This is a genomic window from Photobacterium frigidiphilum (assembly GCF_003025615.1).
In the GTDB taxonomy this organism is placed as follows: Bacteria; Pseudomonadota; Gammaproteobacteria; order Enterobacterales; family Vibrionaceae; genus Photobacterium; species Photobacterium frigidiphilum.
On the sequence record NZ_PYMJ01000014.1, the window covers coordinates 1 to 57,671 of the forward strand.

The 57,671-nt window shown below is 43.3% G+C and carries 51 protein-coding genes; 19 read left to right on the forward strand and 32 right to left on the reverse strand.

Translation table 11 applies throughout. The features are described from left to right. The 3 genes from nqrA to bolA form a co-directional block, all read right to left on the reverse strand. Positions 1 to 783 (reverse strand): NADH:ubiquinone reductase (Na(+)-transporting) subunit A (gene nqrA / locus C9J12_RS14555; RefSeq protein ID WP_107243469.1); only part of this gene is annotated, 783 nt, incomplete at its 3' end. Positions 784 to 1,194: 411 nt separating this feature from the next. Beyond that, entirely contained in the window at positions 1,195 to 2,280 is a 1,086-nt protein-coding gene (locus tag C9J12_RS14560) for a TRAP transporter substrate-binding protein (protein ID WP_107243383.1), read from the reverse strand. 275 nt (positions 2,281 to 2,555) lie between these two features. Beyond that, positions 2,556 to 2,864: a transcriptional regulator BolA gene (gene bolA / locus C9J12_RS14565; protein ID WP_107243384.1), complete on the reverse strand. Its 309-nt coding sequence runs from the start codon at positions 2,862 to 2,864 to the stop codon at positions 2,556 to 2,558. Between the two features lie 179 nt (positions 2,865 to 3,043). Between bolA and C9J12_RS14570 the strand changes: the two genes are divergently transcribed. From C9J12_RS14570 to yajL, 9 genes are all read left to right on the forward strand, one after another. Further along, the gene (locus C9J12_RS14570; protein WP_107243385.1) at positions 3,044 to 4,168 is read left to right on the forward strand and encodes a methyltransferase; all 1,125 of its coding nucleotides are present in this window, start codon (positions 3,044 to 3,046) and stop codon (positions 4,166 to 4,168) included. Positions 4,169 to 4,260: 92 nt separating this feature from the next. Beyond that, positions 4,261 to 4,830: a YajG family lipoprotein gene (locus C9J12_RS14575; protein ID WP_107243386.1), complete on the forward strand. Its 570-nt coding sequence runs from the start codon at positions 4,261 to 4,263 to the stop codon at positions 4,828 to 4,830. Beyond that, a complete protein-coding gene (locus C9J12_RS14580; protein ID WP_011217568.1) occupies positions 4,830 to 5,381 on the forward strand; it encodes a peptidylprolyl isomerase in 552 nt (183 codons plus the stop codon). The genes C9J12_RS14575 and C9J12_RS14580 overlap by 1 nt, the downstream gene beginning before the upstream one ends. A 46-nt stretch (positions 5,382 to 5,427) precedes the next feature. Beyond that, a complete protein-coding gene (locus C9J12_RS14585; protein ID WP_107243387.1) occupies positions 5,428 to 5,790 on the forward strand; it encodes a hypothetical protein in 363 nt (120 codons plus the stop codon). A gap of 171 nt (positions 5,791 to 5,961) precedes the next feature. After that, complete coding sequence (locus tag C9J12_RS14590) at positions 5,962 to 7,350, forward strand: AmpG family muropeptide MFS transporter (RefSeq protein WP_107243388.1); 1,389 nt, start codon at positions 5,962 to 5,964, stop codon at positions 7,348 to 7,350. Between the two features lie 361 nt (positions 7,351 to 7,711). Next, positions 7,712 to 8,524, forward strand: coding sequence for a nucleoside-specific channel-forming Tsx family protein (locus tag C9J12_RS14595; RefSeq protein WP_107243389.1), 813 nt, complete (start codon positions 7,712 to 7,714; stop codon positions 8,522 to 8,524). 374 nt (positions 8,525 to 8,898) lie between these two features. After that, on the forward strand, positions 8,899 to 9,717 hold the full coding sequence (locus C9J12_RS14600; protein ID WP_107243390.1) for a nucleoside-specific channel-forming Tsx family protein: 819 nt from the start codon (positions 8,899 to 8,901) through the stop codon (positions 9,715 to 9,717). Positions 9,718 to 9,914: 197 nt separating this feature from the next. Next, positions 9,915 to 10,880, forward strand: coding sequence for a 2-dehydropantoate 2-reductase (gene panE, locus C9J12_RS14605; RefSeq protein ID WP_107243391.1), 966 nt, complete (start codon positions 9,915 to 9,917; stop codon positions 10,878 to 10,880). Beyond that, positions 10,870 to 11,490 (forward strand): protein deglycase YajL, encoded by a 621-nt coding sequence (yajL, locus tag C9J12_RS14610; RefSeq protein ID WP_107243392.1) that lies wholly within the window; start codon positions 10,870 to 10,872, stop codon positions 11,488 to 11,490. The genes panE and yajL overlap by 11 nt, the downstream gene beginning before the upstream one ends. A 79-nt stretch (positions 11,491 to 11,569) precedes the next feature. On the opposite strand, the gene thiI is transcribed toward yajL, so the two are convergent. The 3 genes from thiI to pomA all read right to left on the reverse strand — a co-directional run bounded on the left by thiI (position 11,570) and on the right by pomA (position 14,925). Further along, entirely contained in the window at positions 11,570 to 13,018 is a 1,449-nt protein-coding gene (gene thiI, locus C9J12_RS14615; protein WP_107243393.1) for a tRNA uracil 4-sulfurtransferase ThiI, read from the reverse strand. Between the two features lie 204 nt (positions 13,019 to 13,222). Next, entirely contained in the window at positions 13,223 to 14,155 is a 933-nt protein-coding gene (locus C9J12_RS14620; protein ID WP_107243394.1) for a flagellar motor protein MotB, read from the reverse strand. 8 nt (positions 14,156 to 14,163) lie between these two features. Beyond that, the gene (pomA, locus tag C9J12_RS14625) at positions 14,164 to 14,925 is read right to left on the reverse strand and encodes a flagellar motor protein PomA (RefSeq protein ID WP_107243395.1); all 762 of its coding nucleotides are present in this window, start codon (positions 14,923 to 14,925) and stop codon (positions 14,164 to 14,166) included. A gap of 216 nt (positions 14,926 to 15,141) precedes the next feature. Here pomA and xseB point away from each other — a divergent pair, with 216 nt between their 5' ends. From xseB to dxs, 3 genes are read left to right on the forward strand one after another with little or no spacing between them, the layout of a single operon-like run. Then, positions 15,142 to 15,384 carry an exodeoxyribonuclease VII small subunit gene (gene xseB, locus C9J12_RS14630; protein WP_006230849.1) on the forward strand — a complete coding sequence of 81 codons (243 nt, stop codon included), beginning with the start codon at positions 15,142 to 15,144 and terminating at the stop codon, positions 15,382 to 15,384. Further along, on the forward strand, positions 15,377 to 16,279 hold the full coding sequence (ispA, locus tag C9J12_RS14635) for a (2E,6E)-farnesyl diphosphate synthase (RefSeq protein ID WP_107243396.1): 903 nt from the start codon (positions 15,377 to 15,379) through the stop codon (positions 16,277 to 16,279). The genes xseB and ispA overlap by 8 nt, the downstream gene beginning before the upstream one ends. A 24-nt stretch (positions 16,280 to 16,303) precedes the next feature. Beyond that, positions 16,304 to 18,166, forward strand: a complete 1,863-nt coding sequence (dxs, locus tag C9J12_RS14640; protein WP_107243397.1) for a 1-deoxy-D-xylulose-5-phosphate synthase — start codon at positions 16,304 to 16,306, stop codon at positions 18,164 to 18,166. 77 nt (positions 18,167 to 18,243) lie between these two features. Here dxs and C9J12_RS14645 read toward each other — a convergent pair whose 3' ends face one another. From C9J12_RS14645 to glyA, 10 genes are all read right to left on the reverse strand, one after another. Beyond that, positions 18,244 to 20,319 carry a hypothetical protein gene (locus C9J12_RS14645; RefSeq protein WP_107243398.1) on the reverse strand — a complete coding sequence of 692 codons (2,076 nt, stop codon included), beginning with the start codon at positions 20,317 to 20,319 and terminating at the stop codon, positions 18,244 to 18,246. 157 nt (positions 20,320 to 20,476) lie between these two features. Beyond that, on the reverse strand, positions 20,477 to 20,962 hold the full coding sequence (pgpA, locus tag C9J12_RS14650) for a phosphatidylglycerophosphatase A (protein ID WP_107243399.1): 486 nt from the start codon (positions 20,960 to 20,962) through the stop codon (positions 20,477 to 20,479). 3 nt (positions 20,963 to 20,965) lie between these two features. Next, positions 20,966 to 21,940 carry a thiamine-phosphate kinase gene (thiL, locus tag C9J12_RS14655; RefSeq protein WP_107243400.1) on the reverse strand — a complete coding sequence of 325 codons (975 nt, stop codon included), beginning with the start codon at positions 21,938 to 21,940 and terminating at the stop codon, positions 20,966 to 20,968. Between the two features lie 94 nt (positions 21,941 to 22,034). After that, positions 22,035 to 22,502: a transcription antitermination factor NusB gene (gene nusB / locus C9J12_RS14660; protein ID WP_041393918.1), complete on the reverse strand. Its 468-nt coding sequence runs from the start codon at positions 22,500 to 22,502 to the stop codon at positions 22,035 to 22,037. Then, a complete protein-coding gene (gene ribH, locus C9J12_RS14665) occupies positions 22,502 to 22,972 on the reverse strand; it encodes a 6,7-dimethyl-8-ribityllumazine synthase (protein ID WP_006230842.1) in 471 nt (156 codons plus the stop codon). The genes nusB and ribH overlap by 1 nt, the downstream gene beginning before the upstream one ends. Positions 22,973 to 23,166: 194 nt before the next feature. Beyond that, positions 23,167 to 24,270, reverse strand: a complete 1,104-nt coding sequence (gene ribBA, locus C9J12_RS14670) for a bifunctional 3,4-dihydroxy-2-butanone-4-phosphate synthase/GTP cyclohydrolase II (protein ID WP_107243401.1) — start codon at positions 24,268 to 24,270, stop codon at positions 23,167 to 23,169. 21 nt (positions 24,271 to 24,291) lie between these two features. Further along, entirely contained in the window at positions 24,292 to 24,948 is a 657-nt protein-coding gene (locus tag C9J12_RS14675) for a riboflavin synthase (protein WP_006230840.1), read from the reverse strand. 28 nt (positions 24,949 to 24,976) lie between these two features. Beyond that, positions 24,977 to 26,092, reverse strand: coding sequence for a bifunctional diaminohydroxyphosphoribosylaminopyrimidine deaminase/5-amino-6-(5-phosphoribosylamino)uracil reductase RibD (ribD, locus tag C9J12_RS14680; protein WP_107243402.1), 1,116 nt, complete (start codon positions 26,090 to 26,092; stop codon positions 24,977 to 24,979). A 79-nt stretch (positions 26,093 to 26,171) separates the two neighbouring features. Beyond that, on the reverse strand, positions 26,172 to 26,621 hold the full coding sequence (gene nrdR, locus C9J12_RS14685; RefSeq protein ID WP_011217550.1) for a transcriptional regulator NrdR: 450 nt from the start codon (positions 26,619 to 26,621) through the stop codon (positions 26,172 to 26,174). 209 nt (positions 26,622 to 26,830) lie between these two features. Further along, the gene (glyA, locus tag C9J12_RS14690; RefSeq protein WP_011217549.1) at positions 26,831 to 28,081 is read right to left on the reverse strand and encodes a serine hydroxymethyltransferase; all 1,251 of its coding nucleotides are present in this window, start codon (positions 28,079 to 28,081) and stop codon (positions 26,831 to 26,833) included. 398 nt (positions 28,082 to 28,479) lie between these two features. Between glyA and C9J12_RS14695 the strand changes: the two genes are divergently transcribed. Next, positions 28,480 to 29,097 (forward strand): YitT family protein, encoded by a 618-nt coding sequence (locus tag C9J12_RS14695; protein ID WP_107243403.1) that lies wholly within the window; start codon positions 28,480 to 28,482, stop codon positions 29,095 to 29,097. 95 nt (positions 29,098 to 29,192) lie between these two features. On the opposite strand, the gene glnB is transcribed toward C9J12_RS14695, so the two are convergent. From glnB to purL, 3 genes are all read right to left on the reverse strand, one after another. Beyond that, complete coding sequence (gene glnB / locus C9J12_RS14700; protein ID WP_006230835.1) at positions 29,193 to 29,531, reverse strand: nitrogen regulatory protein P-II; 339 nt, start codon at positions 29,529 to 29,531, stop codon at positions 29,193 to 29,195. Positions 29,532 to 29,634: 103 nt separating this feature from the next. Beyond that, positions 29,635 to 30,048, reverse strand: coding sequence for a hypothetical protein (locus tag C9J12_RS14705; RefSeq protein WP_107243404.1), 414 nt, complete (start codon positions 30,046 to 30,048; stop codon positions 29,635 to 29,637). A 478-nt stretch (positions 30,049 to 30,526) separates the two neighbouring features. Continuing rightward, a complete protein-coding gene (gene purL, locus C9J12_RS14710; protein WP_107243405.1) occupies positions 30,527 to 34,495 on the reverse strand; it encodes a phosphoribosylformylglycinamidine synthase in 3,969 nt (1,322 codons plus the stop codon). 346 nt (positions 34,496 to 34,841) lie between these two features. Between purL and mltF the strand changes: the two genes are divergently transcribed. Together mltF and C9J12_RS30710 are read left to right on the forward strand one after the other, a co-directional pair. Continuing rightward, entirely contained in the window at positions 34,842 to 36,386 is a 1,545-nt protein-coding gene (mltF, locus tag C9J12_RS14715; RefSeq protein WP_107243406.1) for a membrane-bound lytic murein transglycosylase MltF, read from the forward strand. Between the two features lie 244 nt (positions 36,387 to 36,630). Next, positions 36,631 to 36,783: a hypothetical protein gene (locus C9J12_RS30710; RefSeq protein ID WP_157134282.1), complete on the forward strand. Its 153-nt coding sequence runs from the start codon at positions 36,631 to 36,633 to the stop codon at positions 36,781 to 36,783. Between the two features lie 100 nt (positions 36,784 to 36,883). Here C9J12_RS30710 and tadA read toward each other — a convergent pair whose 3' ends face one another. Then, positions 36,884 to 37,408, reverse strand: coding sequence for a tRNA adenosine(34) deaminase TadA (gene tadA, locus C9J12_RS14720; protein WP_227876370.1), 525 nt, complete (start codon positions 37,406 to 37,408; stop codon positions 36,884 to 36,886). 362 nt (positions 37,409 to 37,770) lie between these two features. Here tadA and C9J12_RS14725 point away from each other — a divergent pair, with 362 nt between their 5' ends. Next, positions 37,771 to 38,901, forward strand: a complete 1,131-nt coding sequence (locus C9J12_RS14725) for an S-(hydroxymethyl)glutathione dehydrogenase/class III alcohol dehydrogenase (RefSeq protein ID WP_107243408.1) — start codon at positions 37,771 to 37,773, stop codon at positions 38,899 to 38,901. A 105-nt stretch (positions 38,902 to 39,006) separates the two neighbouring features. Continuing rightward, on the forward strand, positions 39,007 to 39,849 hold the full coding sequence (fghA, locus tag C9J12_RS14730; protein WP_107243409.1) for an S-formylglutathione hydrolase: 843 nt from the start codon (positions 39,007 to 39,009) through the stop codon (positions 39,847 to 39,849). Positions 39,850 to 39,958: 109 nt separating this feature from the next. On the opposite strand, the gene C9J12_RS14735 is transcribed toward fghA, so the two are convergent. From C9J12_RS14735 to guaB, 3 genes are all read right to left on the reverse strand, one after another. Next, positions 39,959 to 41,518 carry an AbgT family transporter gene (locus C9J12_RS14735; RefSeq protein ID WP_107243410.1) on the reverse strand — a complete coding sequence of 520 codons (1,560 nt, stop codon included), beginning with the start codon at positions 41,516 to 41,518 and terminating at the stop codon, positions 39,959 to 39,961. Between the two features lie 450 nt (positions 41,519 to 41,968). Then, the gene (gene guaA, locus C9J12_RS14740; RefSeq protein WP_107243411.1) at positions 41,969 to 43,552 is read right to left on the reverse strand and encodes a glutamine-hydrolyzing GMP synthase; all 1,584 of its coding nucleotides are present in this window, start codon (positions 43,550 to 43,552) and stop codon (positions 41,969 to 41,971) included. Between the two features lie 132 nt (positions 43,553 to 43,684). Continuing rightward, positions 43,685 to 45,148: an IMP dehydrogenase gene (guaB, locus tag C9J12_RS14745; RefSeq protein WP_107243412.1), complete on the reverse strand. Its 1,464-nt coding sequence runs from the start codon at positions 45,146 to 45,148 to the stop codon at positions 43,685 to 43,687. A 258-nt stretch (positions 45,149 to 45,406) separates the two neighbouring features. Between guaB and xseA the strand changes: the two genes are divergently transcribed. After that, on the forward strand, positions 45,407 to 46,765 hold the full coding sequence (gene xseA, locus C9J12_RS14750) for an exodeoxyribonuclease VII large subunit (RefSeq protein WP_107243413.1): 1,359 nt from the start codon (positions 45,407 to 45,409) through the stop codon (positions 46,763 to 46,765). Between the two features lie 124 nt (positions 46,766 to 46,889). Here the strand turns inward: xseA and C9J12_RS14755 are convergent, their stop codons facing one another. Next, the gene (locus C9J12_RS14755) at positions 46,890 to 47,114 is read right to left on the reverse strand and encodes a zinc ribbon domain-containing protein (RefSeq protein WP_107243414.1); all 225 of its coding nucleotides are present in this window, start codon (positions 47,112 to 47,114) and stop codon (positions 46,890 to 46,892) included. Between the two features lie 194 nt (positions 47,115 to 47,308). On the opposite strand from C9J12_RS14755, the gene C9J12_RS14760 reads away from it, so the two are divergent. Further along, the gene (locus tag C9J12_RS14760) at positions 47,309 to 47,431 is read left to right on the forward strand and encodes a family 1 glycosylhydrolase (protein WP_322348879.1); all 123 of its coding nucleotides are present in this window, start codon (positions 47,309 to 47,311) and stop codon (positions 47,429 to 47,431) included. A gap of 57 nt (positions 47,432 to 47,488) precedes the next feature. On the opposite strand, the gene C9J12_RS14765 is transcribed toward C9J12_RS14760, so the two are convergent. The 8 genes from C9J12_RS14765 to C9J12_RS31720 all read right to left on the reverse strand — a co-directional run bounded on the left by C9J12_RS14765 (position 47,489) and on the right by C9J12_RS31720 (position 57,630). Beyond that, entirely contained in the window at positions 47,489 to 48,565 is a 1,077-nt protein-coding gene (locus C9J12_RS14765) for a protein-glutamate methylesterase/protein-glutamine glutaminase (RefSeq protein WP_107243415.1), read from the reverse strand. Between the two features lie 70 nt (positions 48,566 to 48,635). Then, positions 48,636 to 49,487 (reverse strand): CheR family methyltransferase, encoded by an 852-nt coding sequence (locus tag C9J12_RS14770; protein WP_170111789.1) that lies wholly within the window; start codon positions 49,485 to 49,487, stop codon positions 48,636 to 48,638. A gap of 177 nt (positions 49,488 to 49,664) precedes the next feature. Then, positions 49,665 to 52,460, reverse strand: a complete 2,796-nt coding sequence (locus C9J12_RS14775) for a methyl-accepting chemotaxis protein (RefSeq protein WP_107243417.1) — start codon at positions 52,458 to 52,460, stop codon at positions 49,665 to 49,667. 128 nt (positions 52,461 to 52,588) lie between these two features. Further along, positions 52,589 to 53,113, reverse strand: coding sequence for a chemotaxis protein CheW (locus C9J12_RS14780; RefSeq protein WP_107243418.1), 525 nt, complete (start codon positions 53,111 to 53,113; stop codon positions 52,589 to 52,591). Between the two features lie 78 nt (positions 53,114 to 53,191). Next, on the reverse strand, positions 53,192 to 55,432 hold the full coding sequence (locus C9J12_RS14785) for a chemotaxis protein CheA (RefSeq protein WP_107243419.1): 2,241 nt from the start codon (positions 55,430 to 55,432) through the stop codon (positions 53,192 to 53,194). Between the two features lie 108 nt (positions 55,433 to 55,540). Next, the gene (locus C9J12_RS14790; RefSeq protein WP_107243420.1) at positions 55,541 to 55,843 is read right to left on the reverse strand and encodes an STAS domain-containing protein; all 303 of its coding nucleotides are present in this window, start codon (positions 55,841 to 55,843) and stop codon (positions 55,541 to 55,543) included. A gap of 14 nt (positions 55,844 to 55,857) precedes the next feature. Further along, a complete protein-coding gene (locus tag C9J12_RS14795; RefSeq protein ID WP_107243421.1) occupies positions 55,858 to 56,226 on the reverse strand; it encodes a response regulator in 369 nt (122 codons plus the stop codon). A gap of 15 nt (positions 56,227 to 56,241) precedes the next feature. Then, a complete protein-coding gene (locus C9J12_RS31720; RefSeq protein ID WP_107243422.1) occupies positions 56,242 to 57,630 on the reverse strand; it encodes a methyl-accepting chemotaxis protein in 1,389 nt (462 codons plus the stop codon). Between the last annotated feature and the right edge of the window lie 41 nt (positions 57,631 to 57,671).

The window sequence follows — 57,671 nt, forward strand, 5'->3', positions numbered from 1 at the left end:
AACACGATCAGTATAAAGCTCACCCGTTAGGAAAAGCTGACCGAACGCAATCACGTCTTGGTAGTTGATGTGCCATGCTACATTTGCAGCGTTAGCGCCGAATAGCATGTGAATGTGCGTACCAACAAGACCAGAAGGGTGTGGACCGTTGAATACGTGCTCTTCAACATTCGTTTCAGAACATCGAGGAAGGCTAGCACCTGATTTACAAACATGTACTTTATCGCTTGTTAAACGCGACAATAGCGTTAAACCAGCAACAAAAGCATCTGTTTGCTCATTGATAATAGCTTCAGGGTTAGCAGCTAGCGGGTTAGTATCAACCGCTGTCACAAAGATAGCCTTTGTTTCAGAATCGACTGCAGCAACTTTGCTGAACGGACGCGTACGAAGCGCAGTCCACATACCAGACTCAACCAATTGCTCAACAATCGCAGCGCGATCTAGTTGGGCTAATTGATCAGCCTTATAGCTGTTAAATGTGACTTGCTCGTTGCCTTCTACATCAATCACTACGGATTGTAGAACACGCTTAGCGCCACGATTAATTTCTGCAACCTTACCACTAGCTGGAGCAGTGAATTTAACGCCAGGGTTCTTTTTATCTTCAAAAAGAACCTGACCTTTTTTCACTACATCCCCTACGCGAGTATGCATTGTAGGACGCATACCAACATATTCTTCGCCAAGTAAGGCAACTCTTGTGATGGTATTACCATCATTTATCACCTGGGTAGGAGTCCCTGAGATTGGGATGTCTAACCCTTTTTTTATTGTAATCATACGCACTTGCACTACATTAACGGGAAAAAGAATTTTATATTGCGCAGTTAAGACACGACTTTCCTTTGTCTGACACGGGCTCTTTTTGTAACCCGTATCGCAACATCCTATTAACCGGCTTGATACATCATTTGATGCCAAGTCGTTTTCAAGCCCGCGATTCTAGCACTAATTCACTAGATTTTGCCACGGCAAACCACGTTAATAGGTCCAAAAATCAATTAACAACCCAAAGAGAGTACCTTTCTTGGGTGATAAGTTTGACTCAACGCACAAATGTGGAAATATCTCGATTCAACAAAATACACCCACTTACATAATTAAATTAACAGAGCGCTTACACACTAAAAACAGTCATAATAATAGGGCAACAAAGCCCCATTTCCATTGTTAAAAAAACAGTTCTCGATGTTAATCGATATTTACATCTGCATTCTCTGTAAAACGCCCATATTGCTGAACATCAATAAGAAAGCGGTAATAAGAGTCATACACTTTCTTTAATGTTGGGTCTGAGTCACTTTTTTCTACTAATAATTCGTTAGTCAGTTGCTTAAGCCGAAGCAAAACGTCGTCAGGAAACACTTTCAACGACACATCATGTTCATTGAGTAAAATATCCAATGCCTGAACATTTTTGAATGTGTATTCATCCAGCATATCTTGGCTGACGGCACGTGCTGCAACTTTTATGACTTCTCTTAAGTCAACGGGCAATGCCTGCAAAGCATCTTTGTTAATCAGGAACTCCAAATTCGTTCCTGGCTCATGCCATCCTGGGTAATAGTAGTACTTAGCGGCGTTATGTAAACCAAAGGCTAAGTCATTATAAGGACCAACCCATTCTGTTGCATCGATCGCACCTGTTTCTAACGCCGTAAACAATTCACCGCCAGGTAAACTAACAGGAATCCCTCCTGCACGTTTAAGTACATCGGCACCGAAGCCTGGTAAACGCATTTTCAAACCAGAAAGATCATCGATAGTGGTGATTTCTTTATTAAACCACCCCCCCATTTGCGCCCCAGTATTCCCTCCAGCCAGTGGAACAACACCAAAAGGTGCATAGAGTTCCTGCCATAATTCAAGGCCACCACCGTAGTGAAGCCAAGCATTCATTTCTTGTGCTGTCATTCCAAAAGGAATAGAGGCGAAAAAAGGCGACGCTGGAATCTTTTTTTGCCAGTAATAAGCCGCAGAGTGCCCCATTTGTGCTGTACCTTTAGAGACAGCATTAAAGACATCAAAACTGGGTACCAATTCCCCCGCGCCATACACTTTTATTTGTAAACGACCTCGGCTGAGTATGTTTACTTTTTCGGCAAAATGCTCTGGGGCCTCTCCCAACCCAGGAAAACCTTTAGGCCAAGACGTCACTAACGTCCATTCAACGGTACTAATATCTTCAACATTGCTTGTCGAATCATTACTATCACAAGCACTAATAAGCATCGATGCTATAAGTGCTACAATCACTTTAACACTACGTAGCATCATCTATTACTCCTTTCGCTTGGCACACTGCAAACTATACTTATTAGTATCAACGTTTATCAGTGCCAAACTCTTCACAAGTATAGCCAGAAATTTAGACTCTACTCATTTCCCTATCCTTAGGAATACCGTTCAATAATACGCCAATCATACTTCTAATGTTGCTTTTCAATTCAAATTTTTAAACGAAAAAAACCGCAACAAATGCGGTTTTTATATTGAATAAATCGTAACAGTCACGATCTACTACCCTAAAGAGGTATTTGTTCGTGTTTCGATTATTTAGAACCACCTTGGCATGACGGTGATAACGGCGCACCATTTAATAACTCTTGCCATTCACTGAGTGTATACGTATGAATAGCTAGGGCATGTATATCATTGGCTAACTCATGCGCGAGGGCTGAATTCACCGCGCGATGGCGGCCAATTAAACGTGTTCCTTCAAATTGCTCACTCACCACTATCACTTTAAAGTGGCTTTCAGAGCCTTCAGGTACGTTGTGCATGTAACTTTCATTTATCACTTCTAAATGAGCAGGTGAAAGTGCTTTTTGTAATTTTTCTTGAATGCGTTCCTGAATCATAACTCTTACTCACGGGTGTTTATATTCGTAAATCAACTGCTTTATTTGGCTCTTTAAATCATTGCAGATTCAAAAAACAACAGATAAAAAAGCAGTTAAATTCGATAATAGGATTGCAGTACACAGTGGTTCTGCGAAAATAGATAACTAATTTCAAACATACCTGAAAGTTATCTGTAATGAAACCAGCACTGACTCTGCATGATCGTACGTTAAAACTTAACCGTTTTCCGATACGCAAAATTGAAACTCTGCAAGCATGGGATGCTGCAGATGAGTATTTAATTAATCATACTCATGACATGGAGCTCGATCCACAGCGCCCGATTCTAATTCTGAATGACAGTTTTGGCGCTTTAAGCTGCTGGTTTGCTGAACGAGCTAATGTTACGACCGTTACTGATTCTTTTGTGGCAAAACAAGGCTGTATAGCAAACCTAACAGCTAACCAACTGCCCAATGTTAATATTATTGATTGCTTGGCTGAATTGCCTAAAAACCCACAATTAGTATTAATAAAGCTGCCTAAGAATAACCGCTTACTTACTTGGCAATTACAACAACTATGTCATCTTTTACCAGAAGATTGCATGGTTATTGGCGCGGCAAAAGCAAAAGATATTCACACTTCAACGCTGAAGCTTTGTGATAAATATCTAGGCGAGACCAAAACATCTTTAGCTGTAAAAAAAGCACGTTTAGTCTTTATTAAACCAAATGCTTCACTCGCAAAACCCATGCCTGAAGCTAAAGCGTGGGATGTGCCAGAACATGGCATCAGATTAAGTAACCATGCCAATGTCTTCTCAGGTGAAAGCCTAGACATTGGTGCGCGTTTATTACTGAACCATATTCCACAAGGCTTAAAATATAAAGACATTATCGACTTAGGCTGTGGTAACGGTGTAATCGGTATTCAAGCTGCACGACGTAACCCACAGGCAAAAATCACCTGTGTCGATGAAAGTTTCATGGCTGCCGCATCTTGCACAGAAAATGCGAAACAGAACCTAGAAGCACCCGAGCAGCTCACCGCTATTGTTACCGATTGCCTCGCTAACATTGAACATAGCAGTGCTGATCTCGTTTTATGTAATCCACCGTTCCACCAGCAAACAACCATTACTGATCATATTGCTTGGCAAATGTTCTGTGATGCAAAGCAAGTTTTAAGACCAAAAGGGGAGTTAATCGTCATTGGTAATCGCCAGTTAGGATACGATGACAAACTAAAACGCCTTTTTGGTAATGTCGATATAATTGCACAGAATGACAAATTCATTGTCTATCAATCTGTAAAATAGCAACATATCGAGTTCAACTTTTTTCTATGATGAGCCGCGTTAATCTGTATCTAACATGGCTGGTTATATTTCAGTTAAGGATAAAAAGAAAAATGAAAAAGTTTTTTTTAGCAGCATCCGTTTTTGCGTTAACAGCTTGCTCTACACCAGCAGAACCGCAATTAACCCTTGCGCCAACACCTGTTATTGCAACTCAACCGACCACTAACGGACAGGCGCTAAATTTAGAAAGCCGTGACTTACGTACTGCACAATTTATTGCAGTTGTTGATAGCGGTCGTCAAAATGTACAGCCGTTACACGCAACACAAAATTTACGTCTTACCTTGGAAGATGCCCTTTCTCGTCAACTCCAATCCCAAGGTTATAAGCTAACAGAAGATGCACAAGACACAATGCGTCTTGATATCTTAGAAGCTATGGTTAACGTTAAACACAGCATCATGAGCCACGACCTGAGTAGCAAAATACAGCTACAACTGGTTGTTGAAACCAATAAAGGCAAATTTGTTAAACGCTATTCAGGCAAGTCTGAACGCACTGGTGCAATGAGCGCATCCGTTGAAGATATGGAATTAAGCATGAATAACCTGATGACCGCAGTATTGAAAGATATTTATGCTGATGCAGAATTGAACAAATACCTTCAGGAGAACTTATAATGCACCGTTACCTTCTCGCTTTTTGTCTATTGCTGGCCTTGCCTGTAACGGCTGCGACTCAAGTATTAGTTACAACTAACCTTGGTGAGTTCACCATTCAACTGAATGAAGAAAAAGCACCAATTTCAAGCGAAAACTTTCTACGTTATGTCGAAGATGGCAGTTATGTAGACACGATTTTTCACCGTGTTATTCCAGGTTTCATGGCACAAGGCGGGGGGTTTGATCAAGAAATGAAGCGTCGCGATAGTTATTCGCCAATCAAAAATGAATCAACGAATGGCTTAGAGAATAATCGAGCAACAGTTGCGATGGCACGTACACAAAACCCGGACTCAGCAACTCGTCAGTTTTACATCAATTACCAAAATAATAGTTTTTTGAACGCTCAAGGTGGTCGTGCTGGTTATGCCGTATTTGGTGAAGTTGTGAAGGGCTTCTCAACTATTGAAAAAATGACTGATATACCCACCACAACTATTGGGTCTTTAGGTATGAAAGATGTTCCTCAGCAACCTATAGTTATTAAGGCTATTAAAATTATTAAATAGATTAGATAACGTCACCTGAGCGTTATCTAATGTTCAGGTGACTGCTATGCTAACTCTTGTATCATCAAAGCCAGACATTTCTTCTGAAATGATTGATAAGCACATTGCCGATTATGCTCCCGCTCTTGCAGTAAGTGCACTTGGCACGATGAATGGTGATGTGACTTACACTTCGCTAAAAATAACCTGTACTGAACACCTTCATGAATGGTGGAAATTATCGGTTTCTTCCGGTACGCCCGAGAATGGATATGAATCTGCTTATTGGCACCTTTTACATCTATTGGAATCCTTAGAAGAACACCAACTACTGGGTAATAGCTTTATTCAATTTAAAGTGTCTGGTTGCGCTCAATTCTTACTTGGTGTCGGTTCAATGCCTATAAAAATGCAAGGGATCAGACCTTAGAAAGTCGTGCTCTACTGCCTAAATAAAGCAATATAACGCTTACTATTTGTAAAAATGACAACTACTTAATAATAAACCGTATTTTTGACTGTCTTTTTACAGAAGTTCACAGTAGCTTACCTTTATAATTGATAGATACAGCGGCGACGCTATCAAGGGTTAGAGGTATTCATGGAACAAGCGGTAGAAGATAATAACAATCAGGGTTGGCGAGTATACCTAGAGAAGAAAGTACTCATCATGCTGGCGCTAGGCTTTTCTTCTGGACTGCCGATATTACTTGTATTTGGTACCCTGTCGTTTTGGCTTCGTGAAGCTGAAGTCAGCCGAACTGATATTGGCTTCTTTAGTTGGGTAGCACTCGCTTACGGCTTTAAATGGATATGGTCACCATTAATCGACCGCTTCCCTATTCCTATTTTTTCCCACCTATTTGGTCGACGACGCGGCTGGATGTTGTTTTCACAATTAATGATTGTGCTTTCATTATGCGGCATGGCACTCAGCAACCCTCAAGTTGATCTGTTTCAACTCGCCATTTTTGCCATAATTGTTGCTTTTGCCTCTGCATCACAAGATATCGTCATTGATGCCTACCGCATTGAACTCGCAACAGAACGCCTTCAAGCCGCACTAGCCGCTGCTTATATGACAGGTTATCGCCTTGCAATGATCATGGCAGGGGCTGGGGCCTTAGCATTTGCAGCATGGTTTGGTTCAGATACAGAATATGATGTAACAGGTTGGAAATTCGCTTACTTCATCATGGCTGGTTTTATGTTGGTCGGTATTATTACGGCTCTGTGTATTAACGAACCCAGTATTGATAGCGCTGACATTGAAAATGCTGAACGAGAATATCGCCAACAATTAGTCAGTGATGGTATGACACCGAAAAAAGCCAGAATAGCCGCATGGTTCTATACTGCTGCTGTTATGCCCTTCAAAGATTTTTTCGATCGATACGGGCGTCATGCTTTACTCATCTTAGCTTTGATTGGTTGTTATCGAATCTCCGATGTTGTTATGGGGGTAATGGCCAATGCCTTCTATGTCGATATGGGATTCACTAAAACCCAAGTGGCGTCTGTTACCAAAATCTATGGCGTAATTATGACGCTAGTGGGTGCTGGGCTGGGAGGTATTTTGATCAGTAAGTTCGGTACCATGCGTATATTAGCACTGGGGGCTTTTTTATCTGCCTGCACGAATTTACTGTTTATGCTCTTTACCTTTATTGGTAATAGCATTCCTATGCTTGCGATTGTCATCTCTGCCGATAACTTAAGCGCCGGTATTGCCACCGCAGCTTTCATTACTTATCTATCCAGTTTAACCAATGTCGCATTTTCAGCGACACAATATGCACTATTTAGCTCAATAATGTTGTTATTCCCGAAGTTCATTGCTGGGTTTTCAGGCATGTATGTCGACAACTTTGGTTATAACACTTTCTTCTTTACGACCGCACTGATCGGCTTACCAGTTTTACTGCTCGTTTATTTAGTGGCAACAAAAACCAAAAAGCATGATGAAGTTAGCTCTACCCTCGCTTCTTAGCGAAGAGCTGCCGCCCATTATTGACCTAAACACAGTATTCAAAGAGGTATTCTGTTGACGCAGAATATCTCTCTTTTTTTTATAACCCTATTTCCCTTCTAAACCCCCAGTCTATTTATCCTTAAAATTATACCAATTTCACATACCTCTTAAAAAGTTCAATTAAATTTCAAAAAAAAAACATAAAGATCACTAAAACCTTCTCTTTGAAATCGATTACAGCCGATCAATATCACACTTAGCAAAGGATTGCGTAATCGTTACATTCCCAAAGGTGACATAAAACAATAGAATCACCGCCATAAGTACGGACAGCCCATATAAGTCCGATCATATCGACACAATTAGCGAGTATCTGATCATGCGTAAATCACTAGTAGCACTGAGCGTATTAGCAGCAACAGCACTACCAGCAGTAGTAAGTGCAGCTGACTATTCTGATGACATCCACAAAAACGATTACAAATGGCTGCAATTCAATCTAATGTACGCTGTAAATGAACTTCCAGGTGAATCTGACCATGATTACCTTGAAATGGAATTTGGCGGTCGTTCAGGAATTTTTGATCTGTACGGTTACGTTGATATCTTCAACTTAACTGGTAGTTCAAGCAGTGATAAAGCAAACAGCGACTCAAAAATGTTCATGAAGTTTGCGCCACGTATGTCTCTTGATGGACTAACAGGTAAAGACCTATCCTTTGGCCCTGTACAAGAAATGTACATTGCATCTGAATTGACTTGGGATGGCAGCACATCTAACTCCTCGAAAGAAACCTTTGGTGTGAATAACTATAAAGTAGGTCTAGGTTCTGATGTTATGGTACCTTGGTTCGGCAAAATGGGCTTGAACCTATACGGCACATACGACATGAACCAAAAGGATTGGAACGGTTACCAAATTTCAACTAACTGGTTCAAACCATTCTTCTTCTTCGACAACGGTTCTTTCCTATCGTACCAAGGTTACATCGATTTCCAATTTGGTATGGAAGATGAGTATGCATCAGCAAGCAATGGTGGTGCTATGTTCAACGGTCTTTACTGGCACTCAGAGCGCTTTGCTGTCGGTTACGGCCTGAAAGGCTACAAAGATATCTACGGTATCAAAGACAGCTCAGGCTTCAAATCAACGGGTGTTTCTCACTACTTTGACATGACATACAAGTTCTAAGAAGTTCCCCCCTTCTTGTTGAACATGAAAGGCGCCTATTGGCGCCTTTTTTAGTATCTTTAAGTGAAGATAGCGTCAATTTAGCACTACAATTCGCAAAAATAAGACATTTATTGTTTTTAATACTCCCCCTCTTTTCAGTGTTTTTTCAGTACCTTCTTATATCTTCATGCCATCTGCGCAACACTTTACTTGCTTAAATTTAAGACCCTCACACAAAACTGAGAATCTACGCTAACCTTGTTTTAGATGCATTGCTTATTATTTAACCATGCTGAGCAAGGCACTACTTTTTAAAGTTATGTTCAACGACAAATACAATATGGGCATAACGACACAATGAAACAGCAACGGCATAAAAGCGAGATCTCTCCATGAAAAAAATACTCTCTACACTCAGTATTGGCTCAGCTTTAGCGTTATCTAGTACCGTTTTCGCCGTCGACTATTCCGACGATATTCACAAAAATGACTACAAATGGCTTCAATTCAACCTTATGTATGCCTATGAAGAACTACCTCGTGATCCCAACAGCCATTCTGGGCATGATTACTTGGAAATGGAGTTTGGGGGGCGTTCTGGAATCTTTGATTTATATGGTTATATTGATATTTTTGATTTAACTGAAAGCAGTACAAGTGATAAAGACGGCAAACCTAAAATGTTCATGAAATTTGCCCCACGAGTATCACTCGATGCCGTTACCGGAAAAGATCTTTCCTTTGGCTCCGTACAAGAGCTCTACTTTGCGACATTATTTAATTGGGGAGGCGGAACAGAAGCTGATTTTGAACCCAATAATTCCTTCTGGGGTATTGGTTCCGATATCAATGTGCCATGGTTTGGCAAGGTTGGGCTTAATTTCTACGGTCATTATAATATTACCGCCAAAGACTGGAATGGTTATCAGATTTCCACCAATTGGTTTAAACCTTTTTATACCTTAGATAATGGTAGTTTTGTCGCTTATCAAGGCTATATTGATTATCAATTTGGGGCTGGGAGCAGCTTCCAAGGTAATTCGCAAGCCAGCCATGGTGGTGTAATGTTTAATGGCTTCTATTGGCATTCCGACCGCTATTCAGTCGGCTATGGCTTCAAACTATATAATGATGTGTACTTAATTGAAGATACAAATTCATTCGAATCAACAGGTATAAGCCACTACGTTGCAGCTACCTATAAATTCTAAGTGATCCCTCTTCTTAAATGCTATTTCTAACGGCTATTTCCCCATAGGTTCTTCATGATAATTTTCATGAAGAACCTATCTTACTTTGGAGTAAACCTCGAAAAGATAGACTCTTTTATAAAGAAAGCCCCCTACCATACCGCTATAATTCCGGCTCATGATATGATCGTAGTAATAGATAAATTTGGAATAATGCTGTGCAGATAACAATTTTAGGCGCTGGTGCTATCGGATGTTTATGGGCTTGTCACCTAGCGAAACAAGGGCACAATATTCACTTTTGGACAAGAACAGACAAACCGTCATTCCCTATCGTATTGAATGACTGCGTTCAAACAAAAGATAGTATTCAAGAAGAAGATGGCACTCATGAAAAAAATTATATTCAAACGCCATTAGCACCAGAGCGCTTTGATTTTACGAGTAATAATATACAAAGCATTGCCAAGAGCGAGCTTATCATTGTGACGGTAAAAGCATTCCAAGTTGAGCAAGCCTTAAACGACATCTTTGATCATATTGCACCACACACCCCCATTATAATTATGCATAATGGAATGGGAACACAGCAGCACGTTAAAACGCGACTCGTTGATCACCCTATTCTTTATGCCACCACGTCTCAAGCTGCTTTCAAAACCGACAAAGAACAAATAAACCATACTGGATTAGGGCCAACATGGCTCGGTGCTTTCAATCAATCGGCTCAGGGTTTCGACAGCCTTGCTGAGCTCTTTCATCAAGCTTTAGCACCTTGTGGCTGGCATCATGATATTAATGAACCATTGTGGCAAAAGTTAGCCATTAACTGTGCGATTAATCCACTAACAGCAATACATCAATGCCAAAATGGTGAATTGGCAACCCCTAAATATCATACCGTTCTCACGCAAGTTTGCCATGAAGTCGCAGCGGTCATGCAAGCTGAAGGCTATGCAGTAACCGCTAAAAAATTAAGACAAACAGTCGATACCGTTATTAAGGCGACTGCGGCTAACTATTCATCCATGTATCAAGATATTTTCCAGCAAAGAAAGACTGAAATCGATTATATTACGGGTTATCTCATTACACGGGCAAAGGTACACGGCATTGCTGTACCCATGAATACCCAGCTATGGCAAGACGTTAAATTATTGGAGCAAAACCACGATGACAAATGATGATCACAACCGCACAATGACTGTTGCTGTTTGTATCGCCCCCGGCACTGAAGAGATGGAAGCGATCAATACGATTGATATTCTTTTGCGCGCAGGGTTTGGTGTAACAACAGCCAGTGTTGCCTCAGACGGTGCATTAATCGTTGCTGGCTCTCGTGGCATTAAATTAGTTGCCGATGCGGCATTAGTGGCGGTTGCTGATGAACAATTTGATTGTGTGGTGTTACCTGGTGGTGTAGGTGGCGCTGAATGCTTCCGTGACAGCCCGTTGCTAGTTGAGTTCGTAGAGCAGCATAAATACGACGGTAAGCTGATTGCGGCTATCTGTGCAGCTCCTGCCCTTGTTCTAGAGCATCACAACATGTTTCCGACGGCAATAATGACAGCACACCCAGCCTTCCAATACTATATTCCCGAAGTGCGTCGTCGTGCTAAACGTGTTGTTTACGATGTAAATAGCAATTTGCTAACCAGCCAAGGGCCTGGCACTTCACAAGAATTTGCGTTAGAAATTATTGTTCGTTTAGCGGGTAAAGAAAAAGCGGCAGAAGTCGCGGGCCCGATGGTTGTATGGCCAAATATGCATTACGACATATTACCAAAGACATAACCTATTTCAGGACGGGACACATAGATAAAAAAAAGCGAGAACCAAGGTTCTCGCTTTTTTATTTTGATGATGTTTTCAACTATGGGCGGTAAACTTTGATGTTACCGTAACCATTTTCGGTCAAATATAGTGCTTGTAAGCGGCTCATTACACCACGATCACAATACAACAAGTACTCTTTGTCTTGATCAAGATCGCCAAACTGAGTCGCTAATTTATAGAACGGAAGATGTTTTACTTCCACGCCATCAATAACAAGCGGGCTTTCGTCTTCTTCATCTGGACTACGAATATCCAGAACGATTGCACCATCACCAATTTGATCAACAAGCTCTATCTCTGGTGCTTTTTCTTGGCTTTGTTTTTCGATATCACGAATATCCATCACGCGCGCCTCTTCAATCACACGATCAAGGATAGCAAAATCAAAGTTAGCTTCTTCTTTTTCAAGCTTAGCTTTGACTGCTTTAATCGTTGGATTTTTCGAGATAACACCACAGAATTCAGGCATTGTTTTTGCGAATTCTTCTGTGCCAATATTACGAGCAATATCAATGATATCTTCTTTATCCCAATTGATAAGTGGACGAAGGATCAAACTGTCCGTCACATTATCAATCATACGTAGATTTGTTAGAGTTTGGCTCGACACCTGACCTAACGCTTCACCCGTAACAAGCGCTTGAATTCCATAACGCTCTGCAACCTGACCAGCAGCTCGCATAAACATACGTTTTAGCACAACACCCATTTGGCCGTTGTCCACTTTCTCAAGGATTTCAGCAACAACAGGTTCGAAATCAATCGAGATAAATTTAACTTTTGCTGATGACCCGTACTTTTTCCATAAGAAGTGAGAAACTTGCTTCACACCAATCTCATGGGCAGGACCACCTAAATTAAAGAAACAGTAATGTACTTTACTGCCACGCTTAATGTGCAAGTAGCTTGAAACACCAGAATCAAAGCCACCTGAAATTAGGCTCAATACGTCTTCTTGCGTACCTAGAGGGAAACCACCTAAGCCTTTATGACGGTGCAATACTTGATGCAGGTGATCATAATCAACTTCAATACGGACTGTTATATCTGGATTCTTTAACTTTACACTTGCCGATTCAACCGCTTGGTTTAGACCGCCACCAACGTAACGTTCCAGTTCAATCGACGTAAAATCATGCTGTCCACGGCGCTTAGCGCGTACACAGAATGTTTTACCTTCTAGTTGTTCGCCAACAAGTTCAAGCGTTTGCTCGAAAATATCGTGCAAATCTTTAAATTCAGTCTGCTTCACTTCCAACGTATGATGAATACCTGGAGTCTGCATCAAAATCGCCAGTATTTGATCGCGATCACTGTCATCGTTTGCTGTAACTTCAATATGATAACGACGGTTATATACCGCAACGGATTCAGACACACGCTTAACCATAATGCGAATGTTGCTATCAAGAATCTTTATAAAACGTTTACGAACAGAGTCGCTTTTACAAAAGATCTCTGGATGGGGCTTAACGATAAATTTCATAACATGCTTCGCTACACTGGGCCAAATTAATACCGAACGGAATCAACGGCGCGGATTATACAGCAAGCAAGCAGTTGCTGAAACCTTGCTGTTATTGAAACCTTATAACCATAGCTGCCAAATAGAGTAGATGTCATCTTTCAATCTCAACAAATGACAGACAAATAGTTAGTTTAAAGCATCATACCTTAAGACTAATAATAGCTATTCAGCACTACTCTGTATGTCTGAACTCGTCACTTCATCAGAGTAATGCGGCTTACCCTGCATGATCGAAATCTCAACGCGACGATTTACTTTCCGTTCTTCCGCCGTTTTATTGCTATTTAATGGCGCAGTATCAGCTAACCCAACCACCCGTAATCGCTTATGATCAAACCCTTTAACTTGCTCCATTTCCTGAGCAACAGAGACTGCTCGCTGCGCAGATAAATCCCAATTTGAACGGTATAGTTCGGAATCTAACTTCTGATTATCAGTATGACCTGAAATTCTAATAATGCCGGGAACATCTTTCACTAAGTCAGCAATCTGTCGCACTAAGGGGCGAAATTTAGGCTGTAAAAAAGCAGAGCCAGCCGGGAATGCACCTTTTTCTTTGATTCGAATAACAACTTGTTGACCGAAATTTTCAACTTCAATCGCACCATCTTGAATTTCGCGATCAAGCGCTTTTTGCATGACTTCCAATAACTGTTCTTGCGACTCAGACATCTCCGATTGATTATTTTGATTCATTTGAGTTGCCACATCAGCCGATTTCCCGCCAGTTAACTTACCCGCATCACGCTTGGTGCCTCCGGCACGGTCTGATTCACCATCGTGGAAATCAAGAGTACGCTGAGTCATATCAATGGTTTGTTGCATGATAACTTCAATTGGTGTTGGCTCAGGTCGCCCAGGGCGAAATTCTTGCGCGATAACACTGGTGCCTTTAGGAATATCTTTCACTTCCAGCATATTTTGAACACCAAAAGCAAATTTCATCGAACCTGCAATCTGTTTGAATTTCAGTACATCCATCTCTGAGAATGACAACAAAAGTACGAAAAAACACATTAACAAGGTCGCTAGATCCGCAAAAGTCGCCATCCATAACGGCGCGCCAGGGGGGCACTTGCAATCATCTTCTTCCATTGTGACCTCTAACCATCTACGTCTACGCCACGTTTTTTCTCATTAAGGTAATTTTTCAAGTACCCATCGATCACTCGCGGATTCTGACCATCTTGAATAGCAAGAACACCATCAAGAATTAATCGACGATTCAATTTCTCTTCGTTCTTACGTAATGACAATTTGTCAGCAATTGGTATTGCAACCATGTTCGCAAGAATAGAACCATACAAGGTGGTTAACAAAGCGACAGCCATTGCAGGACCAATTGATTTAGGATCATCCATGTTTGATAACATCGCCACTAAACCGATTAACGTACCAATCATCCCCATTGCTGGTGCAACATCACCAAAGGAACTGAAAATACCGACCCCTTTTTCATGTCGCTCATTGGTTAAGCCGATATCTTTTTGTAAAGTAGCACGAACAACATCAGCATCATGGCCATCAACAAGCAGATCGATACCTTTACGTAAGAAAGTGTTATCAACTTCCATTTCTTCTAACGCTAAAAATCCCCCTTTTCGCGCGGCGTCAGCCATTTCAACAATTTTAGCGATTAAGTCTTCTGGATTGTCCGTCTTGAACATGAATGCTTTCACTGCAATTTTAGCCGCACCGAAAAACTGACTAATGCTGTATTTAATCAAAACAACAAATGTGGTTCCTCCCAGTACAATCAATACCGAGGGAACATCAAAAAACATCCCTAAACTGCCACCTAGTAACATTGCCATTGCTACAAATGCGAATGAACCTACTAGGCCTATAAGCGTTGCCAAATCCACGAAAAGCTCCCCTTTTTGTGACGCATCGTATTTATTATTAAATCAACAGCGGTATTCTACAGAAGTGTACCTATATCGGCACCTTTCGTTTTTCATTTAGCTTTCTTCGTTCAAAAGACGAAAATTACTGCCTCAAACACAAAATCATGTGACATAATTTGACCCAGATTACTCTCTGCGTTACTTTTCCAGCACTTAGAAAATAGTGAAAAATTTATGGCCGCTAAAAAACCAGAAAATATGGCATTTGAAGCAGCATTAGATGAACTCGATTCCATTGTAAACGAGTTAGAGTCTGGTGATATTGCACTCGAAGATGCACTAAAGAAATTTGAACGTGGCATTATGCTTGCTCGCACTAGTCAGAAAAAACTAACACAAGCAGAACAGCGTGTAGAAATATTACTTCAAGCTGATGATGAAGCACCCCTGACTGAATTTAATGAGAACAATGAATAACAATTTAACTTTATCACAGTCACTGAAGCATTATCAGGATCGTAGTAATCAACATTTAGCTCAATGGCTTGAAGCGCAGCCTTTTGCCGATCAAGCACTAGTAAAAACCATGAAATATGGCACATTACTCGGCGGCAAACGCGCACGTCCGTTTTTAACCTATATTACGGGTCAAATGCTAGGGGCTGAATGCGCCGATCTTGATACTCCTGCTGCAGCGGTAGAATGTATTCATGCTTATTCATTAATTCATGATGACCTGCCTGCTATGGATGACGATGAGCTACGTCGTGGTCACCCAACATGCCACATTGCATTTGATGAAGCTTTAGCTATTCTTGCTGGAGATGCACTGCAAACACTTGCTTTCGAAATTCTTGCTGATGGCAAATTAAATGATGACGGTAATACTCAACGTATCGCGATGATCAAAGAGCTTGCCCAAGCCTCTGGTGCTGCGGGAATGTGTGTAGGTCAAGCACTTGATTTAGAAGCAGAAGGTAAACAGGTTGATTTACAGCAGCTTGAAACTATTCACAAGCACAAAACGGGGGCACTTATCCGATGTGCCGTACGTTTAGGTGCACTCGCTGCAGGTCAAAAAGGCGTAGCGGTATTGCCACAGCTAAACCAATTCGCCGACGCAATTGGTCTCGCATTCCAAGTTCAAGACGATATTCTTGATGTTACAAGTGATACTGAAACACTGGGGAAACCACAAGGTTCAGATCTCGCGCTTGATAAAAGTACCTACCCAGCTTTACTAGGATTGGAAGGTGCACAACAAAAAACACAACAACTTTATCAAGAAGCGCTACAAGCATTGGATGCAATACCCTACAATACAACCCAATTAGAAGTTTTTGCCCGATACATTATCGAACGCAATAACTAAAATCAGTAAAAGCGCCGAAATGTTATGACTCTGGATATATCAAAATACCCTCATCTTGCTTTAGCCAATACGCCAGATGAACTACGCTTACTGCCGGTTGAAAGTTTACCGGAGGTATGTGATGAACTACGTACCTACTTGCTTAACTCAGTCAGCCAGTCAAGCGGGCATTTTGCCTCAGGTCTTGGTGCTGTAGAACTGACTGTTGCCCTACATCATGTGTATAACACGCCTTTTGATCATTTGATCTGGGATGTAGGCCATCAAGCTTACCCACATAAAATTCTAACTGGTCGTCGTGACCAAATGTCAACGATCCGCCAAAAAAACGGTATCCACCCATTTCCTTGGCGTGGTGAGAGTGAGTACGACGTATTATCTGTCGGTCACTCTTCAACCTCGATCAGTGCTGGTCTTGGAATGGCTATAACCGCTAATAAAGAAGGCTTAGGCCGTAAAGTTGTTAGCGTAATTGGTGATGGGGCGATTACCGCAGGCATGGCGTTTGAAGCCATGAACCATGCTGGTGATGTACATTCAGACATGTTAGTGATTCTAAATGACAATGAAATGTCAATTTCAGAAAATGTCGGCGCACTGAATAATCACTTAGCTCGCTTACTCTCTGGCAGCCTTTACACCACCATTCGTGAAGGCGGCAAGAAAGTATTAGCTGGCGCACCGCCGATCAAAGAATTGGTTAAACGCGCAGAAGAACATATCAAGGGCATGGTTGTTCCTGGCACCATGTTTGAAGAGCTAGGCTTCAACTATATTGGCCCTGTTGATGGTCATGATGTTACTGAATTAGTCAAAACCTTGAAGAACATGCGTAACCTTAAAGGACCGCAGTTCCTTCATATTATGACGAAAAAAGGTAAAGGTTACGCACCAGCTGAAGCGGATCCAATTAATTACCATGCAGTACCTAAATTCGATCTAAGTCAAAATCCGTTACCAAAAGCGACAAATGCTAAACCGACTTTCTCGAAAATTTTCGGCGATTGGCTATGTGATATGGCCGCTGAAGATGAAAAACTAATGGCTATCACGCCAGCGATGCGTGAAGGCTCTGGCATGGTACGCTTCTCGAAAGAATACCCAAGCCAGTATTTTGATGTCGCGATTGCAGAGCAACACGCTGTAACCCTCGCAAGTGGTATGGCTATCGGTGGATATAACCCCGTTGTTGCTATCTACTCGACATTTTTACAGCGTGGCTATGATCAATTAATTCACGATGTTGCCATTATGGAACTTCCCGTAATGTTTGCTATTGATCGTGGTGGTCTAGTTGGCGCTGATGGTCAAACTCACCAAGGTGCTTTTGATCTTAGCTTTATGCGTTGTATTCCTAATATAGTGATTATGGTACCAAGCGACGAAAATGAATGTCGCCAAATGCTATATACGGGTCATAAGCATCAAGGTCCAAGCGCGGTACGTTACCCTCGCGGTAATGGATTAGGCGCAGATATACAGCAAGAGATGACCGCACTTGAAATCGGTAAAGGGATTGTTCGCCGTCAAGGTGAGAAGATTGCTATCCTGAGTTTCGGTACGATGCTTGAATATACGTTAGAAGCCGCTGAGAAATTGAATGCGACGGTGGCTGATATGCGGTTTGTAAAACCACTTGATGAAGCGCTCATTCTAGAATTAGCCGCCAAGCATGATGTATTGGTAACGGTTGAAGAAAATGCTATTGCCGGTGGTGCCGGGAGTGGTGTTATCGAGTTCATGATGAAGTCAAAATGCTTAAAGCCAGTGCTTAACATTGGTCTTCCCGACCGTTTTGTTGAACAAGGTACACAGCAAGAACTGCATACCGCATTAGAAATTGATGCCGCTGGTATTGAAAAGCAGATTCGTGATTATATTGCTTAATACCATTTTACTTACCTTTCCTAGTTTCTAGCCTTTACTAGAAACTAGGACGCTTCTCTGCCTACTCTATTCGATCTCTATCTTACTCTTTTAAGCACAGCCCCTTCATAACCACCCAATTCAATATAATGCATAGGTGCACTCAACGAGCCGTCGCGATTCACACGTCGATATACACCAGGCAACGAAACGCGTAATGGTTTTGAATTAAAATAACTCGCTTGATTACGCTCTTTGGCAGCTCGATAAACTACCAAACCATCACTGTATTGCCTTGCCATCACACCTTCTTTTGGAAATTCACTGACCCAGCCAGAACGGTATAACCAAAACCAGTTCGCTTTATGTAAACTCACCTTTTCTTGTCCGACTAGAAGCTTTGTTTCTGTTGTTTTTGCTTTACCTTGCTTACTTTTCCAGTAAACAGGCTTGTAACCTTTCGGAGTTTTACTGGGGTACCCAATAGAAATATCGAGCATTTTAGTCGGTTGATAAGCCCAATTTTTCGGTATACCTTGGCGATACCAATTCGACGAGCCGCGATTATCATTATCAAACTGGGTATTATTACTGCCGTAAATAAACGTCTGATTCCAGCTATGGTAATACGTTACTTTTGGCAAATTAAAAAAGTAATATAAGGCTAAACCCGTCTCGATATCTTTATGCCATGCAATACTAGAGGTGAGATTATTTTCGCTTCTTCCCCCTCGTGTTGTTGTCATGATTAAACTTTTATCACCTAATTTCGCTAATGCAAAGCTATCCCACGATCGTTGCATTCGATCTAACCCCATAGCGGGGCTAAGATAATGCTCACGTAACCATACGTCCATTATATCGCGTAACGGTGTGGGCCAAGCGGTGTACTCCCAAAGGTTAAGCTCTGATATATTTGCCGCTAACCAGCGTGTGCCGGTTTTAATTTTGACTATTTGAAGAAAGCCAGCCATCTGCTCGGCGTAAAATTTAGCGGCCTCATCATTACCAACCTTAAAAGGAAGCTCTGCAATCTGCCCGCCAGTTATTAACGTAAATTGATTTTCGCCAAGCAATTTCGCCATATCATCGTTATAAGCACCGCTCAAACCTTGTCGTTGCCAATCATAATGATACCAATCACCGTATAAATCATTTATATCAGTGCGGTTAAAATTGGTTCGATACCAACAGCTATTTCTCCAAAGCCCAGAGGCTGGAATTAATCTCGCTTGATGCTTAAAACGCGCACTGGCATTTACGTTACTTCTTGTGCTGTATTCAATTTTATTAATAAATCCATCATGATTACGATCATTTTGATCATCCCAGCCAGGGAAAGACAAGCTGTTATTATCAGCCTCAATCCAAGGCTTTACACTCAATGCAGACAACGTTGTACCTGCTGGCCAATTTAATTTTAATGCCCAAATTTTCAAGCCACTACTTAATACCTTCAACCCCGTGTTCATTTCGCGATCTTGATAAAAAGGGAATGCCGACAGCCAAGCAGATGCAAATGAAAACTCACCTTGCCAAGTATTTTGTCGCTTTAGCCACTGGGTATCTGACGGGATCCATTTCGCGATATTGCCATCATCACCAGCAACACTTCTCATAACGGTCGGAACGGTATCAGCAACTACATCAAACTGATCAAACGGATAAGAAGAGATCAATATTATTTCGTCTGAAGGCTTAAGGGTTAAAGGCGGTCGGGCGGTAGAAAGATTGCCATCACGAATGAGCAATAAATGAAGGGGCTGCCCTTTTAGTAAGTAATCCATCCCCCCATCTACCGAAGGAACAGATAAGACAGTATCTTCCAAGTAATGAAGATACGCATTTTCAACGTCGATACCTCGTTCTGCCGTTTTTTTATTTAACCATGCGGTTTTTTCTTCGGGTCGACAATCAAACTTCTGGGTATACATATAGCCCATCGCGATTGTTTGCTGGTTTAAGGCAGCATCATCTAAACTGCCAAAGACCACATCAGCATGCTGAACTTCCCACTCTTTTACCTCTTTGGCGGAATCAAACACTGATGTCGCTAACGGCTCTTCCCACACGCCGGGTAATACCCAGCCAGTTGCCGTTGATGGATATACTTGGCTTGACGCCGAAAAAGAAATAACAAAGAATGCAATCCAAACAAGGTGTAACCAACCCATATCTCACCATGACAGTTAGTGATTTAGTTTACATAAAGGTTAGACGAACAAATAATAGCCTGTTGATTGATTTAGCTTAAGGTATAAAAAAACCGCGCCATGCGCGGTTTAATAATGGTATTCAACTGAAACAGTAAATACTGAGTTAATATAACGATTACCAGCCAAACCAGTAACCGACACCCCATAGGCAAATCATCGCCATAAAACCAGCTAGGATGTCGTCAACCATAATGCCAAAACCACCATGCACATGCTTATCTAACCAACTGATAGGCCATGGCTTGATCATGTCGAAGAATCGGAACAACACAAATCCCGCCAGTATCCATTGCCAATTCACCACAGGCGCAATGGCCATCGTGATCCAGAAACCAACAAATTCATCCCACACAATACTGCCGTGATCATGTACTCCCATATCATCAGACGTTTTCTGACAAATAGTAATACCAATCACCGCAGCAACAATCGTTATTAAAATGTATGCAGCAAAGGGAAGTTGAACGATCAATAAATACAAAGGTATAGATGCAACTGTACCCATTGTTCCGGGAATAATCGGTGATAAACCACTCCCGAAGCCTGTGGCTAAAAAGTGCCACGGGTTTTTTAAATTTATTCTATCTTTAGGATTACTCACACTTTACTCCGCGAAATGATCAAAACCGTGCAACTGCCAATCTAGCAGTTTATCGTTTTGGGTCAACTGAATACCTTGTCCTGGTCGCAACTGACCAATACAAGTCACTTTAACCCCAGAGTGTGCTAGAGATGTATCGACGGCTCCTCGATTTTCCTCTGGAACAGTAAAGCATAATTCATATTCCTCACCACTGGTAAGCGCAAGCTGCTGGGCTTTTTGTCTATCACTCTCGAACGTAAGTAGTTCATCAGAAAGAGGTAATTTATCAACATCAATAACGGCTGAAACCTGCGACCGTTTTAGAATATGCCCCAAATCTGAAATAAGCCCATCAGAAATATCTAATGCCGCAGAAGCGATACCAATCAATGCTTGCCCAGCAAGTATTCTAGGATGCGCTTTAAAGTGACGTTCTAATAGGGTATTTCTTAATGCATCATCTTCAACCGTGACTTCATTAAGCAATATCGCTAACCCTGCCGCACTATCACCGAGGTTTCCGGTTACATAAATCCAATCACCAGAATTTGCCCCTGCGCGCGTGAGTGCCTTCCCTTCCGGAACAAAACCGTGAACGGTCAGGGTAATGCTTAGCGGGCCTTTAGTCGTATCACCACCAATAAGCTGCACATTAAAATATTCTGCTAGGGCAAAGAACCCTTCACAAAATTGGCTTAACCATGCTTCATTAGGCTCGGGCATGGTCAGTGCTAACGATACCCATGCAGGTGTTGCCCCCATTGCCGCTAAATCACTAAGGTTCGACGCTAAGGCTTTATGAGCAATGAGTGCAGGATCGGCATCAGCAAGAAAATGGGTTCCCGCAACAAGGGAATCCGTGCTGACAGCAAGGTGACTGCCAGTAGGCACAGAGAGTAAAGCGCAATCATCGCCAATTGCGAGGGCAACATCACGACGATTGACAGATTGGTGCTCAAAATAGCGAGCGATAAGATCAAATTCGGTACTGGCCATAATATTTTATTATTAGTTGATGAATATGATAGTAAACAGAAAAATCAGATAGAAAAAAGGCCAGCAATTGCTGGCCTCAAAACGTCTTTTTCGATTACTTTTTACGAAGTGTTGGTGCTGCTTTATCAAGCACACCGTTCACAAATTTGTGGCTATCTTCAGCACCGAATATCTTAGCTAATTCGATTGCTTCATTGATAACAACTTTATAAGGAACATCTTCACGTTTAGTCATCTCATACATCGCTAAGCGAAGTAGAGCAAGCTCCATCTGGTCCAAATCTTGAAGTGGACGAGAAAGGTAAGGACGCATCTTGCTGTCCAATTCCTGATGGTTCTGTACAACACCATTCAAAAGATCATGAAAGTAGTTCAGATCTGTATGTGGTGCAGCAAGAATAGGTGCATCAGCCTGGTGCTCTTCTTCTTCAAATTTGTCATCAGAAAGGAACTGTTGCTCGATTTCCGCAACATTACCTTTCGTGATCTGCCATGAATAAATTGCTTGGATAGCAAAATGACGAGCATTACGACGTGCAGCTGGTTTCACATTAACCCCCATTAGGATTCGATTTGGGACAGTACATTTACCATTTCAAGCGCGCTTAGTGCAGCCTCTGCCCCTTTATTACCAGCCTTGGTACCGGCACGCTCAATGGCTTGTTCGATTGAATCTACAGTCAGAACGCCAAATGCAACTGGAGTATTGTACTCTAGTGCGACTTGCGCCAGACCTTTATTACACTCGCCGGCAACATAATCAAAGTGTGGTGTTCCACCACGGATCACAGAGCCTAAAGCAACGATAGCGTCATAACGATCGCTCTTAGCAACCTGCTGAGCAACAAGTGGTAACTCATAAGCGCCAGGGCAACGAACAACTGTAATATTGTCATCGCTTACCTGACCTTGACGTTTAAGCGCATCTAATGCACCAGCAAGTAAGCTTTCATTAATAAAGCTGTTGAAACGTGCAATTACGATAGCAATTTTTGCGTTTGGTGCCGCGATAGCGCCTTCAATTACATTCATGGGCCTTCCTGTGACTATGTCTTTCCGATACGAGAAACCGCGGGAGTCTACCACACTTTATATAAAAGTCGCTACGGACAACCGCTGGTTTATTCGTTTGATTAAATTAAAGCCCTCTAAAATGCTTATCGCACTTTGGGACAAAATAGATATTACTTACATTCCCGGCTGGCAATTTACCAACCAAGCAATAATTATTCACAAATATATTCTACAACTTCTAGGCCAAAACCTGAAAGTGAATGATAACGTTGTGTACTTGATGCAAGCAGACGCATTTTTGAAACGCCTAAATCCGATAAAATCTGAGAGCCCACACCAACCTGACGAGATTGATCTTTCGGGTTCAATTTCACTTTCGGCTGTCCGTTATCGTTCGCCGCAAGGTTTTTCACTTTCGTGATAATCGTGTCATGATTTTCTTGCTTGCTCAGCACAACCAACACACCACCTTCAGAAGCAATGCGTTGCATTGCAGTAGGCAATGTCCATTGCGATGCACCTGAATGTAGAACATCTTTAAACGTGTCTTGCAAATGAACACGTACTAACGTTTCTGCATTTTCTTTTACATCACCACTACGCAATGCATAGTGAATTTCATTATCGATGGTATCACGGTACGTAATCATATCGAACTCACCAAACTCTGTTGGTAAACGGCATTCTGCAATTCGTTCAATCGTGGTTTCGTTGTTATTACGATATTCGATAAGGTCAGCTATCGTACCTAGCTTCAATCCATGCTTTTCAGCAAACACTTCTAACTGAGGACGACGTGCCATTGTGCCATCTTCGTTTAGAATTTCCACAATAACACTTGAAGGCTCAAGACCTGCTAAACGCGCAATATCACAACCTGCTTCAGTATGACCAGCACGGCTAAGTACGCCACCTTCTTGTGCCATTAATGGGAAGATATGTCCCGGCATCACGATATCAGAAAAGCTGGCATTCGGTGCAACAGCGGCTTGTACTGTTGTTGCACGATCTGCGGCTGAAATACCAGTTGTTACGCCAACTGCTGCTTCAATAGAAACAGTGAAGTTAGTGCTAAACTGTTCAGTATTGTCTTGTACCATTAATGGTAGGCTGAGTTGCTTACAACGTGCATGCGTTAACGTTAGGCAAATCAAACCACGGCCGAACATTGCCATGAAGTTAACAGCTTCTGGCGTAATTTTCTCTGCTGCAATGATAAGATCGCCTTCATTTTCACGATCTTCATCATCCATCAAGATAACCATCTTACCTTGGCGAATATCATCAATAATTTCTTTCGCAGTGCTTAAACCCATAACAATACCCTTCTCTAATCTTTATCCTAAAAACCCAGTTCTTGCTAATAAGTCCATCGTGACTTCTGACTTTTTGTCAGCGGCTTTATCACCTAACATTAAGCGTTCTAAATAACGGGCAATAACATCAACTTCTAAGTTAACGACACGACCAACCTGGAATGATTCCATTGTCGTTTCTGAGGCAGTATGAGGAACAATCGTTAGCTTAAATTCATCACCACGAATTGCATTAACCGTAAGGCTGATACCATCAATCGATACTGAGCCTTTTTCAGAAATATATTTAGCTAAATGCGCTGGCGCCTTCACCCAAAATTCAATGGCGCGACCAGTGTGAGTGCGTTCAATGATCTTGCCCACCTCATCAACGTGACCTGATACCATATGACCACCAAAACGGGTGGTTGGTAACATCGCTTTTTCTAAATTCACTTTCTGGCCAGATTTATAGTCAGTAAAAGCAGTACGCTTTAATGTCTCTAACGATAAGTCAGCAACGTAGCCTTTACCAGTTAATGCCACAACGGTTAGACAAACCCCATTTGTAGCAATACTGTCACCCAGTTTAACATCGGATAAATCAAGGTTACCTGAATCAACCGTTACCGAAATATCAGCACCTTTAGGCGTCAATGCAGAAATAGTACCGATAGCTTCAATAATGCCAGTAAACATGTTTAAAATTCCTTGGTTCGCTCAAGCGTTAAACGCGAGCAATAATACGTAAATCAGGACCAATCATACGAACATCTGTTATCTCAAGGTTAAGTACTTGAGACATCGATGTCAGCCCTTTTAAGTTAATTAAGCTACGGCTATCACACCCCATCAGTTTAGGAGCTTGATAAAGAATAAGCTCGTCAACTAATCCTGCCGCTAACAATCCGCCCGCTAACTCAGCCCCCGCTTCCACCCAAATATGGTTAATATCTTGCTTTGCGAGTTCAAGCATTAGCGACGTTAAATTTAATTGCTCTGAATCATCTTGCTTTGGAATGAGCACTTGAGAAACAGAGTCAGACCACGTTTCTTGCCCCTCTTCAGCACGTGCTAATAGGGTTTTTCCCGCAAGACTAAACAGTTTAAAATCGGGTGTGACACGGTTTTTACTATCGATAATAACCCGCGTAGGTTGGCGTAAAGCGGCTTCTGGGTATTCAGCGTGTACTGGCTCACCCAGTTCACTCCAGCGTACATTTAATGATGGATCATCAGCAATAACGGTAGAGCTTGTTGATAAAACGGCTCCCGCTTTTGCGCGAAAGCGTTGCACATCGGCACGTGCTTCAGGGCCGGTAATCCACTTACTTTCACCATTTGATAACGCTGTTCGCCCATCAAGACTTGCTGCTAATTTTAGCTGTACATACGGTAGCCCGGTTTTCATTCGCTTGATAAAACCGAGATTCAACGCTTGCGCATCTGCTGCTAATAAACCCGTTTGCACTTCAATGCCCGCAATTTTCAGCATTTCAATACCACGGCCACCCACCTTAGGGTTGGGATCCACCATCGCGCAAACAACACGAGAAATATTGGCATTAATTAAGGCTTGAGCACAAGGTGGGGTACGACCAAAATGGGAACAGGGTTCAAGTGTTACATAAGCTGTCGCGCCTTTCGCTTGATCGCCAGCGGCACGCAATGCAAACACTTCAGCATGAGGTTGGCCAGCTTGATAGTGAAAACCTTCACCAACAATGGTAGCACCTTGAGCAATAACGCAACCTACATTGGGATTAGGTGCAGTAGTGAAGCGACCACGTTTTGCCAATTCAATGGCACGTAGCATCATGGAGTGATCAATAGATGAGAACATCGAATGCATTCTTTTAGCTTAGAGAGTAATAGTCTAGCTCGCTGATTCTTTTAGAAAGCAGCAAGCTAATACTATTCTTTTATTTTTCTAACTTGGCAATTTCTTCGCCAAATTCACGGATATCTTCAAAACTACGATAAACAGAAGCAAAGCGGATATAAGCAACTTTATCCAATTCTTTTAGTGCTTCCATTACTAAGTTACCAATCATATCTGATGGTACTTCACGTTCACCCGTCGCGCGTAAACGGGACTTGATCGTGTTAATCGCACGTTCTATATCATCTGCGCTCACCGGACGTTTTTCTAACGCACGCTGAATACCACCACGAAGTTTATCTTCATTGAATGAATCGCGGTTGCCATCGGTTTTTATTACTCTTGGCATCACCAATTCGGCAGTCTCAAACGTTGTATAGCGTTCATTGCACGCTAAACATTGGCGACGACGACGAACTTGATGACCATCTGCAACTAAACGGGAATCGATTACTTTGGTGTCATTGGCACCACAAAAAGGACAATGCATCACGCCTCCTAACTTTCGTCGACTCAGTGTACCCCATTTCAACGCCAGAAAGAGAGTATAACCAGGGTTTTATTTATAATCTCATAACAAAAAGACGGTACATTGTAGCTATTTGTTATGAAAAACAAAACGGCACCTTAAAAGGTGCCGTTAATTTAGGTTTGAAGCACGAAGTGACTACTATTTAATCACCGTCGGTCAAATATTGATTAAGCGTATACAGGTAAGCGCTTACAAATTTCTAATACTTTCGCTTTCGTTGCTTCGATAACTTCAGGTTTATCTGTGTTATCAAGTACATCACAAATCCAACCAGCAAGCTGCTTAGTATCTTCAACCGTAAAACCGCGGCGAGTGATTGATGGTGTACCAATACGAATACCTGACGTTACAAACGGGCTGCGTGGATCGTTTGGAACGCTGTTTTTGTTAACGGTAATGTTAGCTGCACCCAGTGCGGCATCCGCTTCTTTACCTGTGATACCTTTGTCGATTAAATCAACAAGGAACAAGTGATTCTCAGTGCTACCAGATACAATCTTGTAACCGCGCTCTAAGAACTCGCCAACCATTGCTTTCGCATTTTCAACAACACAAGCTTGATAAACTTTGAATTCAGGTTCCATTGCTTCTTTGAAGGCTACCGCTTTTGCTGCGATAACATGCATTAGAGGACCACCCTGACCACCAGGGAATACCGCTGAATTCAACTTCTTATAAAGAGCTTCACCGTCATTAGACAAAATTAGACCGCCACGAGGACCAGCTAATGTTTTATGCGTTGTTGTTGTTACAACATGGGCATGTGGAACCGGGTTAGGGTAAACACCTGCCGCAATAAGACCCGCAACGTGTGCCATATCAACAAAAAAGTATGCACCCACTTTGTCTGCGATTTCACGCATGCGTTTCCAGTCAACAACCTGAGAATACGCAGAGAAACCACCGATAATCATCTTAGGTTTGTGCTCTAACGCCAATGCTTCCATTTCTTCGTAATCGATCTGACCAGTTTCATCGATGCCGTAAGGGATGATGTTGTATAACTTACCAGAAAAGTTTACTGGAGAACCGTGAGTCAAGTGACCACCGTGAGCAAGGCTCATACCTAATACAGTGTCGCCTGGATTTAGTAGGGCCATGTAAACGGCGTTGTTAGCTTGAGAACCAGAGTGAGGCTGTACGTTCGCGTATTCAGCACCAAAAAGCTGACATGCACGATCAATCGCTAGTTGTTCTGCTTTATCAACAAACTCACAACCACCGTAATAACGCTTACCTGGGTAACCTTCAGCATATTTGTTAGTCAGCTGAGATCCTTGAGCTTCCATTACTCGTGGGCTTGTGTAGTTTTCAGAAGCGATCAACTCGATGTGTTCTTCTTGACGTGCTGTTTCTTCCTGAATGGCTGCAAAAAGTTCCGCATCATAGTCGGCAATATTCATATCGCGCTTTAGCATCTGTCTCTCCTGACTAAGGTAGGTATAACCACAATATTTGGGTAAAAACGAAAAACCGCAAAGCTAGACGCCACGTGGACGCAAACGTTTTCGTATTACCAGTAATTAACGCTGTATTTTACAGAAATTGATCTAAATCAGATACCCCTAAAATCATTTATTATTACAATTTCTTCATGTTTATTATCGATGATTACATGAATTATTTTCATACTCTTGCAAACACACTAGAGATAGAAAACACTCACTCTATATAAATTCAAGAAAAACCAAAAAAAAATATTTTACAACCATGTAAAAAAATCATTACAGTTTCTATTTTTTGCTTTTACCGTACTACTTCTTTCTATGAGGTTACACGATTAGAATTGCGCCCATAAATTATAAGGAGTTTTGTTTTGAGCGGTTCCAAGCATTCATTGAATGAGAATATTATTGCCATTCTCACGGGTACATTTATCGTTGCACAGGGAATATTTTTTCTTCAACAAGCAGATCTTCTAACAGGAGGCACAACAGGGCTAGCATTGCTGCTTACCCAATTTGTTGATGTGTCTTTTGGTACGTTATATTTCTTGATGAACACCCCATTTTACCTTATGGCGTGGTTTCGCATGGGTAAATCATTTGCTATTACCAGCATCATTTCTGGTGGTCTCGTTTCGATTATTACTGACAATTTACACCTTGTATTAGAGATCAGCCGTTTAGACCCTATTTATTGTGCCATTCTCGGTGGTCTGTTGATGGGCTTAGGTATGCTAATACTCTTTCGTCATCGTACAAGTTTGGGTGGGTTCAATGTACTCGTTCTGTACTGCCAAGAAAAATTTGGTATTCCAGCAGGCAAAATGCAGATGGGCATTGATATCAGTATTTTAGTGTGTTCATTCTTCTTCGTAACACCCTTTGTGCTTATGCTCTCGGTATTAGGTGCAGTCATGCTTAATCTTGTATTAGCCATGAACCATAAACCAAGCCGTTACAATCCAAGTACGGCAAAAGCAAGCAGTTAGCAGTTATTGACTCGCATGCTCAAATAGCAAAAAGGCTTACCGTTATGGTAAGCCTTTTTTAGCACTAAATAGACACACATAGGTATCTTATCTAGTTAGATCGCATCTTCGTCTTCTTCGCCCGTTCTGATTCGAACAACACGCTCAACATCGAACATGAAGATTTTACCATCACCGATTTTACCCGTTTGCGCGGTTTCGATAATCGTTTCAATACATTGCTCTGCTACTTCATCGGTCACAACAATTTCTAGTTTCACTTTTGGCAGAAAATCGACCATGTATTCTGCACCACGGTACAATTCGGTATGACCTTTCTGACGTCCAAATCCTTTAACTTCAGAAACAGTCATGCCTGTGATACCCACTTCAGCTAATGCTTCGCGAACATCATCAAGCTTAAAAGGCTTAATAACGGCTTCAATCTTTTTCATTTCTCATCGTCCTTTGCTGAGTATGGGTCTACTTATGAATACAGGTATGTCACGTATAAACCTATTAACGTTAGCGCTATTATCACAGATTCAGCACTGTAATTTAAGAGTTTTCCGTTTGTAGCATCGTATTAGAATCCATCATTCGTAATAATAAAAACACTGCAAAGAGCAACACAATGCTGTTAAGCGTTAATACCGTGATACTCCGAAACTCGGGAGAAATAAGGCTTGGTAAAAATGGAATAATGCTAATACCAAAAAACATTGTGGCTGCAGGAATGAAAAAGTACAGTGGAATAAAGCCCCACATCATACCTCGAAACAATCCCGCAATGGCACAGATGCCTGAAATTAACACTAATACAGCGACAATACTCGGCACGATACCGACTTGATTATAACTAAAGATAACCGTGAATGAGTCTACATACCTGAGTAAACAAGTGGCAACTAATACCGCCAAGACCTTGGCTGCATTGATTATATTTTTATGTTTAAGATCGTCTAGTCCCATATTTCATCCTTGATAAGACCTTGAAAATGCATAAAATTATACATGTACACCCAAGTTACCTTAAGGCGATTGGGTATAATATGATTATACTTATTAGTAACATCTAATAAGTGTGACAGCTCTCAAAGTAAAAGTTCCATTTACTCATTTAAGCCATTAATTCAATCATAACTGCATTATACCAATCTAGACAAGTACCTGATCATTCTTGCTGGTTAAAACTGCTTATAACTACGTTAGAATTTTTATAATTAGAATAACTAGTTACTTCAATTTCTGCCTTGTTATTATCAATTTTTCCTGCGCAATTATCTGACCATTTACTTATCCAGAATGGTATTAGATCAAAAAACTCACTAAATTATGAATATTCAGACAATAAAAAACCGCCACCTAACAAGTGACGGTTTTTAATGCATTGAAATCAAAGCTATTAATTTGGTTTACATCCATTATTCATGGATAGCCAATTTATAGATTAACCAAGATTAACGCGGGCATTACGGAACATGCGCATCCAAGGACTGTTTTCATTCCAGTCATCTGGGTGCCATGAGTTAGCCACAGTACGGAATACACGCTCAGGGTGAGGCATCATAATCGTTACGCGACCATCCGTCGTTGTTAACCCTGTAATACCATTTGGTGAACCGTTCGGGTTCGCAGGGTAGTTCTGAGTAACATTACCGAAGTTATCAAGGTAACGTAACGCAACAGTACCTGATTGCTCAATCGCATTAAGGTGCTCACCGTTACGCACTTCTACACGACCTTCACCATGAGAAACCGCGATTGGCATACGAGAACCAGCCATTTCGTTGAAGAACAACGAGTCACTCTTCTGTACTTCAACTAGGCTGAAACGTGCTTCAAAACGCTCAGATTCGTTACGAACAAAGCGTGGCCACAGATCTGAACCAGGAATAAGCTCACTTAAGTTCGACATCATCTGACAACCGTTACACACACCCAATGAGAATGTATCGTTACGCTTGAAGAATGCTTCAAATTGGTCACGAGCGATGTTGTTAAACAACACTGATTTAGCCCAACCTTCACCAGCACCCAATACGTCACCGTAAGAGAAACCGCCACAAGCAACAAGCCCATTGAACCCTTCTAGCTGAACGTTGCCAGACAAAATATCACTCATATGAACATCTGTTGCTTCAAAACCAGCACGGTCAAAAGCCGCTGCCATTTCAACATGAGAGTTAACACCCTGCTCACGTAGAATGGCCATTTGTGGTTTTGCACCTAAGTTAATTGCCGGTGCATTAACTACTGATGCACCAGTCTTTGGTGCTGCTGTAATAAATGGTGCGGCAATAAATGGTGCGGCTACATCTTCATTAATGTCGAAGGTTAACTGAGCGCTTAGGCCTGGGTCACTGTTATCTTTCTTCGCTTCAAATTCTTGCAAGGCACCCGCTGGGTTATCACGCATCGCTTGCATCTGGTAAGTCGTTTCAGCCCAGACAGTACGAAGGTCAGTACGGCTTTGCTCAAGAACGCGCTCGTTGCCATTCCAGATACGAACCACATCTTCATCTACTACGGTACCAATAACATGGCTGCATGCTGTTAAGCCATGTTCGGCAAGTACTGATTTCACCGTATCGAGGTCTTCAGTACGAACTTGAAGTACAGCACCTAGCTCTTCATTGAATAGCATTGCCAGTACATCGTCACATGCATCGCTTTCAGACGTATTAATGTCAACTTCAACACCGGTGTGACCCGCAAATGCCATTTCAGCCAGTGTCACATATAAACCACCATCACCACGGTCATGGTAAGCCAGTACTTTTTCATCACGTACTAGTGCTTGAACAGCGTAGAAGAAGCCTTTGAGTAATTCAGGGCTATCAACATCAGCAGGCTTATCACCCAGTTGCTTGTAAACCTGTGCCAGTGCCGTAGCACCAAGACGATTTTGACCACAACCTAGATCAATCAAGATTAAGCTTGATTCACCTTTATCAGTGCGTAGTTGAGGCGTTACTGTTTTACGGACATCTTCAACACGACCAAACGCGGTAATCACCAATGATAGCGGAGAAGTCACTTCTTTCTGCTCGCCATCTTGCTCCCACTTGGTCTTCATCGACATCGAATCTTTACCAACTGGAATCGTTAAGCCAAGAGCAGGACACAACTCTTCACCTACCGCTTTAACTGCTTCGTATAAACCCGCATCTTCACCAGGGTGACCCGCTGGAGACATCCAGTTTGCCGATAGGTTAATACGCTTCATATCGCCAATGTCAGCACTTGCGATATTAGTAATCGCTTCGCCAACAGCTAAACGAGCAGATGCGCCAAAATCAAGCAGTGCAACCGGTGTACGTTCACCCATCGACATTGCTTCGCCGTGATAAGTATCATAACTCGCCGCTGTAACGGCACAGTTAGCAACAGGGACCTGCCATGGGCCGACCATCTGATCACGTGCAACTAAACCTGTTACGCTGCGATCACCAATCGTGATAAGGAATGTTTTCTCAGCAACAGCGGGTAAACGTAATACACGTTGTGTTGCCGCTTCTAATTCGATGCCACTTCGGTCAATTGGCTGACCTTCGACTTTCAGTGTTTTCGCGTCACGATGCATTTTTGGTGCTTTACCTAATAAAATATCCATAGGCATATCGATTGGCGTATTGTTAAAATGTTCATCTTCAAGTGTTAGGTGACGCTCTTCTGTGGCTTCACCAACAACGGCAAACGGTGCGCGTTCACGTTTACAAATGGCTTCAAATACGGCCATATTTTCTGGCGCTACGGCCATTACATAACGTTCTTGCGATTCGTTACACCAAATCTCTAGCGGGCTCATACCCGGTTCATCATTTGGCACGTTACGTAGCTGGAATTTACCGCCACGTTCACCATCATCGACAAGCTCTGGTAAGGCGTTTGAAATACCACCAGCACCTACATCGTGAATAAATGCGATTGGGTTAGCATCACCCATCTGCCAACAACCGTCGATCACTTCTTGACAACGACGTTCCATTTCTGGGTTTTCACGTTGTACTGATGCAAAATCTAAATCTTCTGCTGATTGGCCTGATGCCATTGATGAAGCAGCACCGCCACCCAAACCAATGTTCATTGCAGGGCCACCAAGTACAATTAGTTTGGCACCAACTGGGATTTCTTTTTTCTGAACGTGATCAGCACGAATATTACCCATACCACCAGCAATCATGATTGGCTTATGGTAACCGCGAATTTCTTCGCCATTGTGCGACGTCACTTTTTCTTCGTATGTACGGAAGTAACCTAATAGGTTAGGACGACCAAATTCATTGTTGAATGCCGCACCACCGAGTGGACCTTCCAGCATAATATCTAATGCAGTTACGATACGGCCCGGCTTACCGAAATCTGTTTCCCAAGGCTGTTCAAAACCGGGCACTCGTAAGTTAGATACAGTAAAACCAACCAAACCAGCTTTTGGTTTACCTCCAAGACCTGTTGCGCCTTCATCTCGAATTTCACCACCAGAACCGGTAGATGCACCAGGCCATGGTGAAATGGCCGTTGGGTGGTTATGTGTTTCTACCTTCATCAGGATATGGGCCGCTTCCTGATGGTAGTTATATTGGCGAGATTCAGGGTTAGGGAAAAAGCGTCCGACTTCTGAACCTTCCATCACTGCGGCATTATCTTTATATGCCGACAGAACGTGCTCATGATTTTTTTCGTAGGTATTCTTAATCATCTTGAACAATGACTTTTCTTGCTCGACACCGTCGATAGTCCAGTCAGCATTAAAGATTTTATGACGACAGTGCTCAGAGTTCGCTTGAGCAAACATCATTAATTCAATATCGTTAGGATTGCGTCCTAACATAGTGAAATTTTCGACTAAGTAGTCAATTTCATCTTCAGCTAATGCTAAGCCCAATTTTATGTTGGCATCTTCTAGCGCCTTGCGACCACCCACCAAGATATCAACACTTTGAACGGGTGCTGGCTCTGCTTGGGTAAATAATGCGGTTGCAGAATCGACATCCGTAAAGACAACTTCCATCATACGATCATGGATCAGAGCTTTTAAGTCTATAAGTTGTGCATTCGTAAGATCTGCGGTGACTTCTACGTAGTAAGCCGTACCACGCTCTAAGCGTTTAACGTTACCTAACGCACAGTTCTGCGCAATATCGGTAGACTTAGAAGACCATGGAGAGATAGTACCAGGACGAGGAGTAACAAGGAGCATAGTGCCAGTAGGCTCATGCTCTGCGATCGTCGGACCATATGTAAGCAGGCTCGCAAGCTTGCTTTGCTCATCTGAATTCAGGGGAGCAGAGACATCAGCAAAGTGCATGAACTCGGCATAAATGCCGGACACAGGTAGATCTAACTCGCGACAACGCTCTAATAGCTTATTAACGCGAAACTCAGATAGTGCGGGTGAACCACGCAAAATTTCCATGTGCGTACTACTCTCGATTAGCTAATTGAATGAAGGTGATATTGGCCTAACACCCAACAAATTTGGGTTTATTACGTCAATGTCACCTTAACCACTTCAGCAACTTTTTAGCGCTTTATAGTGAGTACATGGATTACGATGGAGCACAGTATAAAGGAATTTTTTTTGTGACGTAACTCTTGACGCAACCGTTTGCGCGTTTTTTTTACAACAACTGTAAAAAAAAAGATTTAAACCCGTTTTGAGACACACATTAACGAATTCATACAGAGTTCAAAGCAGAGTCTCTTTGCTGTGATGCCGACCTTTGGTATAAAGAACACCAAATAATAATGATGAGCATGTTTTGTTGAGTAATAATCCGTTAATTACAAAGTTCCGAGAACTCTTGACCGTCGCATTGGTACTCGCATTGCTTTCTGGATGCCAATGGCAAGATGATAACTTGACCGAACTTGAAAAGATCCGTGAAAGCGGTGTTATCCGAGTAGGAACATTAAATAATCAGCTGTCTTATTACATTGGTAATGATGGACCAACTGGGCTTGATTATGAATTAGCTCAGCGCTTTGCCCAAAAGCTGGGGGTTAAACTCGAAATGCAACCCATGTTTACCCTTTCTGGTTTATTCCCTACTCTCGAACGTGGTGGTATTGATGTCGTAGCGGCAGGCCTCACTATATCTAAAGACCGTATCGAAAATTATCACGCAGCCCCTGCTTATTATTATGCTAGCCAGATAGTTGTTTATAAAAATGGACAATGGCGCCCAAGAAAGCCTGCCGATTTAGCCCTAAATAAAGGTACGTTAAGCATTGTAAAAGGCTCTAGCCATGAAAAACGCTTAATCGAACTGAAAGAAATTTACCCTGATTTGACTTGGGAGTCGATTGAAGAAACCGACTCTGATGAGCTACTACGCTTAGTGGCGAAAGGGGAACTTGATTTTACGATTGCCGATTCAGTGGATGTTGCGCTAAGTCAGCGTATTCACCCCGATATCGCGATCGCAATGGAACTGACCGAAGATGAACCGATTGCATGGTTTGTCAACAAATCAACGGATGATAGCCTGTACGCACTGCTCATTGAGTTTTTTGGTGAAATCAAACAAAGTGGTGAATTGGCTCAATTAGAAGAAAAATATTTTGGTCATGTTGGCAGTTTTGATTATGTCGATACACGTGCATTTTTACGGGCGATTGAAAGTAAACTACCTCGCTGGGAATCACTCTTTAAGAAGTATTCAAATGAGTTTGATTGGCGCTTAATTGCCGCGTTGTCATACCAAGAGTCCCATTGGAATCCACAAGCCGTATCTCCTACGGGTGTGCGCGGTATGATGATGTTAACCTTACCGACAGCCAAATCTGTTGGCGTGAAAAACCGCCTAGACCCAGAGCAAAGTATTCGTGGTGGTGCAGAGTACTTACGCAAAATGATTAGCCGAGTACCCGACAGTATCGAAAGCCATGAAAAAGTATGGTTTGCGCTTGCTTCTTATAATGTTGGCTTTGGTCATATGATGGATGCGCGTCGCCTTACCCACAAGCAAGGCGGTAACCAAGATACCTGGACCGACGTAAAACAACGCTTACCCTTATTACGCCAACGTAAATACTATCAGCAAAGTCGCTATGGTTATGCCCGTGGTGATGAAGCCTTAAATTATGTCGAAAATATTCGCCGCTACTATCAAAGTATTATTGGCTATGAACAAGCACACAGCCACGATTATGATAGCGACGATGTACAAGTTGTGGATGGTTTGCAGACCATTACCTTGCCGCCCGCGCCCCCCAGACAAGCCAACGTAGATGGTTCATTAAACAGTGAAGCAGCAATCAGTAGTGCAGAAAAGACAATAGAAGATCCCGAGCCATCACAATAAACCAGTAACAAGCAATGTGATCAGTCTTCCTGCTCATACAAAAACAGCCCTGTATTACTCATTATCGTAATCAGGGCTGGGTGTTTTATGACCGAAGGGTCAACTGTGCAAAGTTATTGTACTAAGATGGGATCAGGATCGTACGCGATTTTTAATAAGTAGGTAACAATCAAGCCATATGCATCAACTGATGCAATGAGTTCTGTGAACAATTATTTTCACAGTTTTTCAAAAGAGAAATGCTATGAGAATATCCAAACAAAAATCAACGGCGAATAACTTTAAAAAACACATGACATCAGCGGCTACACGCCGAAAGCGTTTGAGTGTGAATATTCGTCGTAAGGTTCTTTGGCGTCAACGCACTTATGTACTTTCAGCAATATTGGCTGATTAAGTCTGCGTAATCCATGTTAGAAAATAAGAAGCCCGGTTCAATTGACCGGGCTTCTTATTTTCTAACTAAAGAATCAAACTAAGCATTACACCGTGTTTAATTACTGATTATCTAACGCAGCTTGGCGCGCTTTCTTTTCAGCTTTCTTTTCTGCACGACGGCGCTTAAAAAAGGCTTGTAGCTGGGCTCGACATTCTTCATCTAATACGCCGGATTGACAATCAACATGGTGGTTCACTTCATCGTAGCTGAGTAAATTCATTACACTGCCCGCGGCACCCGTTTTTAAATCACTCGCACCAAAAATAACTTTACCAATTCGGCTATGCACCATCGCACCAGCACACATGGGACAAGGTTCAAGTGTCACATATAGCGTGGCATCTAATAAACGGTAGTTTTGAACCACCTTTCCAGCTTGACGCAATGCCATCATCTCGGCGTGGGCTGTTGCATCATGTTGACCAATCGAGCGGTTCCATCCTTCACCAACAACCTGACCGTTATATACCACCACAGCACCGACAGGTACTTCACCTTCAGCCTCTGCTTGGCTGGCAAGCTCAATAGCACGGCGCATATATTGTTCATCGTGATTTACGTCGGTGTTATCTGTCACAAGCATTCTCATGTCTACATTTGTTAGGGCGCAAATTATACCCAAACCACTTCAAGATACTAGCCACAGTGATGATAGGTTACCTTTCAGCATGCACTGCATTTTGCTCCATCCACAGCAGTTTCGCGGCTTATTATAAAACCAGCCTCCTTATTGTTACATCTGAGTAAAAGTGATTTGCCATTTGCCCCAATTATCATTCAATCAGAAATAAATATAATATCTCCCATCGAAACAAATGACGAGAAAGCGGTATTTATTCGTCACTATCAGAATTCTCACCTACTGTGTATAAGTGGGAAAACTATCAAAAAAAATAATAGGCCTGATTACTCACGTTGTGATTAACCTACATAGAGAGAACTACAATGTCTGATCAATTTATCAAATCTAAAGCTGCTATCGCATGGGGCCCTAAACAGCCTCTTTCAATTGAAGAAATCGATGTCATGCTACCGCGAGCAGGCGAAGTATTAGTACGTATCGTTGCGACTGGTGTTTGCCACACTGATGCATTCACCCTTTCAGGCGACGATCCTGAAGGTATCTTCCCTGTCGTATTGGGCCATGAAGGTGGCGGTATTGTTGAACAAATTGGTGAAGGCGTAACAAGCGTTCAAGTCGGTGATCACGTTATCCCTCTTTACACAGCAGAATGTGGTGAGTGTAAATTCTGTAAATCGGGCAAAACAAACTTATGCCAAGCGGTACGTGAGACCCAAGGTAAGGGCTTAATGCCAGACGGAACAACTCGCTTCTATAAAGATGGTCAGCCTCTTTTCCATTACATGGGTTGCTCGACGTTCTCTGAATACACAGTATTACCTGAAATTTCACTAGCTAAAGTGAGTAAAGAAGCCCCACTAGAAGAAATCTGTTTACTGGGTTGTGGCGTCACAACGGGTATGGGTGCTGTTCTTAATACCGCAAAAGTAGAGAAAGGCGACACTGTTGCTATCTTCGGTTTAGGCGGTATTGGTTTATCTGCGATTATTGGCGCGAAAATGGCTGGTGCTAGCCGTATTATTGGTGTTGATATCAATGAAACTAAATACGAGCTTGCAACAAAATTAGGCGCAACTGACTGTATAAACCCAACGAAATTCGACAAGCCAATTCAAGACGTTATTGTTGAAATGACAGACGGCGGTGTTGATTACTCGTTCGAGTGTATCGGTAACGTAAACGTAATGCGTTCAGCACTTGAGTGTTGTCACAAAGGTTGGGGAGAATCTGTCATCATCGGCGTTGCGGGTGCAGGGCAAGAGATCTCAACCCGTCCATTCCAACTTGTGACTGGGCGTGTATGGCGTGGCTCTGCATTCGGTGGTGTTAAAGGTCGTTCAGAATTGCCAGAAATTGTTGAGCGTTACATGGCAGGCGAATTCGCACTGGATGATTTCATTACTCATACAATGGGTCTTGAAGGTATCAACGATGCATTTGACCTAATGCACGAAGGTAAGAGTATTCGTAGTGTTATTCACTTCGATAAGTAACCTGTAGATCAAACATAACGGCGATTATAACGCTCGTTCTAATTGAACTATTCAAGCGCTGCTCTGGCAGCGCTTTTTAATATTTACTTAATTTAAGGCTATCCAATGACTTTAGAGAACATCAGCTCAAACAAAAGTTTTGGCGGTTGGAACAAACAATATACTCACCGTTCGACTGCATTAAACTGCAATATGCGTTTTGCCATTTTTTTACCACCGCAAATTGTCAGTGGTGAAAAAGTGCCCGTTCTGTATTGGTTATCAGGCTTAACCTGCACTGATGAAAACTTCATGCACAAAGCAGGCGCACAACGCCTAGCTGCCGAATTAGGTATGGCTATTGTTGCCCCAGATACGAGCCCACGCGGTGACGATGTTACTGATGATGCCGATGGCAGCTATGACTTTGGGTTAGGTGCAGGCTTTTATGTCAATGCCACGCAAGCGCCCTTTAACCGTCATTACCAAATGTATGATTATGTAGTTAACGAACTGCCTGATCTGATTGAAGCAAACTTCCCTGTAACCCAACAACGTGCTATCAGCGGTCACTCTATGGGTGGCCATGGTGCATTAACGATTGCCCTGAAAAACCCAGCGCGCTTTAGTTCGGTATCGGCATTCAGCCCAATAGTGAACCCGATGCAATGCCCATGGGGACAAAAAGCATTCAGTGGCTATCTTGGTAAAGACATCGAACAATGGAAAGCCTACGACGCCACTGAGCTCATGAAACACACTGATGCTCGACTACCTGCGTTAGTTGATCAGGGCGATCAAGACAATTTCATGGTAGAACAATTGAAGCCGGAAGCATTGGTTGCTGTAGCAGAAAGTGTCGGCTACCCATTAGAACTACGCATGCAAGAAGGCTACGACCACAGCTACTTCTTTATTGCGAGCTTTATTGAAGATCACCTTCGCTTCCACGCTAAGCACTTTGCTTAATCGCTTATCGTTACCAGTATTATCTGGATAAAAAAAAGCCTCGCATGCGAGGCTTTTTTTCATTGTAGAGCTTGCAATAACAAGCCAGTTCTAACGCATATAACTGATATTACATGCTGTATGTATATGGTGCTTGAACACCTAGAGGAATACCCAGTGCCCAGTATGCTAGCAAGAAGATAGTCCAACCAATCAACATCGCGATTGAGTAAGGCATCATCATTGACGCAAGCGAACCAATACCAGAACCCTTCACATAACGCTGCATGTAAACAACAACAAGTGGGAAGAATACCATCATAGGTGAAATGATATTAGAAACAGAATCACCCACACGGTAAGCCGCCTGAGTAAGCTCAGGTGAAATACCAACAGCCATTAGCATTGGTACTAAGATTGGACCAATCAATGCCCACTTAGCCGATGCCGAACCCACTAACAAGTTAACAAACGCTGTTAGTAAAATCATACCAACAATTGTCACCTGTCCCGGTAAGTTCATTGCATGAAGCAATTCAGCACCAGAAAGAGCCAGCAATGTACCCAAGTTAGATTGCGTAAATGCAACTAAGAATTGAGCAATAAAGAATGCCATTACCATGAAGCTACCCATGCTGCTCATTGTTGCAGACATAGACTTAATAACGTCATCACTTGATTTAAACGTACCCGCAATTCTACCGTACACCACGCCAGGAATAACGAACAGAATAAAGATTAGCGGTACAATCGACTGCATTAACGGCGCGTTAAATGCTGTGATTTCACCCGCAGGCGAACGAAGCGGTGACGTTTCAGGAATAACAGATGCAACGAGTATCACGATACCAGCAACCATAGCCCAGCCAGCACGAGAGAAAGCTTTACTTTCGATTGCAGTGAAAGAGCCCATATCTGGCGCTTCTTCTGCATCTTCATCGATTGCAGTATTTGCTAAACGTGGTTCAATCACCTTATCTGTTACATACCAACCGATACTCACAACAAGTATTGAAGATAAACCGGTAAATAATAAGTTAGATAATGGGTTTACGATATAAGTGGGATCTAGAATTTGTGCCGCTGACTGTGTAAAGCCGGCTAATAAAGGATCAATCCCTGATGGAATAAAGTTAGCAGAGAAACCGCCCGATACACCCGCAAATGCAGCCGCAATACCCGCAAGAGGGTGACGTCCAGCAGCGTGGAAGATAATACCACCTAGTGGAATAACCAACACGTAACCCGCATCAGCAGCTGTGTGAGAAACGATTGCCACCAAGATTAGCATTGGTGTTAATAATTTCGCAGGCGTGAAATTAAGCATCTTCTTAAGGCCAGTATTGATAAAGCCTGACGCTTCAGCAACACCCACACCCAACATCGCCACTAATACGATGCCTAACGGTGCAAACCCTGTAAAGTTCTTAACCATATTTGCTAAGAAGCTAGCAAATGACTCACCCGTTAATAAATTTTTCACTTCAACAGCTTGACCTGTAACTGGGTGAATGAACCCAAAATCAAACTGAGCAAAAACGGCAGAAAGGATCCAAACGATGATTAATCCCCAGAAAAACAATAATGCGGGATCGGGGATTTTGTTACCTGTTGTTTCTATTGCATTCAAAAAGCGGTTCATTGCACTGCTAGGTGCAGGAGGCATTTGATCTGTTGCTTGCTTACTCATGGGAACTCCATGGAAAATGATGTTGTTATAGATTCGTGACGGTGTATTTACCACTTAATTACAGTGACATATTTATCTTATTCGTCCGTTAATCTGTTTGCTTCACCGTTACGATGAAAGATACCGATAGATTGTAATGAAAAATGATAAATAAAAAGCGGGTTTAACCATGTAATAACAAAAGTCAGCAATAGTATATTGTAAATAAATATTAATACGAAACATATACCTAACAAACCAAGCACACTTTGTATCTGTAAACTCAACACCGAATATCATGTGTTACTACATCTAAATAATATAAATAGTGTAGCTGAAAACAAAAAAGCACCCGAAGGTGCCTTTTCTTATATTCATTCTGATTTTCAGTATCTCGTGTTACTTTTTTCGATAAAAGTTCATTTCACAACGCTTAATACATTGCCGTATTAAATGAAACTAAAACGAAAATTATTCCCACTCGATAGTCGCCGGTGGCTTACCAGAAATATCGTAAACAACACGTGAAATGCCATCAACTTCGTTAATGATACGGTTAGAAACCTTACCTAAGAAATCGTATGGAAGATGTGCCCAATGCGCAGTCATGAAATCAATCGTTTCAACAGCACGCAGTGATACAACCCAATCATATTTACGGCCATCACCCATTACGCCAACCGAGCGTACTGGTAGAAATACCGTAAATGCTTGAGACACTTTGTTATAAAGATCTGCATTGTGTAGCTCTTCAATGAAGATAGCATCTGCACGACGTAGTAAGTCACAGTACTCTCTCTTCACTTCACCGAGTACACGTACACCTAGACCTGGTCCAGGAAACGGGTGGCGGTAAAGCATGTTATACGGAAGACCTAGCTCTAAACCAATCTTACGTACTTCATCTTTAAACAATTCACGTAGAGGCTCAACTAATCCCATTTCCATATCATCTGGCAGACCGCCAACGTTATGGTGAGATTTAATCACATGCGCTTTACCATTTTTAGAGGCAGCAGACTCGATAACGTCAGGGTAAATAGTACCTTGAGCCAACCACTTAGCATTTTCCAGTTTCTTCGATTCTTCATCGAATACATCGATAAATACGTGACCGATAATCTTACGCTTCGCTTCAGGATCGTTCTCTCCTGCCAATGCGTTTAAGAAACGATCTTCAGCTTTAACATGTACGATGTTCAAACCAAAATGGTCACCGAACATATCCATCACTTGCTCACCTTCATTCAGGCGCAACAAGCCATTATCAACAAACACACACGTTAGTTTGTCGCCGATAGCACGGTGAAGCAGCATAGCCACAACAGATGAATCTACACCGCCAGATAAGCCTAAGATAACTTCATCATCACCCACTTGCTCTTTGATGTTAGCAATGGCGTCTTCGATGATGTTTGCTGATGTCCAAAGGTTCTCACAGCCACAGATATTAAGAACGAAGTTCTCGATAATACGCATGCCCTGGCGGGTATGGGTCACTTCCGGGTGGAACTGCACACCGTAGAAATGCTTCTCTTCGTTGGCAATTGCCGCAAACGGGCAAGTATCAGTTTGGGCAACCTTAACAAAATCAGACGGGATTTCGACCACTTTATCACCGTGGCTCATCCATACATCCAGCAACCCATTACCATCTTCGGCTACTGCATCTTCAATATTTTTAAAGAATGATGTTGGTTCAACAATTTCGACTTGCGCGTAACCAAATTCACGCATTGAAGAACCGGCAACTTTACCGCCAAGCTGCTCGGCCATGGTTTGCATGCCGTAACACACACCAAACACAGGTACACCCGCTTCAAACACATATTGTGGTGCGCGAGGTGATTCATCTCCGGTTACGCTCTCCGGCCCACCAGAAAGGATGATACCGTTCGGGTTGAAGTCACGAATATCGGCTTCATCAACGTCCCAGCTCCAAAGCTCACAATAAACACCGATTTCACGGATACGACGTGCGATTAGCTGAGTATATTGAGAACCAAAATCCAGAATAAGGATACGCTGGTCATGAATATTAGTAGATGTAGTCATTATCGAGAAGTCTCAAAAATAATTGAAAATAGTGGGGGCTAAAAACGCCCCTGATGTTATACAAATTTTCCGCTTAGGCAAACGTTTTCGTCATGATTGAATAATCAATGAACGAATACGCTAAAAACACATTTAAGCCATGCGGTAATTTGGTGCTTCTTTGGTAATTGTTACATCGTGCACGTGTGATTCTTTGATACCAGCACCAGAGATACGAACAAACTCAGTTTTAGTGCGTAAGTCGTCAATCGTAGCTGAACCTGTAAGGCCCATGCTTGAACGAAGTCCGCCCATTTGCTGGTGTATGATTTCTTTAATGTGACCTTTGTAAGCAACACGACCTTCGATTCCTTCTGGAACCAATTTGTCTGCTGCATTATCAGTCTGGAAATATCGGTCTGAAGAACCTTGAGACATCGCGCCAAGCGATCCCATACCGCGGTAAGATTTGTAAGCTCGACCTTGGTATAGTTCCACTTCACCCGGTGCTTCTTCAGTACCAGCGAACATTGAACCAACCATGACACATGATGCGCCAGCAGCAATTGCTTTACACATATCGCCAGAATAGCGAATACCGCCATCGGCAATAACTGGGATACCAAACTCAGACGCTGCATCAACGGCATCAGAAATAGCGGTTAACTGAGGAACACCCACACCTGTCACAATACGCGTTGTACAGATTGAGCCAGGGCCGATGCCGACTTTAACAGCATCTACACCTGCATCGATTAGGGCACGAGCACCTGCAGCAGTTGCAACGTTACCACCAATGATTTGTAGTTCAGGGAAAGCTTCACGGGTTTCACGAATACGTTGTAAAACGCCTTCAGAGTGACCGTGAGATGAATCGATAAGAAGAACATCAACACCCGCTTCCGCTAATGCTTTAACGCGCTCTTCGTTACCAGCACCAGCGCCTACAGCAGCACCAACACGTAGACGACCACGCTCATCTTTACATGCGTTCGGTTTGCGTTCTGCTTTTTGGAAATCTTTTGCAGTGATCATGCCTTTCAGTTGGAAGTCATCATTAACCAGTAGCACTTTCTCTACACGGTATTCTTGCATGATAGCTTCAACGTCTTCACGAGAGGCACCTTCTTTTGCTGCCGCCAATTTTGTTTTTGGCGTCATCACATCTTCAACTTTCATCGAAAGGTCAGTGACAAAACGTACGTCACGGCCAGTAATAATACCAACGAGTTCGTTGTTATCAGACACTACCGGATAACCAGCAAAACCATTTTCAAGGGTAAGTTGTTTTACATCTGCAATCGTTGCAGTTGGCTTCACTGTTACTGGCTCAGACACAACACCTGCTTCGAACTTTTTAACCATGCGAACTTGGTTCGCTTGTTGTTCGATAGACATGTTTTTGTGAATGAAGCCAATGCCACCTTCTTGAGCTAACGCGATCGCAAAACGACCTTCAGTTACTGTGTCCATTGCAGCAGAAACCATAGGAATGTTTAGCGAAATCTTTTTCGTTAACTGGGTGCGCAGATCGGCAGTGTTAGGGAGAACCGTAGAGTGTGCTGGAACCAGCAAAACATCATCAAAAGTTAAAGCTTCTTGTTTGATACGTAACATTGCAATATCTCACACCGTGTTAGGGGTTAAAGGAGGATAAAATATTGCGAACAAATTATACGTATGAAGCAATCGTTTGGCTACTAAAAAATTAAAAAAAATAATTGACACTTTTATCTTGATACGTAATATATTTCGGTTAAGTTTCCGGTGTTGCGGTCAATCGTGTATACCCAAGATCTGTCTATAGATCTGCCTGTACACTTTCATTCACTTCCTGCGCACCACTTTGTCTTTCGACAGTAGGTATTTCACTTCGTGACTCTATTCACTCAGACGCAATCTAACGATCGTATATTTACCGTTTCTAGCCTTAATGCTGAAGTGCGCTTATTGCTTGAAAATGAGATGGGCATTGTGTGGCTCGTCGGTGAGCTATCTAATTTATCGATGCCTGTTTCGGGTCATTGGTATTTCACCCTCAAAGATTCGCGTGCTCAAGTGAAATGTGCCATGTTTCGGGGCAACAATCGCCGCGTTACATTTAAGCCAGCCAACGGCACACAAGTTCTGGTAAAAGCACGTTTATCATTGTACGAACCACGTGGTGATTACCAGCTCATTATCGAAAGCATGCAGCCTGAAGGCGATGGTCGATTACAGCAGCAATTTGAACAACTTAAAATGTCGCTGGCGGCGGAAGGGTTATTTGCTCAAGCATTGAAAAAACCGCTACCCGAGCAACCTAAAAGAGTTGGTATTATCACCTCTAAAACAGGGGCCGCGTTGCATGATATTTTAACTGTTTTACACCGTCGCGATCCCAGCTTACCTGTCGTTATTTATCCCACGATGGTGCAAGGTGATGGCTCTGCTATTTCGATTGCTCAAGCCATTGGTCGGGCTAATGCACGCCAAGAATGTGATGTCTTGATCGTAGGTCGTGGGGGTGGTTCGCTAGAAGATTTATGGGCATTTAACGAAGAGATCGTAGCGCGTACAATTGCCGCCAGTCAGATTCCAATAGTGAGTGCTGTCGGTCATGAAGTTGATGTGACCATTGCCGATTTTGTGGCTGATATGCGCGCACCTACCCCATCAGCTGCTGCTGAATTAGTGAGTCGTGATATCACTCACCAAACACAAAAAATACAACAAAAAAACCAACAGCTTAAAAACGCCATTCGCACTTATCTATCTAAACGTGAAGCGAAAACAGTTCAACTAACCCATCGCTTAGAACGCCAACATCCTCAATTACGTCTTAATCAACAGCAACAGCACCTTGATGATATTTCTAGCCGATTAGAGCTCGCGATGGGTCGATTACTATCAAGTCATCATCAGCATGTAGAGCGTATAAACTACAAACTATCACTGCACTCACCAGTGCAAACGATTAAAGATAATCAAACTACATTAGACCAAAGAAAACGCCGTTTACTCGATGCTATGGATCACCGTTTATTAAATGCGAATCACAAGTTAGCACTGGCGGCTGAAAAATTAGAAACAGTAAGCCCATTAGCAACACTCAGCCGTGGCTATTCAATAACCCGAGACGCTAAAGGTAAAGTGGTTCGCCATATTGACCAAGTGAAACCCGGCGATAAATTAGTAACGAAAGTGACTGATGGAGAAATACATTCAACAGTGAGTGAGTCACTTCTTTCTTAAATCAAGCTAGAGTAGATGTAAATGGGTGTGAGTTTAGATAGGTATCAATGCTTACATTTAATGAAAAACGCCGCAAGATGCGGCGTTCTATACACTCGGTTTTCACACGGTGAATAGATAATTATTACACAGATTCAAAGCGTATTGTGATTCGCGATTTTGACTTTAATTCATTGCAAAAATTACAAAAATAACTGGCTGAACCGCACGCTTGAAGCTTTTCCATTTCATGTTCACAGTCAGGGCAAAAAACATGCTTTTTGACTGTGTGTTGGCAAAAATCACAATAATACCCGTCGTCTTTCCAGCTCAATTCGCTCTGACAATCGGGGCAAACATTATCACTCATAACCTTCCCTTTCTTTCAAATTATCTACCTGCATGATGAGTGATCATATAATCAAGCACAAACAAAATTATTAAGTCTAGATCGATCCTTTGATCCAACTCATAAGCAGACTTTATCTTGAGCATGATCACATTATTGCGATATTGTCTATCTGTCCATCACATTCCGCTTAATGACCTAAAGGTAAGCTTGCTATGTCGACCAACAAAATCAGCTCAGCGTTTCCTGATAACTTTTTATGGGGAGCTGCATCTGCCGCCTATCAAGTGGAAGGAGCCCATAACGTAGATGGTAAAGAGCCTTCCATTTGGGCTTAATGTAATGCAATTTATTTGCTCAGTTCTTTCACTAAATAGCAACAGGTTTAATTTATCTCAATGAATGCAGTCGAGAATAGCTTGCGGTATTTCCGAGAGTGACAAGCTGCGTTCAACCGCGCCGCACTTAACCGCTTCTTTGGGCATGCCGTAGACCACACAACTGGCTTCATCTTGCGCCAGAGTAACGGCTCCTGCCCGTCGCATCTCCAGCATTCCTTTGACGCCATCATCCCCCATGCCAGTCATGATGATCCCCAGCGCATTCCCACTTGCCGATTGAGCTACCGAGCGAAATAACACATCTACAGAAGGACGGTGACGACTCACTAAAGGGCCATCAATAACTTCGACATAATATTGAGCACCACTACGCTTTAACAGCATGTGTTTGCCCCCAGGCGCAATCAAAGCCTGGCCAGGAAGCACGCGCATTTTATGCTTAGCTTCTTTTACGCTGATCTCGCAAAGGCTGTCGAGTCGCTCGGCAAAGGCGGCAGTGAATTTCTCCGGCATATGCTGCACTATCACGATCCCCGGTGAAACTCGCGGCAGCGCCTTCAACACCACCTCTAACGCCTGAGTGCCGCCAGTAGACGTACCTATTGCCACAAGCTGTTCTGTGGTTTTAAGCCGCGATGTCTTGCCCTCCGCCAACACAGCGTCGGCACTGAGTTTTGGAGTGACTTTCAGATTGGATGCCATCGCGCGCTGAAGCGGCTTCAGGTTTGCACGGCTGGCAGCTTTAACAGCATTTATCAATACTTTGGCTGAGTCATGCAGGAAACCTTTCAGGCCTACCTTGGGTTTAGTAATGATTTCAACCGCACCGGCCGAAATTGCCTGCATCGTGGTATCCGCCCCTTTTTCGGTCAATGTGGAGCAGATCACCACTGGCGTTGGCCGCTCAGCCATGATCTTTTTAAGAAATGAAATCCCGTCCATACGGGGCATCTCAATATCGAGTACGATCACATCAGGCCACTGCATTCGCATTCGTGTCATCGCAAACAGGGGATCAGCGACAGCGCCGCAGACTTCAATCTCACTGTCACTCTTCAATACTGAAGAAACCACCTGACGCACAACGGCTGAGTCATCAACGACCATTACCTTGATTTTTTTTCTTTCCATATGACCCACCTAAAAGAACTCTCCAGCAAACCAACTCAGCTTATTGCACAATCATTTAATATGATTGGTATCATAACTTTTGATAAATGCTGGGCTTGATAAGACGCAGTTGATCACTGATCCCATTTATCGTCTCCGAATGGCCAACGAATAAATACCCTCCTGACTTGAGTAAGGGCACTATTCGCAAAATAACGGCTTGCTTGGTTTCCGCTGAAAAATAGATCAGTACGTTGCGTAACAGGATAAAATCAAATGTTCCCAACGAAGGCAGCGAGCCATTGAGATTAATCTGCTTAAAGTGAACATGCTGGCGCAGTTGGCTATTGATTAAAAAAGAGCCTTGCTGTGAACGGACACCTTTTAAGCAATATTGCTGCAAGTAACGAGTCGGGATTTCGCTTTGCCGCGAACTCGGATATTGCCCGCAGCATGCATTTTCTAATACTTGCGAATTAATGTCAGAACCTAACACCATCCAATCCGCTTCATCGCCAAAGGTGCTCGCCAGTAACATAGCCAGACTGTACGGCTCTTCTCCCGTTGAGCAGACGGCGCTCCAGCAACGCAACGGCTGTTGCGGTGATCTCTTAGCCAGTATCTCTCTTTGTATAAACCCAAAGTGTTTCGGCTCTCGGAAAAAGTGAGTTTCATTGGTGGTCAGCAGATCAACCACTATCTGCAACTCCCCTGCCAACGTATCGTCCATTAACAGCCGATAGTAATCAGCAAAGCTATTTAAAGAAAAGTGTCTGAGCCGACAGGCCAGCCTGCTGACCACCAAGACTTTTTTGTTATTCCCCAGGGTGATGCCGGCCAGGTCGTAAATTAATTGCTGAAACCGTGCAAATTCCCAGTCGGATATGGCGTCCTTAGTGAATAATTCCTCTGGCTTGTTCAGGGCCGCGCTTTTACAGTTCATGGCGTTCTCCTTTTCTGCCATAACCGGAAAAGACAACTCCTTCCCCCCGGTTATACCCAAACCACCTCAAGATGCAGAGTTCAGCGAGAATTTTGAGGTGGCTTGGGTATAAATGCCTTGTGACCGTGATCAGGCCACAAGGCTCAATTGCTTTAAAATTAGCTTCTAATATAAGCGTTAAAAAGCTTCAAAATCCTCCTCTATCAGCTCCTGATGTTTGCTTCCCAGCTTTCTGGCTGGTCTTTTTATAACCGATACTGACGGAGACTGGGCATGGTTTCCGACTACCTTTAATGAATGAGGCTCAACCCCTTCGGCTTGTTGCTCATCTATTTTAAAGAAGCTCATCAGCTGCTGTAACTGCTCAGCCTGGGCACTCATCTCCTCAGCAGTCGATGCCAATTCTTCTGAAGAAGAAGCGGTTTGCTGAGTCACTTGATCCATCTGGCCCATCGCAACACTGATCTGAGTGACACCACTGGCTTGCTCATCCGATGTTGCCGCAATCTCCTGCACCAGCTCTGCGGTCTTGGTGATGCTCGGCACTATCTCATCAAGTAAACGGCCTGCCTGCTCGGCAACTTGAACACTGTCTCCGGCCTGGTTGCTGATCTCCTGCGCTGCGACCTGACTGCGCTCGGCAAGTTTTCGCACTTCAGCCGCAACCACAGCAAATCCTTTACCATGCTCACCAGCTCTTGCCGCTTCAATGGCTGCATTTAATGCCAGTAAGTTGGTTTGATAGGCGATGTCTTCAATGATACTGATTTTCTGAGCAATCTCTTTCATTGCGGTAACCGTTTCGGTTACAGCGCTTCCACCCTCTTTGGCCTGCGATGCTGCTTTAGTCGCACGATCATCGGTTATTTTGGCATTTTCGGCATTCTGCTGGACCGATGCGGCAATTTGCTCCTGAGACGCACTGGTTTCTTCCACACTGGCCGCCTGTTCACTGGCTGCCTGGCTCAGTGACTGCGCCGTTGCACTAATTTCTTCAGAAGCACTGGCAAGACCGTTTGCATTGTTGTTTACATCACCCACGATCTGACGCAACCTGTTGCTCATATGCCCCATACGGCGTAGTAACTGGCCAGTTTCATCTTTACTGCTCGTTTCGATCCGGCTGTTCAGATCGCCATTGGCCATCGCCTCTGCAACTTGTAATGCCGATGCCAGCGGACGGGTGATGCTCGAAGCGACCAGCATAGCCACCAGGATAATCACTACAATCGCGACCGCAATAACCAGTCCAACCAGTATAAGCAGGCTATAAATAGGTTCATTCACCTCAGCTTCATCAATTTCGGCCAGCAGGGCCCAATGGGTATCACCGATATTTACCCGGGTATAAGCAGATAATACGCTATTACCGTTATAGTCTATTACCTGTTGAATATCGGTCTCACCGGCTAAGGCCGCATTACTGGCCTGGGTATCGACACCATTACGCCCAACAGTACCGGCAAAAGAAGCCATGACAGAGCGCCCTTCCTGGTCAAGAAAAGAGTCGGAACGCATTCGCTTATCCATACCGACCAGATAAGTTTCACCCGTCTCTCCCATGCCGCTCCGTTGCTGCATGATGGCATTGATCGGTTCCAGCGGAAGCTGAACAGCCACAACCAGCTGAATCTCGCCATTCTCAATCACCGGTTGTGCGACAAACGCAGCCGGCTCACCATTACTTGGGGCATAAGGGGTAAAATCAGCCAACCCGTATTGTCGGCTTTGCAATACCTGGCGAACCAGTTGGCCTAAGTTAGAATCTGCATACTTGCCATCAATCATATTGGACTGGTAGTCGGCTTCATGGGTTACGCTATAGAACACCTCTCCCTTAGGATGGATCAGGAACAGATCGTAATAACCATATTTCTGACTATAGTCAGCCAGAAAATCAGTCGTCCCACCTGCCTTTTTGCTAGTAAACGCTTCTTCCAGATCAATGGTTGAGATCAGCGCCCAGCTCAGTCCATGAACCTCCAACGGAGAGGCTGATACCAGCTTTAGCTTTCCGCTGCGATCTTTATAAATATCACCAACATACTTGCCCGTTAGTGCCTCTTCAACAAAACGTTCGCTCACTGGCATACCAATCAGGCGCTCTGCCCCGTCACCATTAACAAAATTGCTTCGCAATGTGACTTTACCGTCTTGCTTGCCCGCCAAATACGTCTGTACCGTCTCTCCGAGATTGTCATCTCGCTGTACAATGGCATCGATCTCCTCTGTCGGTATCTGCATAATGAGCACACCCTTCAGCTCACCATTCTTGATGACTGGCGCACCAATAAATGCCGACTGTTGATTATCAGAAGGGGCATAAGGGGCGAAATCTTCAATCGCGACAGCAGATTGTGCCTGGCTAAAAAGGTGGCCAATTCCACTGTCTCGCAATGTGCCCGTTTTGATGTTCTGCCCCAAGTCAGCTTCCTGGGCAACCGAGTAGACAATCTCACCATCAACATTAATCAGGAACAGATCATAGAAGCCATAATGCTCTTTATAGCGACTCAACCACTGCCCATACTGGTTATCCACAGCCAGCCAGGCCTCGCCGCCGACTTGCATGCCTTCATTTTGATACGCCGTATCAAACCCTGACAGCGCCTCTGATATCGCGCTATTTTCAGCAAGAATAATAATATCATCCTGCATTTCCTGAAAATAACCCTCAATCTGAATACGCTTACTCTCTTTGGCTGCGTACAGCGAGTCCAGTGTACTGACACGCAGATTGTCGACGGAATCAACCAAGACACTAAGATCGCTCTGGCGCTCTTCAAAGTAACTTTCTATCTGGGCCTTTTTGACTTCACGCATTGCGATCAACTGATCATTGGACTCAGCCGTCAACGCATTCGCGGCTGATTTAACTGCAATAGATACGACAATAGCTAGTGGAATAAGACTGACCAACAAAAACAGGCCGATCAACTTAGGTCTCATCCTGATGTCACTAAAACGAAGCATAACGCCTCCCTGGATTAATCCGGTTATGGTTTCTTAAAAAATCACCTGTTCCACGGCACTATTCAGCACGCGGGTTATTCTAGAAACGATGGTAAAACAAACTATTACAGCGCGGGTGTAGTTTCCTTTTACAACGACTCTAGCGATGATAATTCATCAACTGACAGCACATGGCTGACATTCAGTAAGACAATGAATTCATCGTTCACTTTCCCCATCCCCTGGATAAAGTCAGTGCGAAGCTTGGCACCAAAGCTGGGAGCCGGCTCGATATCTGTCAGCGAAATATCGATAACTTCACTCACAGCATCAACTAGAACACCAATTTCAAGGCTCTCGCCTTCACTCTCTACTTCGACAATCACAATACAGCTGCGCTTGGTCACAAGCGTGGTCGGCCAGCCGAAGCGCATCGACAAATCAATAATGGGCACCACATTGCCCCGAACATTAATCACCCCGCGGACAAACTCAGGAACCATAGGTACCTTTGTCAGCTGTCCATACTCAATGATCTCTTTGATCGGGCGGATATTGATGGCGAACAACTCTTCTCGCAGTAAAAATGTCAAAAACTGCTGCTGTTCCAATGCCACAACCTCCTCTTTATCCTCCCGAGTTCTGGACTTTTTCAGGTTTAAGTTTTGCGTCATAACACACCCCTTACCAAAATGCTTCACCTGGTTCTAGTTCCATCGGCAGTGCTTTCCCTTACTGCCGAGTAATATCCCTTACTGCACCGCCATCTCGTCGCTAACATGGCAAGACGACCGACGCGTTTCTGCCTCACGGATCAAGGCTGGCACATCTAGGATCATCGCAACCTCACCACTGCCGAGAATGGTTGATCCACTGATCCCGCTAAGTTGCGAGAATATCTTGCTCAACGGCTTGATCACGGTTTGCAACTCACCCTGCAGCTGATCAACCACAAACCCCGCTTTTTGCACCCCACTCTGTACAACGACAATGTTCCTTTGTTTTACTTCGATGTGGCTTTCTTTAAATTGTCTTTGCAGGTTAATGAAAGGCAGAATTCCCCCCCGTAAGTTGACATAATTGCCATTTGGGCTGAGTTGTTCGTTGTATTCGATACACTCCACGACAGCATCCAGAGGAATAACATAAGTGGATGTACCCACACCGACCGCAAAGCCATCAATAATTGAAAGCGTCAGGGGCAAACGCAAGCGTAGCAAGGAGCCTTCCCCTTTTTGGCTCTCTACTTCAATGCTGCCTTGCAATGCTTCTATATTCCGCTTGACCACATCCATGCCCACGCCTCTGCCCGAGAGATCGCTCACTGCCGTTTTTGTGGTTAAACCCGCTTCCAGGATCAGCCTTAATGCCTCTTGATCACTTAGCTTTTGTTCGGCATTAATTAACCCGTTCTCAATGGCTTTGGCCCTGACCTTAAGCGGGTCAATGCCACCACCATCATCACAGACTTCAATCACTATGCTGCCTGAATCATAATAAGCGCGTAATGTCACAGTACCTGTCGCCGATTTACCTTTTGCAAGCCTCAATTCTTTAGCTTCAATGCCGTGGTCAATCGCATTCCTGACCAGGTGCATCAGAGGATCGGCAATTTTTTCCACCACCCCCTTATCAAGTTCGGTATCACCACCCTCAATTTTCAACCGGATTTCTTTGCCTAAATCACGACTGATCTCACGCACAACACGATGAAATCGTTTAAAGGTGTCATCTATCGGTATCATTCTTAAATGCAGCGACAATCCTCTGATCTCCTCTACCAGCAGGGATACGATGGCACTCGATTCTACCAATTCAGGTTCACCATTCTGTCGGGCCAGCAAGCTGGTATTCGCACCGGCAATGACCAGTTCGCCAACCAGATTAATCAATTGATCCAACTTGTGGGCATCAACCCGCAGACTTCGGCTTTCCTGACGTTTTGATTCCGTGACTTTGGCTGGTTTGTTGTCCGTCGTGGAAGTGAGGGGCTGCTTTATCTGCTCATCATCAGATACAACATCGACTGTCAGCTCCGGCTTGGCTACCTCTGTTTCCGGCGAAGAGACCTGCTCTAGTTCTTCCGGTCGGTTCATGATCATATTCAGTTCATCTAGCGTCAGCGCACCACAACGCAGTAGTACCTGTCCTAAGCTGATAGCTTCATGTGCCGGATCAATAGCTCCTTGATCATTAACTGCCAGATCACTAATTAACTGCACATATTGCTGAAGCTCACTATGGGGGGGAATAATATGTATCTGACATTCATCGGCAACAAATTCAAATACCGACATCAGGGTAGATTTATCAGTGTCGCTGTCGAGCTGAAGCTCCAGCCCGAGATAACAGGATTCGGGGTCCATTTCACTGCCACCGGGCAAGGTGTGAAACAGAGGAACGAGATCGATAATCTCACCTAAAGAGGAGAGGTAACGAAGGAAAGAGAGTGGATCCATTCCATTACGCAACACATCCTTGCCAAATCGTAGTGAAAGGTGCCAGTACGCATTATCGACATACCTGCAGGCCAGATCCTGGACAATCTCAGGACTCTCCGCATCATGCTGCCGCACAGCATTTTGGGCATTTTCAATCAGGCTCGGCTTGTTAGCGGTCAACTCAGCTAACCGCGCCAGTAATCCTCGCCCGCGTTCATCCAGCTCTTGTGTCTCTCTGCCAAGCTGCTCAATCAAGCTTTCAATATGATCTCGGCAACCTAATAAGGAAGCAATCAGTGCATCATCACACAGCCGTTCACCGGCTCTGACCTGCTCCAGCACGTTTTCCACGGTATGAGTAAAAGCAACGATCCCATCAAAGCCGAACAATCCGGCCGATCCTTTGATGGTGTGAGCAGCCCGAAATACCAGATTGATCATCTCACCATTCTCGGGAGCTGCTTTTAACTGGTTTAATGCCGACTCCATCTCCTGCAGCAAATCTAGGCTCTCATCGACAAACATCTCTTTGGCTTGTTCCATCTCATCCATTTTCCCTCCTTATACCAATTGGGATAATAGTCTGGCCATTCAGCGAGAATGAAAGGGCAGATAATTGTTCCGGTTGGTATCAATAATGAGCCAATGAAAACCGACTAACTACACGGGTTGTAAATTGAACTGCCGCTCAAGTCGCAACAAAGTAATGGCCTCCAGGGCGGCAGAGCTGATGCCAGCAATCGCTAACGCCTTACCCGCCTCCTGGTGACACAGCCACAACAGCTGTATACCAGCCGTATCCATTTCACTCACCTCAGTCAGATCAAACAATACTGATTGATTTTCGTGTAAGTAAGCCAGCAAGCGGGGTTTTAGCTCGGTGACACTATAAATAGACATTTCGCCTGTCAGGCTCAGCTTACATTCCTGCCCGACCTGTTCCTGTTTTATGGTGATATCCATCTGTTGTCCTCACCTCAAGGTAAAATCAGTTTGGCGACCGCATTCAATAGTTGAGGCGGCTGAAACGGTTTAACAACCCAGGCTTTGGCTCCCGCGGCCCTGCCCTCTTGCTTTTTATTATCCTGTGATTCGGTGGTCAGAATAATGATGGGAGTAAATTTATAACGAGGCATCTTTTTCACCTCTTTTACGAAGGTGATACCATCCATTCTTGGCATGTTGACATCAGTAATGATCAAATTGAGCTTCTGGCCATTCAATTTCTCAATACCGTCTATGCCATCTTTCGCTTCAATCACCTGATATCCAGCCCCTCGGAGCGCAATGCCTACGACCTGACGGATCGGAGCCGAATCATCCAAAATCAAAATTGTTTTCGTCATAGCACTCTCCGAGGATTAAAAGAAAGTTATCTCAGCATCATGTGAAGAGGCGGTTGTCGCCTTGTTTTCTTCATGATTGATATGTTGTTCCTGGGCCACATAATCTTGCTTCATCTCATTCAACCAGGTTGAGACATCAAGCCGATGCGCCTCATCACCGTTATGCTGTTCTGATTCATAATCGGTGATCTCAGCTTGCAACTTGTCAAGGTTCATCTCTACCTGGGTGATAATTTGACTGGCGCGATCTTGAAACTGCAAAGAAACGATGACGCCAGATATCTCCTGTTGGATATCCCGGTTTTTATCTTGTAGCAATGAGGCCGAGCCACTCAGATCAGAGGCAAGTCGATTAAAATTGGCAAGAATTGATTCAATATTGGTTTCTGAAGCGGCTTCAGCCCGAGCATCCTGATGTGCACTCTGCTCTGCAATGTTCACCGTATCTGCTATTGCCTGGTTAATCATCGACACCTTGTCACGAATATGTTTACCGGTTTCCCCTGACAGCTGTGACAAGTTACGCACTTCACCTGCCACCACAGCAAAACCACGGCCTTGATCGCCCGCCCTGGCCGCTTCAATAGCGGCATTCAGCGCCAGTAAGTTGGTCTGATCAGCAATCTTGGCCACATCGACCGCCATCTTGTCTAATTCTTCGGTATAACTGGCCAAGTGACTAACCTGAGCTAACATCTTTTCTTTGGCCTGCATGGTCGATCGCAACTGGGTAATGACCTGGTTGAGGAGGTTCTCACTGTCACTGAGTACTGCAATCACCCCATGCTGGCCGTTATCTTGCCCTCCCCCGGCAGCATGCTGAGACTCTGTCACTGCCTTATCTAGTTCGGAAATGATCTCGGAAAAGCGCTGTGACAAGGCCGTGATTTCGGTTTCAGTCTGCAGCCTTACCGTACACAGCTGCCTTTGCCATATTGGCAATACTTGTAAACAAAGTTCAACCAAGCGCGTCAGTTGTTCTTGCGCATGCTGCAGTTTTACCTGTGATTCTTTCCTTTCTTGTTTCTGTGCATTTGCAACAGCAACCTCATGCCCGGATTGTAAAAATCGGGCAGCAAGATAGCCAGCAATCACCAGACCACCACTAACCATGTAAGCAATTAGGCTTGCATGACCAATAAGTATTAGGCCAACAGCCGCAACGAGCGTTAGCCCTATGGGTATCCAGAACAAACGGCTTCTTTCCATAAAGCCCCACCTGCTTGATTTATAAAATAATTTAGCAACTAATCTAAAATTGATATGGAAGTATAGGCATATATAATTAGGATAAATTGAATTATTCAATAAATAATGGGCTCTATCACAAAATATTCCACGCACCTCAACCGAAAAATTTTGCGCAACGCTCACAAATGGGAGTAACCGGTAATGCGCGAACATCCCTCCTTTGCCAATCTAGACTTAGCAGAGTGAGACTAAAA

Excerpts from the sequence above, each read along its gene's own strand:
- C9J12_RS14770 (WP_170111789.1), bottom strand. The coding sequence starts at position 49,487 with ATGAACTGTAAAAGCGCGGCCCTGAACAAGCCAGAGGAATTATTCACT.
- dxs (WP_107243397.1), top strand. The coding sequence starts at position 16,304 with ATGACTCTGGATATATCAAAATACCCTCATCTTGCTTTAGCCAATACG.
- ribD (WP_107243402.1), bottom strand. The coding sequence starts at position 26,092 with ATGTTCTCATCTATTGATCACTCCATGATGCTACGTGCCATTGAATTG.
- C9J12_RS14725 (WP_107243408.1), top strand. The coding sequence starts at position 37,771 with ATGTCTGATCAATTTATCAAATCTAAAGCTGCTATCGCATGGGGCCCT.
- xseB (WP_006230849.1), top strand. The coding sequence starts at position 15,142 with ATGGCCGCTAAAAAACCAGAAAATATGGCATTTGAAGCAGCATTAGAT.
- tadA (WP_227876370.1), bottom strand. The coding sequence starts at position 37,408 with ATGCTTGTGACAGATAACACCGACGTAAATCACGATGAACAATATATG.
- yajL (WP_107243392.1), top strand. The coding sequence starts at position 10,870 with ATGACAAATGATGATCACAACCGCACAATGACTGTTGCTGTTTGTATC.
- C9J12_RS14735 (WP_107243410.1), bottom strand. The coding sequence starts at position 41,518 with ATGAGTAAGCAAGCAACAGATCAAATGCCTCCTGCACCTAGCAGTGCA.
- C9J12_RS14760 (WP_322348879.1), top strand. The coding sequence starts at position 47,309 with ATGTCGACCAACAAAATCAGCTCAGCGTTTCCTGATAACTTTTTATGG.
- C9J12_RS30710 (WP_157134282.1), top strand. The coding sequence starts at position 36,631 with ATGAGAATATCCAAACAAAAATCAACGGCGAATAACTTTAAAAAACAC.
- C9J12_RS14575 (WP_107243386.1), top strand. The coding sequence starts at position 4,261 with ATGAAAAAGTTTTTTTTAGCAGCATCCGTTTTTGCGTTAACAGCTTGC.
- nrdR (WP_011217550.1), bottom strand. The coding sequence starts at position 26,621 with ATGCATTGTCCTTTTTGTGGTGCCAATGACACCAAAGTAATCGATTCC.
- bolA (WP_107243384.1), bottom strand. The coding sequence starts at position 2,864 with ATGATTCAGGAACGCATTCAAGAAAAATTACAAAAAGCACTTTCACCT.
- C9J12_RS14570 (WP_107243385.1), top strand. The coding sequence starts at position 3,044 with ATGAAACCAGCACTGACTCTGCATGATCGTACGTTAAAACTTAACCGT.
- C9J12_RS14705 (WP_107243404.1), bottom strand. The coding sequence starts at position 30,048 with ATGGGACTAGACGATCTTAAACATAAAAATATAATCAATGCAGCCAAG.
- guaB (WP_107243412.1), bottom strand. The coding sequence starts at position 45,148 with ATGTTACGTATCAAACAAGAAGCTTTAACTTTTGATGATGTTTTGCTG.
- thiL (WP_107243400.1), bottom strand. The coding sequence starts at position 21,940 with ATGGCCAGTACCGAATTTGATCTTATCGCTCGCTATTTTGAGCACCAA.
- C9J12_RS14580 (WP_011217568.1), top strand. The coding sequence starts at position 4,830 with ATGCACCGTTACCTTCTCGCTTTTTGTCTATTGCTGGCCTTGCCTGTA.
- C9J12_RS14780 (WP_107243418.1), bottom strand. The coding sequence starts at position 53,113 with ATGACGCAAAACTTAAACCTGAAAAAGTCCAGAACTCGGGAGGATAAA.
- C9J12_RS14620 (WP_107243394.1), bottom strand. The coding sequence starts at position 14,155 with ATGGAAGAAGATGATTGCAAGTGCCCCCCTGGCGCGCCGTTATGGATG.
- C9J12_RS14595 (WP_107243389.1), top strand. The coding sequence starts at position 7,712 with ATGCGTAAATCACTAGTAGCACTGAGCGTATTAGCAGCAACAGCACTA.
- C9J12_RS31720 (WP_107243422.1), bottom strand. The coding sequence starts at position 57,630 with ATGTTCGCGCATTACCGGTTACTCCCATTTGTGAGCGTTGCGCAAAAT.
- purL (WP_107243405.1), bottom strand. The coding sequence starts at position 34,495 with ATGGAAATTTTGCGTGGTTCACCCGCACTATCTGAGTTTCGCGTTAAT.
- C9J12_RS14590 (WP_107243388.1), top strand. The coding sequence starts at position 5,962 with ATGGAACAAGCGGTAGAAGATAATAACAATCAGGGTTGGCGAGTATAC.
- C9J12_RS14645 (WP_107243398.1), bottom strand. The coding sequence starts at position 20,319 with ATGGGTTGGTTACACCTTGTTTGGATTGCATTCTTTGTTATTTCTTTT.
- ribBA (WP_107243401.1), bottom strand. The coding sequence starts at position 24,270 with ATGGGTTTAAGCACTGCGAAAGAAATTATTGATGATATTCGCCAAGGT.
- thiI (WP_107243393.1), bottom strand. The coding sequence starts at position 13,018 with ATGAAATTTATCGTTAAGCCCCATCCAGAGATCTTTTGTAAAAGCGAC.
- C9J12_RS14600 (WP_107243390.1), top strand. The coding sequence starts at position 8,899 with ATGAAAAAAATACTCTCTACACTCAGTATTGGCTCAGCTTTAGCGTTA.
- C9J12_RS14775 (WP_107243417.1), bottom strand. The coding sequence starts at position 52,460 with ATGCTTCGTTTTAGTGACATCAGGATGAGACCTAAGTTGATCGGCCTG.
- glnB (WP_006230835.1), bottom strand. The coding sequence starts at position 29,531 with ATGAAAAAGATTGAAGCCGTTATTAAGCCTTTTAAGCTTGATGATGTT.
- C9J12_RS14795 (WP_107243421.1), bottom strand. The coding sequence starts at position 56,226 with ATGACGAAAACAATTTTGATTTTGGATGATTCGGCTCCGATCCGTCAG.
- C9J12_RS14765 (WP_107243415.1), bottom strand. The coding sequence starts at position 48,565 with ATGGAAAGAAAAAAAATCAAGGTAATGGTCGTTGATGACTCAGCCGTT.
- ribH (WP_006230842.1), bottom strand. The coding sequence starts at position 22,972 with ATGAATGTAATTGAAGGCGCTATCGCGGCACCAAACGCAAAAATTGCT.
- C9J12_RS14585 (WP_107243387.1), top strand. The coding sequence starts at position 5,428 with ATGCTAACTCTTGTATCATCAAAGCCAGACATTTCTTCTGAAATGATT.
- C9J12_RS14790 (WP_107243420.1), bottom strand. The coding sequence starts at position 55,843 with ATGGATATCACCATAAAACAGGAACAGGTCGGGCAGGAATGTAAGCTG.
- fghA (WP_107243409.1), top strand. The coding sequence starts at position 39,007 with ATGACTTTAGAGAACATCAGCTCAAACAAAAGTTTTGGCGGTTGGAAC.
- nusB (WP_041393918.1), bottom strand. The coding sequence starts at position 22,502 with ATGGGGGTTAATGTGAAACCAGCTGCACGTCGTAATGCTCGTCATTTT.
- C9J12_RS14560 (WP_107243383.1), bottom strand. The coding sequence starts at position 2,280 with ATGATGCTACGTAGTGTTAAAGTGATTGTAGCACTTATAGCATCGATG.
- C9J12_RS14755 (WP_107243414.1), bottom strand. The coding sequence starts at position 47,114 with ATGAGTGATAATGTTTGCCCCGATTGTCAGAGCGAATTGAGCTGGAAA.
- guaA (WP_107243411.1), bottom strand. The coding sequence starts at position 43,552 with ATGACTACATCTACTAATATTCATGACCAGCGTATCCTTATTCTGGAT.
- C9J12_RS14785 (WP_107243419.1), bottom strand. The coding sequence starts at position 55,432 with ATGGATGAGATGGAACAAGCCAAAGAGATGTTTGTCGATGAGAGCCTA.
- glyA (WP_011217549.1), bottom strand. The coding sequence starts at position 28,081 with ATGCTAAAGCGCGATATGAATATTGCCGACTATGATGCGGAACTTTTT.
- C9J12_RS14675 (WP_006230840.1), bottom strand. The coding sequence starts at position 24,948 with ATGTTTACTGGCATTATTGAAGCTATCGGTACTATTTCTGCATTGACG.
- ispA (WP_107243396.1), top strand. The coding sequence starts at position 15,377 with ATGAATAACAATTTAACTTTATCACAGTCACTGAAGCATTATCAGGAT.